Source organism: Patulibacter americanus DSM 16676 (assembly GCF_000420025.1).
Classification (GTDB): domain Bacteria; phylum Actinomycetota; class Thermoleophilia; order Solirubrobacterales; family Solirubrobacteraceae; genus Patulibacter; species Patulibacter americanus.
Window position 1 is genome coordinate 57,672 of sequence record NZ_ATUD01000001.1, and the last position, 55,587, is coordinate 113,258.

Consider the following 55,587-nt stretch of genomic DNA (forward strand, 5'->3'; position numbering starts at 1 on the left):
GTCGAGGAGATGATGCGCGAGATCGCCCGTCAGCTCGACAAGCCCTACCGCGCCGTCCCCGTGCCGGTGAGCGTGCCGAAGCTCGAGGGCGCCGTCGCGAGCGTCGTCGCCGAGGAGGACCGCGGGCTCGTCACCGCGCTCGTCGAGGGCCTGAACGACGACCTCGTCGTCGATCGCAACGACGCGCAGCCGGTCTTCGGCGTGACCCCCACGCCGTTCCGCGACGCCGTCGCCTCCGCGCTGCCGGCGATCGTCGCCAAGGACTGACGCGCGGGCGCGGCCCGGCAGCCGGCCGTGTCGGTCGCCGCCGGCGCGGGTAAGCGTGCGCGCATGCCCGCACCCGCCGCCATCCTCGACATCGACGGCACCCTCGTCGACACGAACTACCAGCACGCGCTGGCGTGGAACGAGGCGTTCGTCCAGTCCGGGTTCATCCTGCCGATCTGGAAGATCCACCGGCTCATCGGCATGGGCGGCGACCAGCTCGTGGCCGAGCTGATCGGGAAGGATGCCGACGAGGAGCACGGCGACACGCTCCGCGCCGCGGAGTCCGTGCTCTACATGGCGTCGATCGCCTCGGTGCACCCGCTGGAGGAGGCCCGCGAGCTGATCGAGACCCTCTCTCAGGGCGACCGCAAATGCTGCCTGGCCAGCTCGGCGAAGGCGCACGAGGTCGACCACTACCTCGACCTGCTCGACGCCCGCGAGCTCGTCGACAGCTGGACCACTTCCGGCGACGTCGAGAACACGAAGCCCGAGCCCGACCTCGTCCGCGCCGCCCTCGACAAGCTCGGCACGGACGACGCCGTGATGGTCGGCGACACCCCGTGGGACGTGAAGGCCGCGAAGGGCGCGGGGATCGACACCATCGCCGTGCTCACCGGCGGCTTCTCGAAGACGGAGCTCGAGGAGGCCGGAGCCGTCCAGGTCTACGAGTCGATCGTCGAGCTGCGCGCCGACCTGCAGAACACGCCGCTCGCCGGCTGAGGTCCGGCCTCAGCGCCGGGTGGCCCGCCGCACCCAGCCGCGCACGGCGTCGACGGGGTTGGAGACCGCGGCCGGGCCGGGCGCGGAGCCGCCCGCCGCCCGGCGCTTGCGGAACCGGGAGATGTCGAGCTCGGCGCCGCAGTACGAGCAGCCGGCGGCGAACGCCGTGACGCGCTCGCCGCAGCGGGGACAGTGGGTCAGGTCGCGTTCCAGCATGGGCGGCCTCCCAGGCTAGGACGGGTCCGTCAAGCGCCCCTGAACCGGCGTTGAAGGCGGGGTACCGGTTGCCCGGGATTCCCCTGAGGGCCGGGCCGGAGCCCCGCCCATGCGACGACGAGCCGGCCGAGCCTCAGCGCCCGACGGCCGGGGTCCCGTGCCGCGGGCCCTTCTCGAGGAAGCCCTTCACCGCGTTCTGCAGGTCCTCCGTGGCGAAGAGCGCGCCCGAGACGGCGGGGACGACGGAGTCCGCGTCGTCGATACCGCCGTTGCACCACGCGCGGACGATCTGCTTCGTCGCGTCGTGGGCGCGCGTCGGGCCGTCGGCGAGCTTCTGGGCGAGCTTGCGGGCCTGCGCGTCGACGTCGGCGTCGTCCCAGACGCGGTTGACGACGTTCCAGCGCTCGAGCGTCTCGGCGCCGAACAGTTCGCCGGTCATGACGAGCTCGCGGGCACGGCCGGAGCCGGCGCGCTCGGCCAGGCGCTGCGGGCCGCCCATGGAGGGCGTCAGGCCGACGACGGTCTCGACCAGGCCGAACTTCGCGGAGCGGCCCGCGACGATGAGGTCGCAACCCAGCGCCAGCTCGAACGCCGCGGTGAGCGTGAGCCCGTGGGCGGCGAAGACGACGGGGCACGGCAACGTCTCGACCGTCTGCACGACGCGGAGCAGGTCGCGCCACAGGCTCGCGCCCTGCTCGATCGAGAGGCCGTCGAATTCGTGGACGTCGACCCCGGCCGAGACGACGTCGCCCTCCGCCCGGATCAGCAGGCCTCGCGGCGGGTCGGCCTTCAGCGCCGCCACGTTCTCGCGCAGGGCGTCGAACATCGCCCGGTCGAACAGGTTCAGGGGCGGCGAGCTGATCGTCAGGACGGCGAGGCTGCCGTCCCGCTCGAGCGTCATCGGGGCGTCGGTCATGAAAGGGGATCCCTCTGATCGGGTGCGCCCGCCATCATGCCGCGCCCGCGGGCGCCATGGGGATGTCCTGGAGCCGGTCGCCCACCGCCGGGCGTTCCGCACGGGCCGGTCGGGCGACTCCGACGGCGCTGTCGCGCCGGATCAGCCCTTGACGGACCGCGCGACCTGGTCGGCCGTCGGCATCCCCTCGCGCGCGCCGGCCCGCCCGACCGCGAGCGCCCCCACCACGAGCGCCCGGTCGACGGCCTCGTGCAGCCCGCGGCCGTCCGCCAGGCCCGCGGCGAGCGCCCCGTTGAACGCGTCGCCCGCGCCGGTCGTGTCGACGACCGTGGCGGGACGCGCCGGCAACCGCGCGGGCTCCTCGCCGGGCGCGCAGAGCAGGGCCCCGTCGCCGCCGAGCGTCACGACGACCGCCGCGCCGGTCCGGGCCGCGAGGTCCCGGGCGGCGGAGAGCGGGTCGTCGTGGCCCGTGAGGTCGCGCGCCTCGCCGGCGTTCGGGGTCAGGACGGCGCCATGGTCGGCCGCGGCGAGCAGCGCCGCGCGAGCCGGCGCGGGGTTCAGCACGCACGGGACGCCGGCCGCGACCGCGGCGACCACCGCCGCCTCGACCGTCGCGTCGGGCACCTCGGCGGAGACCAGCACGCACCCCGCTCCGGGGAGCGCCGTCTCCAGCGTGGCGCTCACGTGGGCCACGGTGACCGCGTCGTTGGCCCCGGCGGCGACGGCGATCTGGTTCTCCCCCGCCGCGTCCACGACGATGAGCGCCGCGCCCGTCGCCACGTCGTCGAGCACGGCGACGCCCGACACGTCGACGCCGTCCCTGGCCAGGTCCTTCAGCGTGCGGCGGCCGTCGTCGTCGGCGCCGACCGCGCCCACCAGCCGCACCCGCGCGCCGAGCCGGGCCGCGGCGACCGCCGCGTTGGCCCCCTTCCCGCCGCCGAACCGCTGCAGCCCGCCCCCGACGACCGTCTCGCCGGGGCCGGGCAGCCGCGCGGCGCGGGTGACGAGGTCGACGTTGATCGCGCCGAGGACGACGACATGGCCCGTCATGAGCGAGCGGGTGCGGGGACGGTCGGGGCAGGGCGCACGCCCCCAAGCATGCCACCCGCTCACGCGCGGACCCGTCCGGTCCTGCGACGATGGAGCGGATGACGCGCGCGTGGGACGACCTCGATCGGCTGGTGACCGCGGTGGAGGGACGCTCCACGCACCTGACCTCGCGGATCCACGGCGTGGACCACTGGCGCGCGGTCGGCGCGACGGCGGCGTCCCTGGCCGACGTGCAGGACCGCACGCCGGGCCTCGAGCCCGACCGCCAGCTGCTGCTGCTCTTCGCGCTGCTGCACGACGCCAAGCGCGTCGACGACGGCCGCGACCTCGAGCACGGCCCGCGCGCCGCCGTGCTGCTGCAGGACCTGCGCGACGAGGGCCTCCTCGCGCTCGACGACGCCCGCGCCGCGATCCTCCACGAGGCGCTGCGCGACCACACGAACGGCACGCTCTCGGACGAGCCGACGATCGCCGTCTGCTGGGACGCCGACCGCCTGCTCATCCACCGCGTCGGGTTCACCCCGAACGCGCGCTTCTGCTCCACGGAGGAGGGCCGCCGCCGCGCCGACGCGGGCGAGCTGCCCGACCTCGTCGGCCCGCCGACGTGGCGCGAGGTCGCGGCCCTGCTCGCCGTGGCCTAGCTCACGGACACGGCGCTGCTCGCCGTGATCCGGCTCGCGCCGGCCCCAGCTCACCAGACGGTGTTGACCAGGACCTGCAACGCGAGGGCCTGCGCGCCCAGCACGCCGAGCACGAGCGGCAGCCGCCGCGTCGAGAAGAGCGGCGCCGCCGCCACGCAGGCCAGCGGCACGAAGATGAGCCAGATCCGCTCCGTCTCGGCCTTCGTGAACCCGGCCACGGCGGCGATGACGATGACGGCCAGGATCCCCAGCGCCACCGGGCTCCGCCGCAGCGCCGCACGGGTCGCCGCGGCGATCACAATCGGCCCGAGCATCAGGGCCCACGCCACGGGCGAGCCGAAGACCCAGAAGCGGTACGGCCGAATCTGGGCGAGGCTGTTGCGGTAGACGCCCTCCGTTGCCAGCAGGGTGCCGATCGGGTCGTAGCCCCAGCCCACGGCGAGGAACGCGTTGATCCCGACGAACCCCGCCCCGGAGACGAGGGCGACGAGCAGGGCGCGGCGCCAGCCGTCGCGCCAGAGCACGGTCAGCGCGACGGCGGCGCCGACCCCGAGCAGGGCCCACGAGAAGATCGTGCAGACCGCGAAGACCAGGCCGCCGAGCGCGAGCAGGGCCGGGCGGCGGCTGAGCAGCAGCGCCGCGGCCAGGGCGCCCATCGCGGCGTAGACCGCGTCGAACGAGGTGACGCCGTCCAGCAGCATCACGGGCGTGAAGATCGCGAGCAGTCCGGCGATCCGCGCCGCGCGCTCCCCCACGCCGACGGAGCGGCCGATGGCGTAGGTCAGCGGCGCGGTCAGGGCCGCGCACCCGATGCACAGGGCCGCCAGGCGCTCCGCGGTCTCCAGCCCCGCCCAGCGCATGAGCAGCAGGGGTCCGGGCGGATGGCCGGCGATGTTGACCGCCTGCGAAGGCACCGTCTCGGCGAAGCGATCGAGGTAGTTCGGGATCCCCCACTCCAGGAGCGGCAGGCCCGGCAGGTACTCGTTGGCGGCCTCGAACGACCCCTGGGGTCGCAGGTCGAACACCTGCCACCACCCGTAGGTGCCCATGCGCGCGGCACCGATCGTCAGGCCGGCCGCGGCGGCCAGCGCGAACACGGCGAGCGCGAAGACGGGCGGGCTCAGGCGCGCGCGGACGAGCGTCGGCGCCGCGACCGCCCCGAGGCCGAGGACCGCGGCGCACGCGACGGCCCACGGCACGTCGATCATCGGCAGCCAGCCGAACACGAAGGGCGGCGTGGCGGTGCCGAACAGACCCTTCTGGCGGCCCTCGAACCAGCCGTACGCGACGGTGACCACGGCGACGGCCAGCAGCACCAGGAGGACGGGGATCTCGAGCCGCGACGGGCCGCCGGGCAGCGCGGGCTCCGGCGCGGGGCGTCCGGCCGCTTCGGGACCGGCCTCCCCGGGGTAGGTGTGCTGCGATGCTCCACCCTCTCGTGCCGCTGCGTCGCTCATCCGTGCTCCTCGCCTGTGCGCTCTCGTGTGCGGCGGCCGTCGCGGGCTGCGGCTCGCAGGAGCCCGCCGCGCTGCCGCCGGCGGCCGAGCCGCCGAACGCCCCCAGCCTGACGACGAAGCCGGCGGGGCGCGTCACCGTCGTCGGCAAGCGGCCCGAGGGGATCGTCGCCGACGGCCGCTCCGGGCTCGTGGCCGTCGCCCTGCGTCGCCCCGCGCGACTGGCCGTCGTCTCCGCGGCGACGGGGAAGGTCGTCGAGCGCGTCTCGCTGCCCGGCGCGCCGCGGCACCTGCAGCTCGCGACGGACGGCCCGTCCTCCCGCGTGCTCGTCCCCGACGAGGACGCCGACACACTCGCCCAGGTCTCCCTCGGCGGGGAGTACGACGGCAAGGACGTGCCAATCGGCCGGATCGTCGCCCAGGCGAAGGTCGGCCGCCAGCCCCACGACGCCACGCCGCTGGGCGCGGGCGGCGAGGTCGCGGTGGGCGCCGAGCTGGGCAACCTGCTGCAGATCGTGCGCGGCGACCGCGTCGTGCGCCAGGAGCGGATCGCCCTGCAGCCGGGAGGCCTGGCGCCGATCGACGGCGGACGCATCGTCGCCGTGGTGGCCGTGAAGGAGCGCGTGCTCGAGCTCTACGACACCCGCACGCTCAAGCGCCTGGCGTCCGCCCCGGCCGGCGTCGGGCCCACCCACGTCGTCTGTCGCGACGAGGGCATCTGTTACGTCGCCGACACCACGGGCAAGGCGATCCTGATCTTCGTGTGGCAGGACGGCAAGCTCCAGCTGCAGCGCCGCCAGTGGCTGTCGAGCCAGCCCTACGGGATCGCGCTCGACGAGGAGCGCTACAAGGTGTGGGTGACGCTGCCGGCGGAGAACAAGCTCGTCGAGCTGCGGGCACGCACGAGGAGCCGCACCGGCCGGATCTTCCCCGCGGTCGAGCAGCCGCAGACCGTCGCCGTCGACCCCGTCTCCGGTCACGTCTTCGTCACCGGGGCGACGGACGGCGTGCTCCAGACGCTGCGACCCTGACCCGCACGAGGTAGATGACCAGCGAGGCCAGGAGCAGGCCAGCGGTGATTAGGAGCCAGCGTCCGGCGAAGTCGGGCTGCTCCGCGAGCCCCGTGGAGAGCTGGTGCCCGCGCGGCTCCTTCCCGAGGATGTTGGGCAGGTAGACGAGCAGCAGCGCGGCGGACATCGCCACGGGCACGCGCACGTGGCCGCGGCCGGGGACGAGCGCCGTCGCCGGCCCGCGCGCCAACCGCTGCCGGGCCGGGCGCCACAGCCGCCGCGCCAGCCGGTCGATGCCCACGTAGAGGGGCAGCGCCACGAAGTCGTTCAGGAGCGCGCCCGCCACGAGCCAGATCAGCAGGTTGCCCCAGACCTCGTGGTAGTGGCCGAAGACCTCCTTCAGCGCCCACGCGCAGAGGGCGATGCCCGCGAGGTGCAGGAGCAGGTGCGCGGGCGTGGCGCCGTAGAAGCGGCGGAAGCCGCGAGGGCCGGCCGGGCCGGGGCCGTTGGGGTCGGAGCCGCTCATGCCGCCGCCCACCGCAGGCCCGCGACCCACTTCGTGTTGTGGACCCCCGGGAGCGCCGGCACGATGATCCTCGCCGGGTAGCCGTGGTCCAGGGAGAGGTCGACCCCGTTGACCCGCAGCGCCAGGAGCGACTTGTCGGCGTGCGCCTGGTCGCGCGAGAGGGTGGCCTTGCGGAACGCCCCCGCCTTCTGCAGCGAGGTAACGAAGAGCGCGTGCTCCGGGTCGGCGCCGACGAGCTCGGCGAGGTCGTGCAGCCGCACGCCCGTCCACGCCTGCGTCGTCGACCAGCCCTCGACGCACGCGATCGGCAGGTCGTAGGTGTGCTGCGGCAGGCCGAGGAGGTCGGCACGCGAGAGCTCCAGGGTACGCCCGCCCTGCAGCTCCAGCCGGTACGCCTCGCCCACCACGCTGCGGCCAATGCCCGCCACCGCCGCCGTCTTGTTCACCGGGAACCCGTTCGGCCCGTCGAGCGCCAGGCCGTTGCCGCGCGGCGCCAGCAGGGCGGCCTGCCGGAACGGCCCGCCCAGGCTCTGGCCGGCGGTGACGACGAAGAGGCCGCCCGACGCCGCGCCGACGAGACCGAGCAGCCCGCGACGCGAGATCGTCGCGGGCGCCGGGTTCGGCGAGACGAGGCCGTCGGGCTCGAAGGGCTCGGGGCGCGTGTGGGCGAGGTCGTCGCGCAGCGGCTTGAGCGCGGCGTTCGTGCGCATCGCCTGGCGGACCTTCGGCATCCGCACCGCGACGTGCAGCAGCAGGGCGAAGATCAGCACCCAACCGCCGTAGAAGTGGGCCGTCACGAACCCGAACCGGAACGGGTACCAGAGCTGGATGTTCGCGATGCCTGTGGCGAGCTGGAAGAACGCCGCGCCGACGAGCAGCAGGTTGGCCAGCTTCGTGAGGACCTCGGCGGGGTTCGGCGCCGGCGGCCACGCGAAGAGCTTGGGGATGACGGACCAGAGCTTCGCGATCAGGACCGGCACGAGCACGATCCCGACGGTCACGTGCACGCCCTGGTTCAGCGCGTAGAGCCAGACGGGGCTCGTCGGCCAGTCGAACCGCACGAACTGCAGACCGAGCCCGGCGGGGACGACCGCGTTGCCGGGCAGCTGCGGCATGTATGCCGCGTGGGACAGGAGGCCCGTGAGGAAGACCAGCGGGAACCCGACGAGGAGGACGAGCCCGAGGACGGCCGTCAGCCACGGGCCGCGGATCGGGCTGCGCCAGAACTCGGGCCGCGCCGGACCGGGCGGCGGCCCCAGCTTGCTCATGCGCGGGACAACGTGCAGAAGTGGCGGCCGCCGTCGGACCACCGTTCGGTGACCCGCAGGCCGGCCGCCTCGGCGGGCGCGTCGATCGCCCCGGCCGTCACGCGGGCCCAGGGGAACCACGCGCTCGTGGAGCCGTCGGACTCGATGCGCACGCGGATCGGCGCGTCGTCCTCCGGAGCGCGGTCCCCCGGCTCGGGGTCGAGCTCGACGAGGATGCACCCGTCGTCGCCGAGCAGCTCGGCGACCCGCCGGAGCAGCTGGCGCGGCTGCCCGCCGATGCCGATGTTCCCGTCGAGCAGGAGCGCCGTGGACCAACAGCCGGGGTCCGGGGCGACCTCGAAGATGGAGCCCTCGACGACCTCGGCCCCGCCGTTGCGGGCGTGGCGCACCGCGGTGGGGGAGAGCTCGATCCCGAGCGCCACGACGCCGCGGCGGCTCAGGGCGTGCACGTGCCGGCCGGGCCCGCAGCCGACGTCGAGCACCGGGCCGACCGCGCGATCGAGCACGCGCTCGTCGACCTCGGTGGCCGGCGCGAGCCAGCGGCCCATCGGCATGGACCAGACGTCGCCGTCGCTCGCGCGGACGGTGAGCGCGTCGGCGCCGTCGTCGAGGAGCCGGCCGAAGAGCGTGGACGGATTCACCGCGTGGCCTCCAGGGTCCGGGCGAAGCGGCTGTCGGGCGCGAGCGCCGCGACCGCATGAGCGTCGTCGATCAGGTCGACGTCGCGCAGCTCGGGGAGCAGCGCGACGGACAGGCCGTGCTCGCGCAGGCGGGCCTCCTGCTCGCGGCCCGTGGACTCGGTGCTCATGGGAACACCTACGAAGAACCGCGGGTCCTGGACGCAGAGGCCGATGGCCCAGTATCCCCCGTCGGGGGCGTGCCCGAGCACCGCGTCGACGCCGGGGGCGTGCAGCGCGGCGGCCGCGGCGGCCAGCAGCCCCGGGGTGACCTGCGGGGTGTCCATGCCGACGAGCAGGGCGGGCGGGGTCGGCGGGCCCCCGCCCGCGACGTCCTCGAACGCCGCAGCGAGCCGCTCGTCCAGGCCGTCGCCCCGCTGCGGGAGCACCTCGAAGCCGTCCGGGAGCCAGGCGCCCGGGGTGCCCTCGAGGACCAGCACGCGCCGGGCCGCGGGCGTCGCCAGCACCGCGTGCAGCGTGTCGGTCAGCGCGGCCTCGGCCAGGTCCGCGGCCTGCTGGGGCGTGCAGGGCGGGGTCAGCCGCGTCTTGCTGCGGCCCGCGACCGGGGCCTTCGCGATGACGATCAGGGTCGTGTCGGCAGCACTCATGACGGACCGCCGCGCTCTCGGGCCCGGCGATCCTCGGCCAGCACGCGCGACATGTCGCGGACGGTCCGGGCCGTCCCCCGCACGGTGCCCGTCACCTTGGAGCGCCCGCCGCGGCGGGCCGCGTAGGGGACGTCGACCTCGTCGATCCGCCAGCCGGCCCCGGCGGCGCGCACGACCATCTCGAGCGGCCAACCGAAGCGCCGGTCCTGCAGCCCCAGGTCGAGCAGCCCCTGGCGGCGCGCGGCGCGCATCGGACCGATGTCGCGCAGGACCGGTCCCGCCCCCCGCCGGCGCAGCTCGAGGCCGAGCGCGCGGTTGGCGAGCCGGGCGTGCCAGGGCCACGAGCCGCGCTCGGCCCGGCGGGCGCCGAGCACCAGGTCGAACCGGCCGTCGAGCACGGGATCGGTGACGATCGGCAGATCGCGCGGGTCGAGCGAGCCGTCGGCGTCGACGAAGCAGACGACGTCGTCGTCGGCCGCGGTCAGCCCGGCGAAGCACGCCGAGCCGAAGCCTGGTCGCTCCTCGCGCACCACGAGCGCGCCGAGGGAGGCGGCGATCTCGCCCGAGCCGTCCGTTGAACCGTTGTCGACCACGATGGGCCGGTACCCCACCGGCATGCGCCCCAACACCCAGGGGAGCGCCTGGGCTTCGTTCAGGACCGGCAGGACGACGTCGGGCACAGGGTGACCCTACGGGCGCGGGGGGCGCGCCGGACGCTCCCACTACGCTGCGCCGATGATCCTCGTCACCGGCGGGGCCGGCTTCATCGGCCAGCCCATCGTCACGCAGCTGCTCGACGCCGGCCACGAGGTGCGGATCCTCGACCTCCTCCACCCCGCCGCGCACGACGGGCTGCCGGAGGGGCTCGACCCACGGGCCGAGCTCGTGATCGGCGACGTCCGGGACGCCGACACGGTCGACCGGGTGCTCGAGGGTGTGGACCACGTGTGCCACCAGGCGGCGATGGTCGGCCTGGGGCTCGACATCGACGACATCGCGGACTACGTCGGCCACAACGACCTGGGCACCGCGGTGCTGCTGCGCGGCCTGGCGCGGCGGAACTTCACCGGACGGTTCGTGCAGGCGTCGAGCATGGTCGTCTACGGCGAGGGCCGTTACCGCTGCGCCGACCACGGCCTCGTGACCCCGCCGGCCCGCGCCGTCGCCGACCTCGACGCGGGCCGCTTCGAGCCCGGCTGCCCGGTCTGCGGCCGCCCGTTGACCCCGGAGTCGATCCCGGAGGACGCGGCGCTGGACCCCCGCAACGTCTACGCCGCGACGAAGCTCCACCAGGAGCACCTCGCCACGGCGTTCTCCCGCGAGACGGGGGTCCCGGTCACCTCGCTGCGGTACCACAACGTCTACGGCCCGGGCATGCCGAAGGACACCCCCTACGCGGGCGTCGCGTCCATCTTCCGCTCCGCGCTGGCGGCGGGCCGCGCACCGAAGGTCTTCGAGGACGGCGGCCAGCGGCGCGACTTCGTCCACGTCCGCGACGTGGCGCGGGCCAACGTGCTGGCGCTGACCGCGGAGGAGCCGGTGCCCGGGGCGTTCAACGTCTGCTCGGGCACCCCGCGGACCGTGGGCGAGATGGCGCGGGCGCTCTGGGCGGCGATGGGGGCGGATGGTGGTTCGGCGGCAGCGGGCGGCGGCGGTGGCGAGGCGGGCGCCCTCGCGGCGGACCTCGAGCCCGTCGTCACCGGGGACTACCGGCTGGGCGACGTCCGCCACGTGTTCGCCTCGGCCGTGCGGGCGGCGGACGTGCTCGGGTTCACCGCGGGCGAGGACTTCGACGCCGGCATGGCGGAGTTCGCGACGGCGCGGCTGCGAGGGGCGTAGGGGCCGCACGGCGCGGTGGCCATCCGGGCCGGGCGTAGGGATCGCACGGCGCGGTGACCATCCGGGCCGGGGCGGAGGGGCCGCGCGGCACGGTGATCACGCGAGCCGCGTGCCCCCCTGGCAGCAGACGTTCGCGCAACATCCCGGCCCCTACGGTCGGAGCCATGACCAACCTCAGACCCTCCAGGCGCGCTCTCGCCGCCGCGTCGTCGCTGCCCCTGGCGCTCCTCGCGTTCGGCGCCGCCGCCTCGCCGGCCCACGCCATCGTCGGTGGCCAGACCGCCCGCACCGTCGCGCCGTACGACGGCTCGTTCCAGCGCGTCGACTCGCCGCGTCGGAGCACCCACGTCTGCGGCGCGACGTTGATCGCGCCGCGGTGGGCGATCACGGCCGGGCACTGCACCAACGAGGTCGACACGAAGACGAGCCTCGCCGGCACGGGCAAGGTGAAGATCGCGCTGTCGGGCAATCCCGTCGGCTGGAAGGTGCGCTTCGGCTCCCGCGACAACATCTCCGGGGGACGCCTCGTGAACGTGCAGCAGTTCGTACGGGCCTCCCGGACCATCGACCCCGCGGGCGACTACGCGCTGCTGAAGCTCAGCCGGCCCGTCCGCGTCACGCCCGCGAAGGTGGCGACGCGTCCGCCGGCGCCCGGAACCACGGCGACCATCCAAGGGTGGGGCTACACCAACAAGGGCGGACTGCGCGACTACGGGCGCACCCGCAGCTACCCGACGATGCTGCGGGCGGCGATCACGAAGGTCGCACGGCTGAAGACCTGCGGCATCAAGGCCGACCGCCGGGCGCTCTGCATCGGTGTCGACGAGCGCGTCGGGCCCGACAACATGGACTCCGGCGGCCCGGTCTTCGTGCAGGAGCGCGGCCACGGCACCGTGATCGCCGGAACCGTCAACGGCGGCAACTACGTCAGCGGTCTTCGGCCCTCGGTCTACACGGACCTCAGCGCGCACCGGCGCTGGATCAGCTCGTACACCTCGGGCCGGCGCGCGATCCCGCGCCCGAAGCGCCTGACGTCGCCGGGCATGGCCGGGGCCGCAGTGATCCATGGCAGCGGGTGCTCCGCGTCGGTGGTGCGCGTCGCGGCCAGCCGGCCCACCGACCCGGCCATGGTGCTCACGAACGGGCACTGCCTCGACCCCCGGCCGAAGCCCGGCCAGGCCGTGGCCGACCGTCCGTCCGACTCCCTGGTGCCGTTGACGGGCCGGTCCAGCAACCCCATTGCGCGCGGGACGACCACCCGCCTGCTCTACGCGACGATGACCGGCACCGACGTCGCGCTCTACCGCCTACGCCAGAGCTACGCCGAGCTCGCCGCCCTCGACGTGCCCGCCCGCGAGCTGGCCACGACCGGCCCGGCGCCGGGCGACGCGCTCGTGATGCACTCCGGGACCGCGCAGACGACCTTCGCCTGCACGGTCGAGACCGTCGTCCCCGCCGTCCAGGAGTCGGGGTACACCCAGCGGAACGCGCTGCGCTACGCCGCCGACAAGGCGTGCCTGCCCCAGGGCGGGACCTCCGGGTCCCCGATGGTCAACCCCCGCACCGACCAGATCGTCGCGATCCACAACAGCCACGTGACCGGCGACGGCAAGCCCTGCACCGAGAGCAACCCGTGCGAGGTCGCCCCGGACGGCACCACCACCGCGGTCAAGGACCGCGGCTACGCCCAGCAGGTCACGGGCCTCACCGCGTGCATCGCCGCCGGCTCGGTCTTCGACGCCGCGCGGCCGGGCTGCACGGTGACGGCCGCCCGCCGTTGAGCTGCGGGGGCCTGGCCGAGGCCCGCCCCGCGCGCCCCCTACCCCGCGACCCCCACCGCCTGCGCCCCCGCGCTCTCCCGCTCCCGCCGCCGCGCGACCACGATCTGTGCCTGGCCACCCGGCGTCCTCGTGATCGCCCGGGTGCGCATGCGCTCGCCCGGGGCCGTGGTGGTCTGCAGGTCCATGGCGGCGACGATCTCGCCCAGGATCGTCTTCATCTCGAAGAGGGCGAAGCTGGCGCCGAGGCAACGACGGACGCCGCCGCCGAACGGGATCCAGGTGTAGGTGCCCGGCGTCTGGTCGAGCCAGCGCTCCGGGCGGAACGCGTCGGGGTCCGGGTAGATGTCGGGGCGGCGGTGGACGAGGTGGATGCAGGGTGCCACGCGGGTGCCGGCCGGGAGGGTGTGGCCGGCGATCTCGACGGGCTCCTGCAGCTCGCGCACGACGATCGAGATGACCGGGCACAGCCGCAGGGTCTCGCGACAAACGGCATCCATCCAGGCGTCGCCCTCGCCGTCCCGGACCTCGTCCTGCAGGCGCCGCAGGGCGTCGGGGTGGCGGACCAGCCGCTCGAGCGCCCAGGACAGCGAGGTGGCCGTCGTCTCGTGGCCCGCGACGAGCAACGTCATCAGCTCGTCGCGCAGCTCGCGGTCGCCCATGGGACGCCCGTCCTCGTCCGTGGCCTGCAGCAGCATCGAGAGGATGTCGCCCCGCTCCTCCAGGTCAGCGGCGTCGCGGCGGCGGGCGATCTCGGGCAGCAGGATCGCGTCGACGTCCTCCAGCGCGCGGCGGAACGTCGGCAGGCGCCGGAACGCACCCTCGCCGAGCAGCGCCATGGTCAGCATCGTGCGCTTGCCGGTGACCTCGGCCATCACGTGCTCGAGCGCGGCCCGCAGGTCCCGCAGCTGCGACCCCTCCACGCCGAAGACCGCGCGCATGATGATCTCGAGCGTGATCTGCTGCATCTGCGGCCACGCGCGCAGCGGCTGGCCGACGGGCCACGTCGCGATCGTGTCGCGGGCGATCTGGCGCATGAGGTCCTCGTAGCCCGCCATCCGCTTGCCGTGGAACGGCGGGAGCAGCAGCTTGCGCTGGCGCATGTGCGGCTTCTCGTCCAGCAGCAGCACGGAGTGGCGGCCGAGGATCGGCAGCAGCACCGAGTTGCCCTCGCCCGCGTGGAAGACCTTCGGGTCGCCGGTGAAGACCTGCTTGACGTGCTCCGGGTCGGTGAGGAACACCCAGCGGTCGGCGCCGGGCAGGCGGATCGTGAAGGTCTCGCCGTACCGCTCCCGGCACTCGGCGAGGAACCCCCAGGTGTCCCGCATCCAGCGCAGGGTCTGGAGCGGTGCAGGCCGGCGCGGCCCGGGCGGGAAGATGGCGGACGACGCGCGGGCGGGACTCATGACATAGCCGACGCTATTCGCATAATGGTCGCTATGTCAAATGGGATCGGCTCCTGCGGGCGCGTGCGGGTCCCACGGGGTACGCGCGGGTCCCGGGGACGGCGCGCGGCCCCGAGCCGTGGTGATCAACCGCGGAAGTAGCCGCGGCGGTCGCTCTCGGCGATGAGCTCCTCGGCGGCCGCGCCCAGCGACGCCGACGAGGCCCCGATGGCCCCCAGGAGCCCGCGGATGCTGTCCGCCGTCACGCCCTCGTCGGGCCATCGGCCGCCCCCGGCCATCCAGCTCAGGAGCAGCGGCTGCAGGCGGTCGAGCCCGCGGGCGAACCGCGCCTCGGGGGTGGCGCCGGCTTCGAACTCCTCCCACGCCGCGCGCAGGCGGCGGCCCTGCTCGTCGGGCAGCAGACCGTAGAGCCGGTCGGCGGCCTGGACCTCGCGCACGGCCTGGGCGGCGCGGGCCGCGACGTCGTGGACGGAGACGTCGCCCGCGTAGACCTCGACGAGGTCGTGCAGCACGAGCAGCTCGACGACGCGTCCCCGGTCGACCGGCTCGTCCGCGTGCTCGGCGAGGACCAGGGCCATGAGCGCCAGGTGCCAGGAGTGCTCCGCGTCGTTCTCCCGCCGCTCCGTGGCGGCGACGGGCGACTGCCGCAGCACGGCCTTCATGCGGTCGACCTCGACGACGAACGTGAGCTGCCGCCGCAGGTCTCCGCCGATCGAGGCGGGCAGCGGGTTGCGGTCGATCAGGAGCGGCTCGGGGACGGAGTCGGATCCGGGGTCCAGCGGGGGCATGGGGAGCAGCCTGCCAGGCCCCACGACGGCGCGGCCGCCGACGCGGGTCGGGTCAGACCACCGGGCCCCACGACTGCTCGCGCCGCGGTGGGGGACCGGTCAGTCGGCGAGGCCCCACGACGGCGCGGCCGCCGGCGCGGCCGTGCCCGGCCCCGGCGGCCGATGCAGACGACGGAAGAGCGGGCCGGTCAGCACCGTCGTCAGCAGCGCGACGCCAACGAGCGCGGTGAACGTGACCTCGTCCAGGATGCCCGCCGACCGCCCGACCTCGAGGATCACGAGCTCGGTCAGGCCCCGGGCGTTCATGAGCGTGCCGAGCGCGGCGGACTCGCGGAGCCCCGCGCCCGACAGGCGCGCGGCGAGGCCGACGCCGCCGAACTTCGCGAGGGTCGCGACGACGAACAGCAGCGCCATCGTCGCCAGGCCCGCGCCCGTCAGGCCGGTCAGGTCGACGGTCAGGCCCGTGGTGAGGAAGAAGACGGGTACGAGCACGCGCCCCGCCGTCCCGAGGGCCGCGGCGCCGCGTTCGGCAGGCCCCGCGACGCGCACTGCCGCGCCGTCTCCCACCGCCAGCGCGCGCCCGTTCCCCGCCTCGCACGTCGCGCCGTCTCCCGCCCCGTCCTCGGCCGTCCCCCGCGGGACGACGAGCCCGAAGGCGAACGCGCCGATGGCGGCGTGCAGGCCGAGCGCCTCCGTCGCCCCGGCCGAGAGCGCCAGGCCGACGAGCAGCACGGCGGCCGGGGCGAGGGCCGGGGCGGGCGTGAGCCGCGCCACCACGAGGCGCAGCCCCGGCCGCACCACGCCCACGAGCACGACCGCGTAGACCACGACGAGCACGCCCGTCACGACCAGGGAACGCCCACCGTCGCCCGTCGCGGCCACCACGACCGCCAGGGCGGACCAGGCGACGAGGTCGGTGACGGCGGCCACGGTCATCGCCAGGGCGCCGATCGGTGCCCGCAGCAGCCCGGCCTCGTCGAGGATCCGGGCCAGCACCGGGAACGCCGTCACGGAGAGCGCGATCGCGAGGAACGCGGCGAAGGCGGCCAGCGGCACCTCCTCCCCCGCCACCACGTCGTGCGCGGGCCACAGGAGCAGCGCGACGGCGACGCCCGCGACGGCCGGCACGGCGACCGACCCGACCGACAGCGCCCCGACGCGGCGGCCCATCCGCCGCATCTGCCCCAGGTCGCTCTCGTGGCCGACGCCGAACATGAAGAGGACGAGCCCGACGGTCGCCACCGCCTTCAGGACGCCCCGGACGTCGTCCGGGAAGAGCGCGGAGAGCACGTCGGGGGCGAGCAGCCCGAGCAGCGTCGGGCCCAGCGCGATCCCCGCGAGGATCTCGCCGACCACGGCGGGCTGGCCGACGCCCCGGAGCATCCGGCCGAAGAGGCGGCTGACGACCAGGATCAGGGCCACGTCGAGCAGCACGACGAGACCCGTCGCCCCGGCGTCGACGACGGCGAGGAGGGGGACCACGGAACTCCGACCTTCGAGAGGGACCGGGCGCGCGGCCCACCCCAGTCGGGCGGCCCCGTGCGCGACGCCCGGCTACCCCCGGCGCCACACGACGGTACGTGCGGCACGACGCCGGCGGATGGCCCGTGGGCCGCACGTCACACGACGCAGACCGCCCCCGGCCCCGCGGCCCCCGCTACCTCCCGGCGCGCCGCACGGCCTCGGGCGTGAGGCGCGGCTTGCCCGCCCGGAAGATCCAGTCGTTCCAGTACGCGCGCAGGTCCCGCCCGCTCTCGGCGTTCGTGTGGGCGATCCAGTCCTCGGCCGTCACGGTGCCGTGGGCGTGGTCGCGGGTCCAGCTCCGGAGCGAGCGGTAGAAGACGCGGTCGCCGACGATCTGCCGGTAGCCCTCGAAGGCGCCCGCGGAGCGCTGGTAGGTCGCGTCGCTGAACAACGTCTTGGCGGTCGGGCGCCCGGGCGAGATCTTCCAGAGCGGGTCGTTCGCGCGTCGTGCCAGGAGCTCCCGCAGCTGCCCGGCCGGGCTCGGGATGCCCAGCTTCCGGGACTTCGCAGCACCCGTGCGGTCGTAGGGGTACAGCCAGTCGCCGGCCCACACGGCCAGTCCCTCGTTGAGCCATAGGTCCGCCCAGCGGCTGGGCGTCACGCTGTTGCCGAACCACTGGTGTGCCAGCTCGTGGGGCACGGCGGTGGTGTCGATCGAGGCGTAGTTCGGCTTGCTCTGCGTCTCCAGGGCGTACCCGGCCGCCGGGGCGACCGCGTAGACGCCACCGAAGGACGAGAACGGGAAGGGCCCGAAGAAGAACGAGAAGCGGCGAACGACGTCCTCCTCGAGCCCTCCGGCCAGGTCGCTCTCGAACTCGCGGCGCCGGTCCGCCGGCAGCGCCCTGAGCCCGCGACGGTCGACGGCGTCGTAGATCGGGAGGCCGTCGGCCGAGCGGTGCGTCCGCAGCCGGAAGTCGCCGAGCGTGGCCGTTGCGAGGTAGCTGCTCATGGGGTGGCGCTCGCGCCAGTCCCAGGTGCGCCAACGGCCGTGCGTCGTGGCGGAGCGCAGCTCGCCGTTCCCGATCGCCGTGAGCCCCTTGGGCACGGTGACGGCGATGCGGTAGGTGGCCTTGTCGCCCGGCGTGTTGTTGTTCGGGAACCAGGTCTGTGCTCCGATGGGCTGGCCGACGACGAACGCCCCGCCGCGCGTGCGCACCCACCCCTCGGGCGTCCCGCCCCGCCCACGGGCCGCGCGCGGCGTCCCGTCGTAGGCGACGGACACGACGAACCGCGCCCCCGCGGGGAGCGCCGCCGCCGGGGTGACCTCGAGCTTCGTCCGCCCCCGCGCGAAGGATGCCGGCGCGTTGTCGACCTTCACGGACCGGACGGTGAGTCCCTGCAGGTCGAGGCTGAAGCTCGACAGGTCCTGGGTGGCCTCCGCGGTGATCTCGGCGTGAGCCGTGAGGTGCCGGGTCGCCGGGCGGTAGCGCAGGCGCAGGTCGTAGTGCTGGGCGTCGTAGCCCCCGTTGCCGGTGGTCGGGAACACCGTGTCGCCCGCCGACCGGGCGCCCGGCGAGGGCGCAGCGACCGCGGTCGTGGTGCCCCCGAGGGACGCCGCGGCGGCCACGGCGACGGCGACGCGCAGGAGGGGGCGCCGCCGGTGGACGCCCGACGCAAGGACAGAAACTTGCATCCCACCAGGGTACGCGGCGCCCCTGTGCGCGCGGTCCGGATCGGGGCCAGCGCTCGGCCGGCCCCGAGCGCCCTCAGTCCTTCTTGGCCCGCTTGCGCTTCTGGGGCATGTCGGTGATCGTGCCCTCCGCGATCTCGGCGGCCAGGCCCACGGACTCCGACAGCGTGGGGTGCGCGTGGACGGTCAGGGCGACGTCCTCCGCGTTGGCACCCATCTCGAGCGCCAGGCCGATCTCGGCGATGAGCTCGCCGGCGTTCGTGCCCACGATGCCCGCGCCGAGGATCCGGCGGGTCTCCGGGTCGATCAGGAGCTTCGTCTGCCCCTTCTCGGCGTCGCTCGCGAGCGCGCGGCCCGAGGCGACCCACGGGAACGCCGCGGTCTCGTACGGCGTGCCGTCCTTCTTGGCCTGCGTCTCCGTCAGGCCGACCCACGCGAGCTCGGGCTCGGTGTAGGCCACGGACGGGATGCCGCGCACGTCGAACGCGACGTCGTGCCCGGCGATGACCTCGGCGGCCACGTGCGCCTCGTGCGTGGCCTTGTGGGCGAGCATGGGCTGCCCGATGACGTCGCCGATCGCGTAGATGTGGGCGACCTTCGTGCGCTGCTGCTCGTCGACGGGCACGAACCCGCGCTCGTCGACCTCGACGCCGATCTCCTCCAGGCCCAGGTCCTTGCCGTTCGGGATACGGCCGACGGCCACGAGGACCCGGTCGAACACGGCCGGCTCCGGGGCGTCCCCGGACTCGACGGAGAACGTGGCCTGCAGGCCGCCGTCGACCTTCTCCACCTTCTCCACCTTGGTCTGCAGGTGGATCGCGGCGTAGCGGCCCTCGATGCGCTTCTTCAGCGGCTTGACGAGGTCCTTGTCCGCACCCGGGACGATCTGGTCCGCGAGCTCGACGACCGTGACCTGCGAGCCCAGGGCGTCGTAGACCGTGGCCATCTCCAGGCCGATGATGCCGCCGCCCACGACGAGCAGCCGCTCCGGGACGTCCCGCAGCTCGAGCGCGCCGGTGGAGTCCATGACGCCCTCCTCCTCGTGCGGGATGCCCGGGAGACGCACGGAGCTGGAGCCCGTCGCGACGATCGCCGAGTCGAAGGTGACGAGCGTGTCGTCGACCTGCAGCTCGTGCTCGCCGACGAAGCGGCCCGTGCCGTGGACGACCTCGACCTTGCGGCCCTTGGCCATGCCGCCGACGCCGCCGGAGAGCTTGCCGACGACCTCGTCCTTCCAGGAACGCAGCGCGTCGAGGTCGATCTCGGGCTTCGCGAACGAGACGCCGTGGGCGCCCATGTCCTCGGCCTCCGTGATGACCTTCGCCGCGTGCAGCAGCGCCTTCGAGGGAATGCAGCCGACGTTCAGGCAGACGCCGCCGAGGACGGGCTCGCGCTCGACCATCGCGACCTTCAGACCGAGGTCCGCGGCGCGGAACGCCGCGGAGTAGCCGCCCGGGCCGGAGCCCAGGACGACGACGTCGACGTGCAGGTCGCCCTTCTCCTTGACCTCGTCGGACGCCTTGGAGGGCGTGCCGCCGTGGCGACCGGCGGTGCCGGCCGCGGCAGGGTCGGCCGTGGCGGACGAGCCGCCCGCGTAGGAGTCGCCCTCCGTGCCGGCCGCGGCGGTGCCGGACACGCCATCCGACCCGGAGCCGCCGCCCGAGCCCGAACCGCCGGACCCACCCGTCGACTCGCCGGTGGGCGTCTCGCCCTTCGGCGCGCTCGCGTGGTCCGCGCCCGCGCCGTCCTTCTCGTCGACCTTGCCGCCCTCGGGGGCCTCGGAGCCGCCACCGGAGCCCGCGTCCGCGGTCTCCAGGATCGCGACGACGGTGCCCTCGGAGACGGCGTCCCCGACGGCGACCTTGAGCTCGACGATCTTCCCGGCCTCGGGACTCGGGACCTCCATCGTGGCCTTCTCGGACTCGATCGCGACGAGCGGGTCCTCGACCTCGACGGTGTCGCCGACCGCGACGAGCAGCTCCGTGACGGGGACGTCCTCGAAGTCCCCGATGTCCGGGACCTTGATCTCGATGGTGCTCACAGCAGGATCCTCCGGAAGTCGGCCAGGACGCCGGCGAGGTGCGCCGTGAAGCGCGCCGCCATGGCGCCGTCGACCACGCGGTGGTCGTAGGAGAGGGACAGCGGCAGGATCAGCCGCGGGACGAACTCCGAGCCGTTCCAGACCGGGCGCATCGCCGAGCGGGTGACGCCGAGGATGGCGACCTCCGGAGCGTTGATGATCGGCGTGAACGACGTCCCGCCGATGCCGCCGAGGCTGGACAGCGAGAACGTACCGCCCGACATCTGGGCCGGGCCGAGCTTGCCGTCGCGCGCCTTGCCCGAGAGCTCGGTGAGCTCGCCGGCGACCTCGAGGATGCCCTTCTTGTCGACGTCGCGGATGACCGGGACGACGAGGCCGTTGGGCGTGTCCGCCGCGAAGCCGAGGTGGTGGTACTTGCGCAGCACCAGCTCCTCACCGTCGAGGGAGGAGTTGAGCGTCGGGAACTTCTTCAGCGACGCCGAGAGGCCCTTGAGGAGCAGGGCGACCATCGTCACCTTGACGTCCTTCTGCTCCGCGTTGAGCTGCTTGCGGAACGCCTCGAGCTCCGTGACGTCCGCGTCGTCGTTGTGCGTGACGTGCGGGATCCGGACCCAGTTGCGGGCCAGGTTGGCGCCGGAGAGCTTCTGGATCCGCGAGAGCGGGACGCGCTCGATCTCGCCGAACTTCTCGAAGTTCACCTTGGGCCACGGCGCCAGGCCGAGGCCGCCGTCGCCGACGGCGTCGCCACCCGCGGGCAGCTTCGGCGCGTCGGTCTTGGAGGCCGCGCCCTGCGGGGCGTCCTTGGCCTGCTGGACGTCCTCCGGGACGATCCGGCCCTTGCGGCCGCTGCCGCTGACCGTGGCGAGGTCGACGCCGAGCTCGCGCGCCAGGCGGCGCACGCTGGGCGAGGCGTAGACCGGCTCGCCGGACGGGGTCGCGGCCGAGGCCTTCGCGGCCCCGCCGGCCTCGGCCGCGGTGCCGCCCTCGGACGCGCCGCCGGTGGCGGGCGCGTCCTTCCCGGCGCCGTCGCCCGACGACGACCCGCCGCCCGACGACGCACCGTCACCGGAGGACGCCCGGACGTCCCCGGAGCCGGAGTCCGACGCGTCGGCAGCGGTCTTCTGCTCGCCGTCCTTGTCCTGGACCGGCGCCTCGGCGGGGTCGGGCTTCTCGGCGTCGTCGCCGTCGCCGTCGCCGTCCGTCTTGATCTTCACGACGGGCGTGCCCTCGGCCACGCCGTCGCCGACCTTCACCAGGATCTCGGCGACCTCACCCGCGACCGGGGAAGGCACCTCCATCGTCGCCTTGTCGGATTCGAGCGCCACGAGGGGATCCTCGACGGCGACGGTGTCGCCCACCGCCACGAGGATCTCCGTCACCGGCACGTCCTCGAAGTCCCCGATGTCGGGGACCTCGACCGTCGTCATCGCGCCCACGGGGCTCCCTCGTCCGTCTTGATCTCGTACTGCTCGATGGCCTGCGTCAGCACCTTGCGGTCGACCTCGCCGGCCTCGGCCAGCTGGGTCAGCGCCGCCAGCACCACGTGCCGGCGGTCGACCTCGAAGAACCCGCGCAGCGCCTTGCGGTAGTCGCTGCGCCCGTAGCCGTCCGTGCCGAGCACGAAGTACGGTGCGGTCAGGAACGGGCGGATGCCGTCGGCGAGCTCCCGGATGTAGTCGCTCGAGGCGACGATCGGGACGTCGCCGGAGAGCACCTCGGAGACGTAGGGCGTGCCCTGCTCCTCCTCCGGGTGCAGCCAGTTGTGGCGCTGGATCTCGAGGCCGTCGCGGCGCAGCTCGGTGTAGCTCGTCACGGAGAAGACGTCGGCGGCGATGCCCCAGTCCTCCTCGAGCATCTCGGCCGCGGCGATGACCTCGCGGAGGATCGTGCCGGAGCCCAGCAGGCGGATCTGCGCGGGTCCGACGTCCTTCGCCGTGGCGGCGACGTCCGTGTCCTCGCTCGAGTCGTGCTTGCCCGAGCCGGCGTCGGCGGGCTCGACGTCGCCGTCGGCGGCCTCGCCGGCGTCGTCCTCGACCAGGCCGTCGTCGCCCGAGTCCTTCGGGCTCGGCGCGCTCGCGCTGTCGGGGTCCTCGGGGGACCCGGCCTCGGCGTGCCCGGCCTCGCGCACCCGGTGGATGCCGCGGAGGATGCCCTCCTCGGCGCCCTCCGGCAGCGCGGGCTGCCGGTAGTTCTCGTTCATGACGGTGAGGTAGAAGAAGACGTCCTCCTGCTCCCCGTACATGCGGCGCAGGCCGTCGTGGACGATCACCGCCAGCTCGTACCCGTAGGCCGGGTCGTAGCTCACGCAGTTCGGGATCAGCGCGGCCTGCACGAGGCTGTGGCCGTCCTCGTGCTGCAGGCCCTCGCCGTTGAGCGTCGTGCGTCCGGCGGTGCCGCCGATCAGGAACCCGCGGGCGCGGGAGTCGCCGGCGGCCCAGGCGAGGTCGCCGATCCGCTGGAACCCGAACATCGAGTAGTAGACGTAGAACGGGATCATCGGCGTGTCGCTGTTGCTGTACGACGTCGCCGCGGCGATCCAGGACGAGAACGCGCCCGGCTCGTTGATGCCCTCCTGGAGGATCTGCCCCTGGCGATCCTCGCGGTAGAACATGAGCTGCTCGGAGTCCTCCGGCTGGTACAGCTGCCCCACCTGGCTGAAGATGCCCAGCTGGCGGAACATGCCCTCCATGCCGAACGTGCGCGACTCGTCGGGAACGATCGGCACGACGTGCTTCTTGATCGCCTTGTCGCGCAGCAGGCCGGCGAGGATCCGGACGAACGCCATCGTCGTCGAGATCTCACGGTCGCCCGAACCGTCGAGGACGGCCTTGAAGGCGGAGAGCTCGGGGACGGGCAGCGAGTCCGTGGACTTCGGGCGGCGCGCCGGCAGGTAGCCGCCGAGCTTCTCGCGCTGACCCTTCAGGTAGCGGATCTCCTCCGAGTCCTCCGCCGGGCGGTGGAACTCGTAGTTCTTGACCTGCTCGTCCGTGAGGTCGAGGCCGAAGCGCTCGCGGAAGGTGAGGAGGACGTCCTCCGTCATCTTCTTCTGCTGGTGGGTGATGTTCTGCCCCTCGCCGGAGGCCCCCATCCCGTAGCCCTTGATCGTCTTCGCGAGGATGACCGTCGGCTGGCCCGTGTGGGCGCGCGCCGCGGCGTACGCCGCGTAGATCTTCGCCGGGTCGTGGCCGCCGCGGTTCAGCGCCCAGATCTCCTCGTCGGTCCAGTCCTCGACCATCTTGGCCGTCTCGGGGTGCTTCCCGAAGAAGTGCTCGCGCACGTAGGCGCCGTCGCGCGACTTCAGCGTCTGGTAGTCGCCGTCGAGCGTCTCCTCCATGAGCCGCAGGAGGTGACCGTCGGTGTCCTTGGCCAGCAGGTCGTCCCAGCGGGAGCCCCAGACGACCTTGATGACGTTCCAGCCCGCACCGCGGAAGTTCGCCTCGAGCTCCTGGATGATCTTGCCGTTGCCGCGGACGGGGCCGTCGAGGCGCTGCAGGTTGCAGTTGATGACGAAGTTCAGGTTGTCGAGCTTCTCGCGCCCGGCCATCCCGATCGCGCCCATCGACTCGGGCTCGTCCATCTCGCCGTCGCCGCAGAAGACCCAGACGTCGCGGTCCTTCGTGTTCGCCATGCCGCGGCCCTGCAGGTACTTCAGGAACCGCGCCTGGTAGATGCCCATGAGCGGGCCGAGGCCCATCGACACCGTGGGGAACTGCCAGAACTCCGGCATGAGCCACGGGTGCGGGTACGAAGAGAGCCCGGGCTTCGAGGCGTCCGTCTCCTCGCGGAACCGGCGCATCTGCGCCTCGTCGATCCGGCCCTCGAGGAACGCGCGGGCGTAGATGCCCGGCGACGAGTGGCCCTGGATGTAGATCAGGTCGCCGCCGTGCTCCTCGCTCGGGGCGCGCCAGAAGTGGTTGAAGCCGACCTCGTAGAGCGTCGAGGCGGACTGGAACGAGGCGATGTGCCCCCCGAGCTCGGAGGACTCCTTGTTCGCCTGGAGCACCGTGGCCAGCGCGTTCCAGCGCACGAGGGAGCGCACGCGGCGCTCGATCGCCTGGTCCGTGGGCAGCTGCGCCGCGTCCTCGGGGGCGATCGTGTTCACGTAGGGCGTCGTCGCGTGCAGCGACGTCGCCAGCCCACGGGAGCGGGTGTGGGCGACGAGGGTCTCGAGGAGATCCTCGGCGCGGTCAGCGCCGTCGTGCTGAAGGACGGCGTCGAACGCTTCGAGCCACTCCTTCGTCTCGGCGGGATCGGGATCGGCGGTGGAGGACATCGACGCTCTGATCGGGTTCGGGGCCGAGGCGCGCAGCACGGAACGTGTCCCGCGTCACGCAAGCCTCCACACTAGTATACAAGCCCCTTCGGGCTCCGGGGATTCGTGTGGAGCGCGCGCGGCACGCGAGCAGCCGGCGGGTTCGCGGCCTCTGGGCGGGAGGTACCCGTCCAGCCCTGTTCTCCCACATCGCGCCGCCCGAGGAAAGCCCGTCCCCGGCCACGACCCCCGGCCGTCGGGTCGCGGTCTGAAGGCCGGTGGACGCTCTTCCGACCCCTGCGGGTGGACGCAGGGGCGATGCGCCGCGGGACCCGGACGGCCGAACACCGGGGAGTCCGCGCGACCGTGGCGCCCCCGCCCGGCCCGGACCCCGCACATGCCTGCACCGCTCTCCCGCCCCTTCCGCACGGCCCTGGCCGTCTGCGGGCTCCTGCTGACGACCGCCGCGCCCGCCGCCGCCGACCACAAGCCCGGCGAGGGACTCCACGCCCGCCCCGGCCAGTTCCTGTTCTCGGCCAACGGCCACGGGCGCGCTCCGAACGCGCCCGTCACCGACCCCGTGATCTCCCGCGACGGACGCGCCGCGCGCTACGTCGCCTACGCCTCGCGGGCGACGGACATCGCCCCGGGCTCGGACGGCCACCGCAACGTCTTCCTCGTCAAGCGGGCCGACGGCTTCGGGTTCTTCGGCACCCCGTGGCGGATCGGGGGCGTGTCGCTCGCCTCGCGCGGCGTCGGCGGCCGCCCCGCGAACGGCAACTCCTGGGGTCCCGCGCTCGACGGCTCCACGAACAACGACACGCCCATCGCCCCGCGCTGCCTGGCGTTCGTCTCCGACGCCTCCAACCTCGTGCGCGGCGACGACAACGGCCACGCCGACGTCTTCGTGCGCACCCTCCGCGGGTCCCGCGCGGGACGGCTCACGCGCGTCCCGACCGACGGCCCCGCGACCTCCGTGGCGGTGTCGGGTCGCTGCGACCGCATCGCCTACGTCGCCGGCGGACGGCTCTTCGTCCGCGAGGGGCGTCGCACGACGCTCGTCCGCGGCGCCCGCGACCCGTTCCACGTCTCGATCTCCGAGAGCAAGAACCGGCGCTGGGCCGTGGTCTTCGAGCAGGCCGGCGCGATCCGGGTGTCGTGGAACGCCCGCCCGGCGCGCACCGTGATCGCCGGTGGCCAGCCCGCCCAGGACCAGTACGGCCGCTACGTCCTCTACCACCGCGGCGGCCGGATCTTCCAGTCCAACCTGCGCGGCGCGGCGAACGAACGCACGCCGATGCGGCAGAACGGCCTCCGCGTGAACCCGGCCGGCGAGGGCCACACGCCCGCCCTCACCGCCGGCGGGATGCACTCGTTCTTCGTCCGCGCCGGCGCCCTGTGGCGCAACGTGACGATGCTGAACGTCGGCCTCTGCCCCACCGGCGGCGAGCTCGGCGCCCCCTCGACGAGCTCGCGTGGCAACTACGTCGTCTACGCCTGCTCCGGCGGCCCGGTCTACATGACCTACCTCGGGCCGAAGTGCGTCAGCGCCGAGGACGAGGCGAACGGGAACAACCCGCAGAATCTCGTCGTCTGCGGCCCCAACATGACGGTCCCGGGCGCAGACATCGGCCCGGACTGAGGCGCGGCCGGGGTCGTGCCAGGACTCCGTCCCGGGCCGGCCGGCGCGTCCGGCCGCCGACTGGCCGGGTCCGTTGTCCGCGGCATGCCGGCACGACCCCGGTGACCGGTCGCCGCACGGGTTGAGGGCGTATGCACGTTCAGGTACGGTCGCGCCGAGGGTCCGGAGCCGGCGGCGCACACGTGCGCGTGCGGCCGCGTCGACGGTCCCTCCAGGGACGGACGGGGTGCCGCGCGCAGCGCCCGGATCGCCCTGCCGACCCGTCGCCGGGCTCCCCGGCGCTACCCCGAGGAGCCCGTCATGACGACGACCATCCCCACGGTCACCGGCGACACCGGTGCCGGCCGGACGACGACGGACGCCGCACCGGCGTCCGCGGAGGCCTGAGCGGTGACCGACGCGACCCCGGAGCCCGTCCGCCCCCGCTCCGTCGCCGACCTCCGGGCGCTGCGCGGCCGTGAGCTCGGCCCGACGGCGTGGCTCCGGGTGACCCAGGAGCAGATCGACGCGTTCGCCGGAGCGACGGACGACCACCAGTGGATCCACGTCGACCCGGAGCGCGCGGCGGAGAGTCCTCTCGGCACGACGATCGCCCACGGCCTGCTCACGCTCTCGCTCGGCCCGACCCTCGTCGCGCAGCTCATCGCGTTCGACGGCTTCGCCCACAGCCTCAACTACGGCTACGACAAGGTCCGCTTCCCGGCCCCCGTGCCGGTCGGCTCGCGGGTCCGCATGCGCGCCACGATCACGGCGGTCGACGAGGTGCCCGGCGGCTGCCAGGTCACCACGGCCCAGACGATCGAGCGCGAGGGCGGCGACAAGCCCGTCTGCGTGGCGGCGTCGATCGGGCGCTTCGTCGAGGCGGAGGGCGGCGCCGATGCCTGATCTGACGGCAGGGCCCGTCCGCTACGAGGTCCACGGCGACGTCGCCGAGATCGTGCTCGACCGGCCCCCGCTGAACCTCTACGGGGCCGCGCTGCAGGACGGGCTGGTCGCCGCCGTGGCGCGCGCCGCCGCCGACCGCCCGCGCGCGCTGCTCTTCCGGGCCGAGGGCGACGTCTTCACCGCCGGCGTCGACGTGCACGGGTTCGACGGCCAGGACGCCGCGAGCTACGCCGAGAACAACGGCGGCGGGCTCGCGCTGACGCAGGCGCTCGAGGACCTCCCCCTGCCGACGATCGCCGTCGTCCACGGGCTGTGCCTGACCGTCGGCCTCGAGCTCTCCCTCGCGTGCGACCTGCTGTGGGCCGCGGACGACGCGCGCTTCGGGCTCGTGGAGCGCCGCGTCGGCATCTCGCCCGGGATGGGCGGCACGCAGCGCATGGCGGAGCGCGCCGGGACCGCCCGGGCCCGCGAGTTCGTGATGACGGGGCGCCTCTACGGGGCCGAGGAGCTGCGGGAGTGGGGCGTCGTCAACCGCGTCGTGCCCCGGGAGCGCCTGCTCGAGGAGGCCCGGGCCGTCGCGGCGGACCTCGCCGCCGGACCCACGCTCGCGATGGCCGCCACGAAGGCCGTCGTCCGCGCGCAGGCCGACGAGGGGACCCGCGGCGCCGACGCCCGCATCGCGGAGCTGACGGCGCACCTGATCGAGACGGAGGACGCCCGCACGGCCGTCGCCGCGTTCCTGGAGAACGGGCCGCGCGCCGACGTCGCGTTCCGGGGCCGCTGAGCCCGGCCCCGGGCCGCCGCCTCCCGTCCCCTCGCGGCCCCCACCGGGGTCGTGCCGGCGTGCCGAGGCCGTCCGGCCCGGCCAGTCACCCCGCCGGACACGGCGGCGGGGCCCGGCCGGCGTCCTGGCGCGACCCCGGACTCACTCCTTTTCGAAGAACTCCGGGTGGTCGGCCTGGATCGATTCGAGCACGGAGAGCACCATCCGCAGGTGGTGGCGCAGTGCCACCTCGGCCTGATCCGGGTCGTGGGCCGCGATCGCGTCGAGGACCGTGCGGTGCTCGGCGATCATCTCGCCCATGTACTCCGGGACCGGCAGGCTGAGCCGACGGACCCGGACGAGGTGGCCGTCGGCGCGCTGGGCCAGGGACCAGGCGATGCCGTGGCCCGAGGCCTCGCAGAGCGCCGCGTGGAACGCGTCGTCCAAGACGAAGAAGCGGTCGAAGTCCCCGGCGGCGTGCGCGTCCTCCTGTGCCGCGACGATCTCCCGCAGCGCCAGCAGCTCGGCGTCGCCGACGCGCTCGGCGGCCAGGCGGATCGCGGCGCACTCCAGCGCCTCGCGGACGAACTGCGCGTCGGCGACCGCGCCGATGGAGATCTTCGAGACGAAGGTCCCCAGCTGCGGGACGATCTCGACGATGCGGTCGTCGCGTAGTCGGACGAGCGCCTCGCGCACCGGGGTGCGGCTGACGCCGAGGGCTTCGGCCAGCTCGTTCTCCGACAGCCGGCGTCCCGGCTCGAGCCGCCCGGCCACTAGCGCCTCGCGCAGCGCGTCGTACACCCGTTGGCGGGTCCCGCCGCGGGCGCGATCGGTCAGCGCGATCCTGAGGTCCGGCGGCGGCACGCTTGCATACTAGGTGCGCGACCGCGTCCGTGGGCGCGAGGCGGGCACCGGCCGGGCAGCGGCCCGCCCACCGCGGGATAGCCTGCCCGCGTGCTCGCGTCCGTAGCGGTCGCCGTCGTCCTGGCGTGCCTCGCCGTGTTCCAGATCGCCCTCGCCTGCGGTGCCCCGCTCGGCCGCTACGCGTTCGGCGGGCGGCACGAGCGCGAGCTGCCCCGGTCGCTGCGGGTGGCCTCGGCCGTGACGGTCCTGCTCTACGCCGCCCTGGCGGCCGTCGTGCTCGACCGGGGCGGGACCATCGATGTCCTGCCCGCGGGGACGTCCAGGATCGGGGCATGGGTCGCCGTCGCGATCTTCGCCCTCGGGGCGCTCCCGAACGCGGCGTCGCGCTCCCGCCACGAGCGCTACGTCATGACGCCCACGACGGTGGTCCTCGCCATCCTGAGCCTCGTCGTCGCCCTGGGGCCCGCCGGGGATTGAGCGGCCGGCGCCGGTGGCGCGGCACCTCGCCGCCGCCACCGGGATCCGTCCCTCAGTCCCGCGGGTCCGGCATCGCGACGTAGCGCGTCTGGAGGTACTCCTCGAAGCCCTCCGGGCCGCCCTCGCGGCCGAAGCCCGAGTCCTTCACGCCGCCGAACGGGGCGGCGGGGTTCGAGACCAGCCCCGTGTTCATCCCGAGCATGCCGGACTCGATGTCCCGCGACACGCGCAGGGTGCGGGCCATGTCGTTCGTGTACGCGTAGGCGACGAGGCCGTACTCCGTGTCGTTGGCCATCCGGATGGCCTCCTCCTCGGTCGAGAAGGTGACGATCGGGGCGACGGGCCCGAAGACCTCCTCGTGCATGATCCGCGCGTCCTGCGGGACGTTCGTCAGGACGGTGCCGGGGTAGTACCGGCCGTCGGCCTTGTCGTTGCCGCCGGCGGCGACGGTGGCGCCGCGGTCGACGGCGTCCTGCACGAGCTCGCGGACCTTCTCGACGGCGTTGTCGTCGATCATCGGCCCGAGGGTCGTGCCCTCCTGCGCGCCCGGCCCGAGGACGAGGCCGTCGGCGATCTCGACCATGCCCTTCGTGAACTCCTCGGCGACGGACTCGTGGACGAGGAAGCGGTTGGCCGAGGTGCAGGCCTGCCCGCCGTTGCGGAACTTCGCGATCTTCGCGCCCTCGAGCGCGGACGGCACGTCGGCGTCGTCGAAGACGATGAACGGCGCGTTGCCGCCCAGCTCCATCGACATGCGCAGGAGCGCCTTGCCGCCCTGCTCGGCGAGGTTGCGACCGACGGGCGTCGAGCCCGTGAAGGAGAGCTTCGCGGTGCGCGGGTGCTCGATGAGCTTGCTCGTCGTCTCGCGCGAGTTCGTCGTCGTGAGGACGGAGACGGCCTTGGGGTGCACCCCGGCCTCGAGCAGGATGCCGACGAGGGCGAGCATCGTCAGCGGCGTCTGCTGCGGCGGCTTGACGACGATGGAGCAGCCGGCGGCCAGCGCCGGGGCGATCTTGCGGGTGCCCATCGCGAGCGGGAAGTTCCACGGCGTGACGAACACGCACGGGCCGACCGGGTCCTTCTGCGTGAGGATGCGGCCGCCGTGGGTCTCGTGGAACGCGTGGCGTCCCTCGATGCGCGTCGCGCGCTCGGAGTACTCCAGGAGGAACCCGTTGGCGTAGCCGACCTCGGCCTTCGCGTCCGGGAGCGCCTTGCCCATCTCGAGCGACATCAGCAGCGCGATCTCGTCGGCGCGCTCGTTGATGAGCTCCCACGCGCGACGCAGCACGTTGCTGCGCTCGCGGGGCGGCGTGGCCTTCCACGCGAGGAAGCCCTCCCAGGCGCCCTCCATCGCGGCGTCGGCGTCGTCCGGGGTCGCGTCCGTGACCTCGATCAGCTCGGAGTCGTCGGCCTTGTTCGTGACGACGAAGGTCTCGCCACCCAGACGCGTCCACTCGCCGTCGATGTGGCTCTGCGCGGGGACGCGGAGGGGGAGGTCGGTGCTCTGGTCAGCCATGCTCATCCTCGTTCTCTCGGTGCGGGACGACGGCGGGCGCACGGCCGGCCGGGTCCCGCGGGTGGATCCATCCTGTCACGCACCACGCCGACCCCCGGGAGGACGCCGCGTCGCGCGATGCGCCCGGGCGGGCGACGACCTGCCGCCCCACGGAGCGTGGTCCGGCGGCCGGTACCCGGGGTGCGGGCGCACGATGCGATCACCCCGCCTCGGGCAGCGACGCCCACGCCAGCTCCGCCGGGGCGCCGCCGCCCTCCTGGGCCAGCAGCAGCGCCGCGGTGGCCAGCAGGTGGGCCCGCATCGCGTCGGCGGCGGCCGCGGCGTCCCGCGCCTCGATCGCCGCGACGATCGCCTCGTGCTCGCCCAGGATCGTGTCGAGCGTGCGGCTGCGGCCGGCGGTCGACGCGCCCAGGAACCGGACGAGGTCGCGCAACGCGGCGACGTGCTCGGCCAGTCGGCGGTTGCCGGCGGCGCGCAGCAGCACGTCGTGGAAGCGGCGATCGGCGGCCATGAACGCGCTCTCGTCGTCCTCGGCGGCGCGCGCCCCCATCGTCGTCAGGTGCTCGCGCAGCGCGGCGATCCCGGGCGCGTCGAGCAGCGCTGTGGCGCGGCGGGTCGCGGGCACCTCGAGCAGCAGGCGGAGCGTGAAGATCTCCTCGAGGTCGTGCAGCGGCGTCTCGAGCACACGCACGCCCCGGTTCTTCTCGAACGCGACGAGCCCCTGGCTCTCCAGGAGAAGCAGGCCCTCGCGCACGGGCGTCCGCGACGCCCCGAGCTGCTCCGCGAGCTGGGGGACGGAGATCCGCATGCCGGGCGTCAGGCGTCCCTCGGCGATCGCGTCGCGCACGCGCTCGGCGACCCGCGCGGTGAGGGTCTGCGGCGCGTCGGTCCCCGCGTCGAGCGGGGCGAAGGCGGGGGGAGCGGGGTCGTCCACGGAGGCCGATCCTACGGCGACGGGCTGCGACGCCCCCGCGCGGGACGGCCCCCGAAGGGCCCGTCGGGCGCGAGGGCGTCGCGGACGGGAAGGCCGGGCACGCGGCCCGACCGTCCCGGCGCGCGCTCAGTCGTAGTACTCCGGGGCGTGCTTGAACGTCGCCCACGCGTCCGGGTCGTGCCCCGTGACCACGGTGGCGTCCGTCCGGGCGGCGATCCGCTTGAGCTTCTGCACGGAGCGGACCGCGTCGACGACCGAGGCCACGAAGCCCGGGAGCGCCTGCTCGTTCCAGTGGTCCATCGTGTACGCCGCGTCGACGGTCAGCAGCATCGTCTTGCCGCTGGGCAGGTTGACCTCGAACGACTGGTGGCCCGGCGCGTGACCCGGCGAGCGCCACAGGCGCAGCGTGCCGTCGCCGAAGAGGTCGTAGCCGTCGTCCGTCTCGTCCAGCAGCACCCACGGGACGCCGGGCTTGACGTAGTCCGCCTTGATGTAGCCGCCGTCGGCGAACCAGTCCGGCGCGTGCGCGTACTCGTACTCTGTGCGGGTGCACAGCACCTGCGCGTTGGGGAACTCGTCGATGACGGAGAGCGCGCCCGTGTGGTCCAGGTGCAGGTGGCTCTGGACGACCCACTTGACGTCGGCAGGGTCGAAGCCCGCCTTCTTCAGGGCGGGGATCACGTGCTGGTCGTCGGCGACGACGGGCCAGTACACGTCGGAGATGCCGCCCCAGTAGCCCTTGGGGTCCTCGGCGGCGGCCTTCGCGTTGCCGCCGTCGATGACGACGTGGCCCTTCGGGTGGGTGATCAGGTACCAGGGGACGGGGATCTCGTACTCCTCCCCCAGCCCCTGGTTCATCTTGATGTTCTCGACGTGGCACTTGAGCGTGCCGCCGTCGAACATGTACAGGCGGATGTCGTCGGTCATGGTGCTTCCGGGTCCCGGCTGGTCGAGGGTCAGATCGCGCGCAGGGAGGCGCGGAGGATGTCGGCGAGGTCGTCGGCCGTGGGCGTCTTCGGGGCGATGACGAGCAGGCGCTGCTGCTTCAACGCGCCCTCGACGAGCTCCGGGATGTCGTCCTCGGTGTACCCGAGCTCCTCGATGCCCTTCGGCGCGTCGACGTCGCGCATCAGGTCACGCAGCACGTCGGGCAGCAGGTCGGGGGACGGGCCGCCGAGCTCGTCGAGCGTCTTGCCCGTGAGCAGGCAGGCGACCTCGTGGTGGCGGTCCGGCGCGGCGTCGTAGGTGAACCGGAACGCGGCCGGCGCCGTGACGATCACGGAGTGGCCGTGGGGGACGAACGCGTGGTCGTCGGGGTAGCCCGGCGGCTGGTAGACGTGCTTGAGGCCGGCGATGGGATACGCGCAGGCGTGCGGGATGTGGACGCCGGCGGAGCCGAAGCCGACGCCGGCCATCGTGGCGCCGAGCATCATGAACCCACGGGCCTCGGTGTCATCCGCGTCGGCGACGGCCCGGCGCAGGTACTTGCCGCCGAACTCGAGCGCCTTGGCCGACCACACGTCGGCGATCGGGTTGGCGCCCTGGTACGGCGGGCGGTCGTCCGGGGTCGCGGGCGCCTCGCGGGCGTCGTAGGGGCGCGAGATGTAGCTCTCCGCGGCGTGGCAGACGACGTCGAGCCCGGCGGAGGACGTGACCTCGGCCGGCAGCGTCTTCGTCAGCTCGGGGTCGACGATGCCCTGCGCGGGGCGCATGTAGCGGTGCGAGATGCCCGTCTTGACCTTGAGGTCCGGGATGTCGAGCACGGCGACCGTCGTGGCCTCCGCGCCGGTGCCCGAGGTCGTCGGGATCGCGAGGTGCGGAAGCAGCGGCGACGGCGGCTTCTTCCCCTTGCCGACGGGCGCGTTGACGTAGTCCAGGATCGGCGCGGGGTGGCTCGTGACGAGGCACGACACCTTCGCCGTGTCGATGGACGAGCCGCCGCCGACGGAGACGAAGCCGTCGACCTTCGCCTCGATCGCGAAGTCCGCGGCCTCCTGCAGCGAGTCGATCGTCGGCTCGACGCGGGAGCGGTCGTAGACGACGACCTCGATGCCCTCCGCCTCGATGGCGTCCTTCACGCGGTCGGGGATGCCGAGGGCCGCGACGCCCGGATCGGTGACGAGCAGCGCCCGCGTGACGCCGAGCCGCTTGAGCTCCCATCCCGCGTCCTTGATGGCGCCCGCACCGAACTTGATCGGGGTCGCCTCCATCGTGAAGATCGACTCGTGCTGCGTGCTCATCGGCACCTCTCCTGAACCGTGGGAAGCCTCCGGGAGCGGCGGACGCCGGCCCCTGGGCGGTACTCCTACCACGTAACATGTCACATGCGCAAGCCGCCCCGAGCGGGCTAGGATGCGCCCCGCACCCGATGAACTTCGCCCTGGACACCGTCGACGCCGCCGACCCCGCGGCCCGCGCCCTCGTGGCGCTGAGCCGTGAGGGCGAGCGCCGCACGTGGAGCTTCGGCGAGGTCGCCGACGGGGCCGCGCGCCTGGCCGGGGCACTCGCCGCGCGGGGCGTGGGCCGCGGCGACGTCGTGGCCACGCTGATCGGCAACCGCCCGGAGTGGGTGCTGAGCATGGTCGCCTGCTTCCGCCTGGGCGCCGTCGTGCTGCCCTGCACGGAGCAGCTGCGGCCGGCGGACCTGCGCGGGCGCCTGACGGCCGTGGGCACGCGACTCGTCGTGGCCGACGTCCGCAACCGCCCGGCCCTGACCGCGGCGCTCGAGGGCCTGGACGACGCCCCCGCCGTCGTGTGGATCCCGGACCCCGCGCTGCTGGACGCCCCACCCACCCCCGCCGTCGCGCTGGCCCCCACGGACCCGTGCCTGATCACGTTCACGTCGGGCACCTCCGGGGGCGCCAAGCCCGTCCTGCACGGCCAGCGCTACCTGGCGGGTCAGGCGCTGCAGGCGGAGCACTGGCTGGACGCGGGCCCCGGCGACCTCGTCTGGTGCACCGCCGCCAGCGGCTGGAGCAAGAGCGCTCGCAACGTCTTCATCGCCCCCTGGCTGCGCGGCGCCGCGGCGCTGCTGCACGACGCGCCCTTCGACCCCGACGAGCGGCTCGACGTCCTGGAGCGCGAGGCCGTCTCCGTCCTCTGCATGGCGCCCACGGAGTACCGCGTGATCGCCAAGCGCGCCGAGCTGCGGGCCTTCCCGGCGCTGCGCGGGCTCGTCGCGGCGGGCGAGGCCCTGAACCCCGAGGTCCTGCGGGCGTGGCAGGAGGCGACCGGCCTGGAGATCCGCGACGGCTACGGACAGACCGAGACGGGCCAGATCACGGGCGTGCCCGCGGGCGGCCGCGTCAAGCCCGGGTCCATGGGCCGCCCGCTGCCCGGCGTCCGCGCCTGGATCGACGGCGGCGAGCTCGTCGTCGACCCCGCGACGGTGCCGACGTTCTTCCTCGGCTACCTCGGCGAGACGTCCGGCGACACCCCGACCGCGACGGACGGGTCGGGGAGCGGCGCCCCGGCCGCGACGGACGCAACGGGGAGCGGCGACGCCCCGGCCGCGTCGCCCGTCGCCGCCGTCGACCGCGCGGCCGACCCTGCCCCCTGGCGCACTGGCGACCGCGTGCACGTCGACGACGACGGCTACCTCTTCTTCGAGGGCCGCACGGACGACGTGATCATCTCCGCCGGCTACCGGATCGGCCCGTTCGAGGTGGAGTCCGCGCTCGTCGCGCACCCCGCCGTCGCCGAGGCCGCGGCGGTCGCCGCTCCGGACGAGGAGCGCGGCTCCGTCGTCCGTGCCGTGGTCGTCCTGCGCGACGGCCACGAGCCGTCCGCCGCACTCGCGACCGCGTTGCAGGACCACGTCAAGGCGACGACGGCCCCGTACAAGTACCCCCGGATCGTCGACTTCGCCGACGACCTGCCGAAGACCACGAGCGGCAAGGTCCGCCGTGCGCTGCTGCGCGAGCAGCCCGTGGGCGGCGGTCCCGACCCCACCCCCCAGGAGGCCTGAGCCATGTCCGACGTCGACACGACCACCGCGACCCCGGACGACCGCGCCGCGGCCGCCGCCGCGCGGGACCTCGGCCGCATCGTCGGCGAGGCCCACGTCCAGGCCCCGGTCACGCAGTCCGAGCTGCTGCAGGACGCCACGGAGACCCGGGGGCTGCGCGGCAGCGCGCTCGCCGCCGTCCACCCGGGCAGCGCGGAGGAGACCGCGGCCGTCGTCCGCTGGGCCGCCGAGCAGGGCGTGCCCGTCGTGCCCCGCGGCGGCGGCACGGGCTACTCCGGCGGCGCGGTCCCCGGGATGGGTCCCGAGGGCGCCAACGCGCTCGTGCTCGCCACGGACCGCCTGACCGGCCCGGGCGAGATCGTCCCCGAGGCGTGGCGCGGCACGTTCCCGGCAGGGGTGACCACGCACGACCTGCAGCGGCGCTGCCTCGAGGCGGGGCTGTTCTTCGGCCCCAACCCCGGGTCGGCCGAGGCGTGCTTCATCGGCGGCAACGTGGCCACGAACGCCGGCGGGCCGCGCTCGTTCCGCCACGGCTCCGTCCGCGCGTGGGTGAGCGGGCTCGAGGCCGTCCTCGCCGACGGGCAGCTCGTGCGCCTGGGCGGCAACGCCCGCAAGAGCGTCGAGACCCTCGACCTCGTGGGCCTGCTGTGCGGGTCGGAGGGCACGCTGGGCGTCATCACCGAGGTCACGCTGCGCCTGCAGCCGGCCCCGGAGGCCGCGCTGCCGGTGCTCGCCGTCTACGCCGACCGCGAGGCGGGCCTGAACGCGCTGGCCTACGCCATGGCCTCGGGCGTCGTCCCGACCGCGCTCGAGTTCCTCGACGGCGGCGCCCTGCGGGCCGCGGCCGCGACCTTCCCCGGAGGGCTGCCCGACGGCGCCGCGTTCGCGGTCATGGCCGAGGCGCTGGGCACGGAGGAGATCGCCCGGATCGAGGCCGATGCCCTGGCCGAGGCGATCTCGGAGGACGCCCTGCGCGTCCTGCGCCCCACCACCCGCTCGGAGGTCGACGAGATCTGGCGCTGGCGCGACGGCGTCTCGCTGTCCGTCGTCGCGGCGCGGGGCGGCAAGCTCTCCGAGGACGTCGTCGTCCCGGCCGACCGCCTGGGCGACGCGCTGTCGGCGATCGACCGGCTCGGCGAGGAGCGCGGCGTCGAGGTCACCTCGTGGGGCCACGCCGGCGACGGGATCCTGCACGCCACCGTGATGGTCGACCGCGACGACCCCGAGGCCCTGCGGGCCGCGACGGACGCGGCGCACGGCATGCTCGACATCGCCTTCGACCTCGGCGGCGCGCTCTCGGGCGAGCACGGCATCGGCCTGGTCAAGCGCGACGCCACGACGCGCTTGGACCCGGGGGTGCTCGCGGCCCAGCAGGCCGTGAAGGACGCGCTGGACCCCAAGGGGATCATGAACCCGGGCCGCAAGCTGCCGCCGCGCTGAGCAGCCCCAAGGCGCTGCGGCGCTCTCGTACGGGCCGGCGGCGCGGTGGACGGGGTCCCGCCCGTCGCGGAGGATGCGGTGCGACGCGCGGACCGATCGATGAGTTCCCGTGCGTCCCGTCGTCCTTGCCCCGACGCGTCCACTGGCGGCGCCCCATCCCGGACCCCGAGACCCACCCATGCGCACCCTGATCGTCACCGCCTTCGTCTCCCTCGACGGCGTCATGGAGGCCCCCGGCGGCGAGCCGGGCTACCGCAACAGCGGCTGGACGTTCAAGGACGTCCCGTTCGACGAGGCCGCGTACGAGATCAAGGGCCGCGAGCAGGCGGAGACCACCGCGCTGCTGCTCGGCCGCGTCAGCTACGAGGCGTTCGCGCCCATCTGGCCGACCATGGACGAGTTCGCGGAGTACAACGCGATGCCCCGCTACGTCGTGTCACGCACGCTCGAGCAGGACGACGCGCGCTGGCCGGCCACGATCCTGCGGTCCGTCGACGACGTCGCGGCCCTGAAGGCGACCGACGGCGGCCCGATCGCCGTCCACGGCAGCGCCACGCTCGGCGCCTCCCTGGCCGACGCGGGCCTCGTCGACCGCTACCACCTGCTGGTCTTCCCGCTCCTCCTGGGCGCCGGCAAGCGCCTCTTCAGCACGGCGGACAAGGACACGACGAAGCTCCGCCTGGTCGAGCACGAGGCGTACCCCAACGGGATCCAGAAGCAGATCTTCGACGTCGTGCGTTGAGGGGCGACCTCAGCGCTTCACGGCCAACCGCAGGATGCGGTCGTCGCCCGAGCGCACGTCGCCGCGGCCGTCCCGGTTGGAGGTCGCGATCCAGAGGGAGCCGTCGGGCGCGGCGGTCGCGGCGCGGATGCGGCCGTAGCGGCCCTGCAGGAGCGCCTTCGGGCGGCCGGTCTTCGCGCCGCGCAGCGGGACGTCCCACAGGCGCTCGCCGCCGAGCGCCGCCACGTAGAGGTGGGTGCCGACGATCGCCACGCCGGAGGGCGACGCCTCGGACGTCGCCCACGTGACGAGCGGGTTCGTGAACTTCCCACCCTGGGTGTCGCCCCGACCTTCGACGGTCGGCCAGCCGTAGTTCTTGCCCTTCTCGACGAGGTTGACCTCGTCGCGGGTGCTCTGCCCGAACTCGCTGGCCCACAGGCGGCCCTTGGCGTCGAACGCGAGGCCCTGCACGTTGCGGTGCCCGAGGGAGAACACGCGGGAGCCCGGGAACGGGTTGTCCTTCGGCACCGAACCGCTCGGGTTCATCCGCAGGATCTTGCCGTTCTGGCTGTCCTGGTCCTGGGCCAGATCCGTGTTGCCGGCGTCGCCCACGCCCGCGTAGAGCTTGCCGTCGGGACCGAACGCGATGCGGCCGCCGTCGTGGATCGGGGCCTTCTCCAGGCCGGAGACGACGACGCGGGGCTTGCCGCGCAGGCGGAACCGCACGATCCGGTTGTCGCGCGCCGTCGTGAGGTACGCGTAGACCATGCGGTCCTTCGCGTAGGTCGGGGAGACCGCCAGGCCGAGCAGGCCGCTCTCGCCCTGCTCCACGACGCCCGGCACGCGCATCTCGGTGGTGACGCGCCGCGTCTTGGCGGCGACCCGCTTGATGACGCCGCCGCGCTCGGAGACGAGGGCGTCGCCCGAGGGCAGGAACGCGATGCTCCACGGGGTGTTCAGCCCCGTGGCGATCGTCCGCGGGCGGGCCGCGGCCTGCGCCGTGACCTCGCCCCCGCCGGACGCCGCCGCGGCGGTGCTCGTGCCGGGGTCGGCGGTCGTCGTGGCCGTGGTCGCGGCGGCCGTGTTCGTGGTGGGGGCCGCGGTGGAGGTCTCGGCGTCCGAGCCGCCACAGGCGGTCAGCACCGCCAGGCCGGCCGCCGCGAGCACGGGGGTCACGCTGCGCATGCCCCCAGGGTGACGGGTGCGGCCCGCCGCCGCGCTACTTCCGGCGGCGGCGGCTGTTGCCGCCGGCCTTCGGCTTCGGCGCCGGAGCGTCCTCGCCCCCGCCGTCGGCGTCGCGGTCGGCCTCGCCCTTGGCCGCCCGGGCGCGCTCGGCGGCCTCGAGCATCTGGGCACGCGAGGGCCACGGACGCGGCTCGCCGGTCTCCCAGGCCTGCGGGCGTCCGCCGGGCCAGCGGCCGAGGAGCGTGAAGCCCAGGGCCAGCAGCCAGAAGGCGCGCAGGAACTCCTGCTGCTGGATCAGCGGCAGGATCACGAGGACGGCGAGCAGCACGCCGATCGAGCCAATCACGCGCGTCAGCAGGCCGACGTTCATCGCGCTCAGCGCGGCGGAGCCGAGGCCGACGGCGACGAAGAGCTGGCCGATGACCGTCACGAAGGACAGCCCGGTCAGGTCGTTGCGGGCGGCGAGCAGCGCGTCGTTCGCGGCGCCGTTGGTCTGCTCGGCGACGGGCAGCTGCGCGAAGTCGTGGAACTGGATCGCCTGGTAGACGATCGCGATGATCGAGCCGAGCCCGAACGCGAGGCCGCCGATCAGCGGGGCCCAGAAGAACCAGCGCGGGAACGACGGGCGACGGCGCCACGCGGCGCGCAGCAGGAAGTAGAGGACCGGCGCCATCAGCATCGTGCCGATGCCGGAGAGCGCGCCGCCCAGGGCGATGAGGAGCCACTGGTCGCCGTAGTGCGAGGCGATCTCCGCCTGCCCGCCCTGCAGCCCGGTCGTGCCGGCCGCGTCGCCGTAGGTCGTCAGCGACTGCGCGACCGACTTGATCTTCGTGATGTCGTTGTCGATGCCCGCCGTGGCGACGTTCTGCAGGATCAGGCCGATCACCGGCAGCAGGCCCGCCAGGATCGCCAGGATGCCCGCCCGGGGCAGCCACGGACGCTCGATCGCCACCGTCTCGGCGGGATCGTGGGCGTCGGGGATCGTGCGGGCGGGGCGCTGCTGGCGCTGCGAACTCATGCGGACTTCCGGTCGGTGGGGTGGGTCGCGCGTCCGCGCAGGGGAGCGCGCCGGACGATCCAGCGCTCGGCGCTCGCCCCGGTGCGCCCGACCCGCTCCGCGGTTCCCACGACGAGGTCGAGGGCGGGCGAGACGATGCGCAGAGCGGTCTCCAACCGCCCGCGCCAGGCGCGCTGTCGGGGACTGAGCCGAGCCACGCCGGGGCATTCTACGGACCGGCGATGCGCTTGGCCCGTGCCTGCCTCGTGCGCCGGGTCCGCGGAGCGCCCCGGTTCGGCCCTCCGGGCCCGGAGCGCTACGATCGCTCCATGGAAGGCTTTGGCGGTCTCTTTGGCGATCCCGACGACCTGCAGCGGAAGATGATGGAGTTCGCGGAGCAGATGCAGGGTCAGCAGAAGCTGGCCTGGGCGGACAACGCCATCGGCCTCGCGGTGCAGATGACGGTCTCGGCCATCGGCCGGGTGAACCTGCAGGGCGACGCCGAGGCGCAGGCGAACCAGATCCGCCAGGTCATGGCGGTGGTGTTCCCCGAGGCCGTCACCCTGGTGCGCGAGGCGCGCCAGGGCCTGGGCTAGGGCTAGGACCCCGACGAGGCGGCCGCGGACTCCGTGGCCGTCTCCGCGTTCCGGGCCTCCTTGCCCGCGGCGATGACCTCCTTGAAGGAGCGGAAGCCGAAGATCCGCACGAGCGCCGCGAAGCCGACGGCCAGGCAGATCGCCGCGATCGCGATCTGCTGCCCGACGGAGTAGGCGGCGACCGTGGCGCCCGTGGCCGCACCCGCGAAGACCTTGACCATGAACGCCTGCTGCACGCCGGCCCCGCCGGGTGTGAACGGCATGAGCGCCGCGACGGCGTTGATCCCGTGCACGAGCAGCACGTTGCGGACGGAGCCGCCGACGCCGAAGGCCTCGAGCAGCATCCAGAACGCCGCGAGGCGCACGAGGTAGCCGCCGAACAGCACGAGCCAGACCTCGCGGAAGAACCGGCGTCGGTCGCGCAGGATCACGACGCCCTGCTGCACGCGGACCCAGAACCGCTTCGCGCGTTCGGACAGCACCGCGAAGATCGCCACCGCGACGAGCCCGACCACGGTCAGGCCGAACAGCGTGGCCTGCGGGTTGCCGAACACGAAGGAGAGGTCGAACGCCCCGAGGTCGGCGAACTCGGGCGGCTTCGGGAACACCCCCTGCGTGAAGGCGAAGATGAGGATCGGGATCGCGATCGTCAGGTCGAAGACCGCCTCGACCATGATCGAGGCCGTGATCGCCGGGTACGTCGAGCGCGGCACGGAGGTCTTGATGAGGAAGACCTTGATGACGTCGCCGCCGCGGGCGGGGATGACGTTGTTGAACCCGTAGGCCGCGATGTACGCGCCCCAGATCCGCCGCCACTGGATCCGCTCCGTGGGGTACGCGGCGCGCAGCACGTTGAAGTACGCGCGGGAGCGGATCGTCAGGTACGTGAGGAAGAGGACCAGCCCGAGGGCGAGTGGCCCCGGCCGGACGTCGGCGATCGACGCGAAGAAGCTGCCGACGGCATCGAAGAAGTCGCCGATCCCCGCGAGGGGCACGTCGGGGAGCTGCGGGACGCCGGGAGCCACCGGCCAAGGGTACGCCGCCCTCGGCCGGACCGACCGTCTGGCGCGTCACCGCTCGTCTGGCGCGTCGTGCAACGTCCGGCGTGCCGTGGTTTACCCTCGCATGAGCGAGGAGCGACATCATTCCTCGTGGTCCACGCCCTCGAGCGAAGAACGAACGACACGCACATGCCGAGTAGCTCCTACTCCCTCCCCTACGCCTCGACGCAGCGCGCGTCGTACGGCGCGATCCTCTCCCAGACGATGTTCCTGGTCGCCCTGGCGATCGGGTTCCTCGTGGCCGGCTCCTACGTCGGCGGCGGCCCGGGCGACACGGCCCCGCTCGGCCAGGGCGCCGCGATGGCGTGCACGGTCAGCGCCATCGTCCTGCTGTTCGCCCAGTCCTTCGTCGGCGCGCTGCGCACCGGCCCGGTGGCCATGGGCGTGCTCTTCATCGTCGCCCTGCTGCTGGGTCTGGGCCTCGGCCCGGTACTGCAGGAGTACCTGCAGACGCAGCCCGAGGCGGTCACGAAGGCCGCCGCCACCACGGCGCTCGTCGTCGTCGCGGCCGGTGCCGGCGGCTCGCTCGTGGCGAAGGACCTCTCCGCCTGGATGAAGCCGCTCTCGATCGTCCTCCTGGTCGCCGTCGCGGTCTCGTGGGGCATGCTCGTCTTCGGTGGCGGCGGCGGGATCGCCGGCGACCTCGTCTCGCTCGTGATCGGCGCGGCCTCGGCCGTCGCGATCGTCGTCTACTTCAACGTGCTGCGCCTGCAGGCGACGGAGGACGACGTCGTCTGGATCGCGACCGGCATCTTCGTCGGCATCGTGAACATCTTCATCTCGCTGCTGAACCTGTTCGGCAACCGCTGAACGCCCGACCGTCCCCGACCGGGACGGTCCCAGCAGCACCCTCGACGGGGCGGCCACGGCCGCCCCGTCGTCGTTCCGGGCCCGGGCGACTCCTTCCGGCGGTGCACCGAGCCCCGCCGCAGCCCGGGGCGGCCGGGACCGGGACGCGGGGCGGGACCCGCGCCTACTCGGCGAGACCGAGCAGGCCGGGCAGCACGGTCATCGACGCGAACGGCTCGGCACCGGCGGCCCGCAGCGCGTCGGGGTCCTGCGCCGCGGCGTAGCCGAGCACGCGCATCCCGGCCGCGTGGCCCGCGCGGGCCCCCGGCACGCTGTCCTCCACGACGACCGCGCGTGCCGGGGCGCCGCCCAGCACCCGGGCGGCGTGCAGGAAGAGGTCGGGCGCGGGCTTCGGTCGGGCGACGTCGAAGGCCGAGAACCGCAGGGCCTCCGGGAAGAGGTCGTCCAAGCCGGCCAGCCGCAGCGTCAGCGCCGTCTTGTCCAGCCGGCCCTGCGAGGCGACGCCGTAGGGGATCCCCGCGGCGCGCACGGCCTCGACCGCCGCGCGAGCGCCGGGGACGGCCGGGATGCCCGCGGCCTGGAACGCCGCCGCGCGACGCTCCCGGAAGTCGACGATCCACGCCTCGGGCAGACGCAAGCCGGAGCGGCGCTCCGCGTCGGCGGCCAGCACCTCGAGCGCCTCGCCCTTGTGCCGCTGCAGCACGTCCTCGGCGGTGGTGGGCGCACCCAGGCCCGTCAGGACCTCCGCCAGGACCACCGCCTGCGGCCCCTCCGTGTCGACGAGCGTTCCGTCGCAGTCGAAGATGACGAGCCCCGGGGGCGCGCTCCCCCGCCGCTGCGCCTCGGTCCCGCCCACGGCGCTCAGCCCCGCGGGTGCGCGAGCCCGAGCAGCGACCAGAGCGCCGGGTCGTCGAGCGAGGGGTGCCGGTGGTGCGCGTGCGAGAGGTCGATGCCCGGGAAGCTCGTGACCCCGAGGACCGTCATCCCGGCGGCGACGCCGGAGTGCACGCCGGTGGGGCTGTCCTCGACGGCGACGCACGCGGCCGGGTCGACGCCGAGGGCCCCCGCGGCCTTCAGGTAGATGTCGGGCGCGGGCTTGGGGTGCTCGACGTCGCCCGCCGTCACCAGCACGTCGAAGGTGTCCGCGTGGCCGGCGCGCAGCAGCGCCTTCTCCGCGAAGGGGCGCGCGGCGTTCGTGGCCATGGCGACGGGGATGCCCGCGTCCTGGAGCGCCACCACGAGCTCCGCGGCGCCTGGCATGACGGCGACCTCGCCGTCGAGCTCCGCGTGGACGAGCTCGACGAGCTCCTCCATGATCTGCGGCCCGCGACCCGGCTCGCCGAGGAACCGCTCGAGCGACTCGGACGCGCGGACGAAGCTCGTCCCGATCAGCTCGAGCTTGTGCTCCGCGCGGAACTCGAGGCCGCGGCGGCGGAAGAGCTCGCCCTCGGCCCGGGACCACACGTCCTCCGTCTCGAGGAACGTGCCGTCGTTGTCGAAGACGACAGCGGCCGGGCGGAGGACCGCCGGCGCCGTCGCGTCGGCCATCAGGAGCCCTTGGTGAGCGGCTCGACGCCGCCCGTGATGCGCCAGGGAGTGACGGGCTCGTACAGGTTGCCGAGGCCCTCGTCGTGCTTCAGCGTCACGCGCATCGTGCCGCCGCCCTTGGCCTTCACCGTCACGACCGCCTCGGTGTCGCTGCTCTGCTCCGTGGCGTAGTCGAGGTCCTTGACCTGCGCGGTCTCGCCGATGGCCTCGCCGTCGTAGACCCAGTTCGCGCGCTCCATGCTCTCGCGGCACTTCTCGCCCGCCACGCCGGTCCGCGCGATCGCGTTCTGCGCGTCCTGCGTCAGGTAGTCGCACGCCCGCTGGCCGTTCTCCTGCACCAGCGCCTCGGAGATGAAGTCGCGAACCGCCGTCTGCGGCTCGTCCTTCTTGAAGTCGCCGCAGCCCGTGACGGCGAGCGTCAGCACGGACGCCAGGGCGATTGGGAGCACGCGGGTCGTACGCATCCCGGGGGATTCTGCCGTGTGCGGCGCTCGCGCGCATCCTCGCGTGTGAGACGACGGCCCCGAGGCCCCCTGGTCCTGCCCCGGACCGGTCGCGGCAGCACACCCGGCGGGTCGGCGTCCCCGGCCGCGGGCACCGCCGCGAGTCGTCGCCGGGGAGCCGACGTACGGACGGGCCCAGGTGTGAGGATCGGACGCCATGGCCCGCGCGACCGCCTCCGCCACCCCTCGACCGCCGGTCCCGCCCGCGGTGCCCGACGGGCTGCCGGACGCGACCCCCGAGCCGGCACCGGAGCACGAGCTGCGGGTGGCGCGCGTGGCGCTGGACTGGTCGCAGGCCGGGGGCGTCGACGCCCGGGCGATGACCGTCGAGCGGGCGCGGCTGCAGCGCCCCGTGCTCGACGGCGCGCGGCTGCCGCTGCTCTCCCTCACGGACGTCGAGGTGGCCGGCGGGAGCATGGCCAACGCCGACCTGCGCGAGGCGACGTGGGACCGCACCGAGCTGCGGCGCGTCCGTCTGACCGGCGCGCGGGTCACCGACGGGCGGCTCGAGGACGTCGTGCTCCGTGGCTGCCTGCTCGACCTGGCGGCGCTCGGCGGCTGCAAGCTCCGGCGCGTCGTGCTCGAGGAGTGCCGCCTGACCGGCGCCGACCTGCAGGAGCTCGCCTGCGAGGACGTCGTGTTCGACTCCTGCGACCTCTCCGAGGCCGACCTGACCGGTTGCCGGTTCAGCCGCACAGAGATGCGCGACTGCACGCTCGACGGCGCCCGCGGGCTCGAGTTCCTGCGCGGCGTGGGGATGCGCTGGGAGGACGTCCTGCGCTCCGCCGGCCCGTTCGCCGCGCACGTCGGCGTGCGCCTGATCGACGCCTAGCGTCCGGCGGGACGCCCGGCGACGGAGCACGGCCCGCCCGCCCAGGGACGCCGGGCGGTGCCGGGCGTCCCTGCGCGTCCGCCGTCTGGAAGCGGTTCGACGGGCCGTCGCGGCACACTGGACGGCCGTGGCGCTCTCCCTCCAGAACCCCAAGGTCAGCGTGAGCGTCGTCTTCGTGGCGGCGATGTTCATGAACATCCTCGACACGACGATCGTCAACACGGCGATCCCGGCGATCGGCAGGCAGTTCGACGCCTCCGTCTCGAGCACGGGCGCCGTCGCGTCGGCCTACCTCGTGAGCCTCGCGGTCGTCATCCCCGCGTCGGGGTGGCTCGGGGATCGCTTCGGCACGCGGCGGATCTTCCTCGTCGCCCTCGCGCTGTTCACCCTGGCCTCCGGGCTCTGCGGGCTGGCGAGCTCGCTCGGGCAGCTCATCGGGTTCCGCGTGCTGCAGGGCGTCGGCGGCGGCATGATGACCCCCGTCGGGATGGCGATGCTGTTCCGCGTCTTCCCGCAGAACGAGCGCGTCCGCGCCTCGCGCATCCTCGTGCTGCCCACGGCGCTGGCGCCCGCGCTCGGCCCCGTCCTCGGCGGCCTCTTCGTCGACCACCTCTCGTGGCACTGGGCGTTCATCGTCAACGTGCCGATCGGCCTGGCCGCCCTCGTGTTCGGCGCGATGTACCTGCCGGAGAGCGAGAAGGGCGAGCGCGGCCGCTTCGACGCGCTGGGCTTCGTGCTGGCCGGCGTCGGCCTCGGGAGCCTCATGTACGCGGTCTCCGAGGGTCCCGTCCGCGGCTGGGGCACCGTCGGGATCGTGGCGCCGGGCATCCTGGGCGTCGTGCTGCTGGTCGCGCTCGTCGTCCACGAGCTGCGCACCGCCGCGCCGCTCCTGCACCTGCGGCTGCTGCGCGACCGCATCTTCTCCTCGTCGATCCTGATCATGATCCCCGCGACGGCCGGGTTCCTCGGGTTCCTCTACGCGTTCCCGCTGCTCCAGCAGGAGGGGCTCGGGCGCTCCGCGTCCACCTCGGGGTTCCTCACGTTCCCCGAGGCGATCGGGGTCATGGTCGGCTCGCAGATCATCTCCCGGCTCTACCCCGTCGTCGGCCCCCGGCGCCTCATGGCCGTGGGCGCGGCGGTCGTGGCGGCGCTCGCCGCGTTCCTCAGCACGATCGACGGCGGCACCCCCGACGCCGTGGTCGTCGTGGCGATGTTCTTCCTCGGCCTGGCGATGTCGTCCGTCTTCATCCCCCAGCAGTCCGCGGCGTTCGCGAACATCTCGGCGCGCGAGACCGGCCAGGCGTCGGGGCTCTTCAACGCCCTCCGGCAGACGGGCGCGGCGGTGGGCGTGGCGACACTGGCCACCGTCATCGCGGTGATCGGCCCGCTCGAGTCCTCCGGCGGCGCCGGTGCGCCGGTGCCGAACCTGACGGCCTACCACGCCGCGTTCCTCGTGTCGGCCGGCCTGCTCGTGGTCGCGGCCCTCATGGCGCTGCGGATCCGCGACTCCGACGCCGCGTCGACCATGGGAACCCGCGACGACGCCGGGGCGGCCGCCGCCACGCAGCCGTCCGCGCCGCAGGCCCCGGATCGGCCCGGCCCCGCGTCGCGGTCCGGGGAGGAGCGCGCCTGACCCGTGCGCCATGATCGGCGGGTGCGCACCGACTTCGACCCCGCCGAGCTGGGCTCCCGCAGCTTCTACCGGCTGCTGACCGCCACGATCCTCCCCCGGCCGATCGCCTGGGTCTCGACGACGTCGGAGGACGGGGTCGACAACCTGGCGCCCCATTCGTTCTTCACCGTCGCGTGCGTCGACCCGCCGATCGTGCAGTTCACCTCCGTCGGCCGCAAGGACACCTTGCGCAACGTCGAGGCGAACCGGGAGTTCGTCGTCCACCTGACGCCGGAGGACCTGTTCGAGCAGGTCAACGCGACGGGCACGAACTACCCCGCGCACCACTCCGAGTTCGACGCGGCCGGGCTGGAGCGCGAGCCCAGCCTGCGCGTGCGTCCGCCGCGGGTGAAGGCGTCCCCCGTCGCGCTGGAGTGCGTCCTGCACGGCACGATGAGCTTCGGGGACTCCACGATGGTCCTCGGCCGGGTCGTCCACGCCGCCGTCCACACGGACGTGCTCGCCGAGGACGGTCTGCCCGCGGTCGACCGCCTCTCCCCCGTCTCGCGCCTCGGCCGCAACGAGTGGGGCGTGCACGGCGAGGTCAAGCGGATCGACCGGGTCCCGTACGAGGCCGACTGAGCCGCGGGGACGGGGCCGGCGGCCGGCCGGGGATACCCTGGGAGGCATGATCGTCCGGACGCCCGAAGAGCTCGAGGGGCTGCGCCGCGTCGGCGGGCTCGTCGCCGAGACGATCCGCCGCATGCGCGAGGCCGTACGCCCCGGCGTGACGACGGGCGAGCTCGACCTCATCGCCGCGCGCACGTTCCACGAGTACGGCGCGCAGTCCGCGCCGATGGAGACCTACGGGTTTCCCGGCTCGACCTGCATCTCGGTCAACGAGCAGATCGTCCACGGCATCCCCGGCGGCCGCAAGCTCAAGGAGGGCGACCTCGTCACCCTCGACGTGACCCCGGAGCTCGACGGCTGGTTCGCCGACGCCGCGGTCACCGTCCCGGTCGGCACGGTCTCGCCCGAGGCCCAAGCCCTCCTCGACGTGGCCGACGAGTGCCTCGCGGCCGCGCTGGCCGCGATCCGCACGGGCGTGCCGCTGCGCACGATCGGGCAGACCGTCGAGGAGATGGCCGCGCGCCGGGGCGCCTCGCCCTTCGAGGAGCTGTGCGGGCACGGCATCGGCCGGGCGCTCCACGAGGAGCCGACGATCCCGAACCTCGACGTCGAGTCGCTCACCGAGCCGCTCGAGGAGGGCCTCGTCATCGCCGTCGAGCCGATGCTCACCATGGGCGACCCCGAGCTCGTCGAGCTCGACGACGGCTGGACGTACGCGACGGTCGACGGCGGGCTCTCCGTGCACGTCGAGCACACGATCGTCGTGCAGGACGGCGCGCCGATCATCCTGACCGCGTAGCCGCGGACGGCGTCGACGTTCACCGCGTAGCCGCCGCGGGCACCTGCGGAGGTGATGTCCACGCGCCGCGCCCTCGTCCGCCGTCCCTCACCCCGCCTCGCCGAGGGGCTCCTGACGCACCTGGAGCGCGAGCCGGTCGACGTCGACCTGGCCCTGCGCCAGTGGGACGGCTACGTCGCCGCGCTGCAGGACGCGGGCTGGGAGACGATCGAGGTGCCCGCCGCGCCGGAGCACCCCGACTCGCACTTCATCGAGGACACCGTGGCGATCTTCGGCGACCTCGCTGTCGTCACGCGCCCGGCGACGGAGGAGCGCTCGGGTGAGCAGGACGCGACGGCCGAGACCCTGCGCGGCCTGGGCTACCGGACGGTGGCGATCGAGGCCCCGGGCACGCTCGAGGGCGGCGACGTCCTCAAGCTCGGCGAGCGCGTGTTCGTCGGCCGCAGCACCCGCACGAACGCCGAGGGCATCCGCCAGCTGCGGGCGATCCTGGCCGCGGAGGGCCGGCGCCTGACCGCCGTGCCGAACCCGGGCGCGCTGCACCTGAAGTCCGCCGTCACGTGCCTGCCCGACGGCACGTTCGTCGGCTACCCCGACGCCATGGCCGACGCGTCCTTCTGGCCGTTCTTCCGTGCCGTTCCCGACTTCCTCGGCGCCCAGGTCGTCACCCTCGACCCGGGCCGCATCCTCATGTCCGCTTCGGCTCCGGAGACCGCCGCGCTGTACGCGGACCTCGGCTACGACGTCGTGACGGTCGACGTGACGGAGTACGAGAAGCTCGAGGGCTGTGTGACCTGCCTGTCGGTGCGGTTGCGCGAGGCGCCGGGGGCGTAGCGCGGGTGACCTGACGCCCTACGCCGGCAGGGTCCCCGGCAGGTCGAACGGCCCCAGCAGGCTGTGGTCGAACGCCACGATCTCGCGGACGGCGCCGTCCTCGATCCGCAGGACGTCCAGGGCGAGCAGGACGAACTCGGCGTCGCCCGGGCGGCGGACGTAGCCGGCGACCGCGGGCTGGCGGTTGGCGCGCGTGAGCACGCAGCGGATCTCGCCCATGGTGTCGCTGCCGAACCCTCCCGCGCGCCAGCTCGCGATGACCTCGTCGCGCCCGGTCCACGTCCCGGGGTACGGCGGCATGGAGAAGCGGGCCTCCTCGTGCAGGAGCGCGACGAACGCGTCGAGGTCGGCGCGCTCGCTGGCCTCGACGTAGCGCGTCAGCAGCTCGCGCTCGGCCGCCGAGGGCTCCTGGTCGGGGCGCCACCGGGCCCGCGGCTCCGGCAGGTGCTCGCGCAACCCGGCGTGGGCGCGCTGCAGCGCGGAGTTCACCGACGCGACCGTCGTCTCGAGGATCTCGGCCGTGTCCTTGGCGGAGAGGTCGAGGACGTCGCGCAGGATCAGCACCGCGCGCGGCAGCGGCTGCAGGTGCTGGATGGCGGCGAGGAACGTCAGCTCGATCGTCTCCTTCGCGACCACGGCGTCCTCGGGGCCATCGTCGTCGGCGGGCAGCGTCTCGAGCAGGCTGTCGGGATACGGCTGCAGCCAGAGGATCTCGCCGTCGGCGGTCGGCGTCCGGGGGCGCTTGTCGAGCGCGTCGAGGCAGGCGTTCGTCGCGATGCGGTAGAGCCACGCCCGGAGCGTGGAGCGCCCGGCGTACTGCTCGCGCTTGCGCCAGGCCCGCAGGAACGTCTCCTGCACGAGGTCCTGGGCCTCTTCGACGTTGCCCGTCATCCGGTAGCAGTGGACCTGCAGCTCGCGGGCGTGGCGGCGGACCTGGGCCTCGAAGGCCTCGCGGTCCGGGGTGGTCTCGGTGTCGGTGCTCATGGTGGGTGTGACGGCCGGACGGGCGGAAGCTCATCACGGGACGGAGCGCACGACGAGCATCGTCGTCCGGCGCCCCGGGGGCAAGCCCGGATCCGCGGCCTGCGTCCGCCGCCCCCGGGTCCCGGGCGCCGCGGATCCCCCCCGGCAACCCCGCCCTACGCCGGCTGCAGCGCGTCGAGCGCGGCGAGCACCTTCGCGTCGTGCTCGGCCGGCTTGACCTTCGGGAAGACCTCGCGGACGACGCCCTCGGGGTCGACGATGACCGTGGAGCGCGACGCGCCCCAGTAGGTCTTGCCGTACATCGACTTCTCCACCCACGTGCCGTACGCCTCGCAGACCGCGTGGTCCTCGTCGGCCAGGAGCGTGAAGTCCAGGGACTCCTTCTCCACGAACTTCGCGACCTTCGCCACCGGGTCGGGCGAGACGCCCAGGACGCGGGCGCCCCGGCGCTCGTACTCGGCGCGGTTGTCGCGGACGGAGCAGGCCTGCGTGGTGCAGCCCGGCGTCGAGGCCTTGGGGTAGAAGTAGAGGACGACCCACGTGCCGCGCAGCTCCGAGAGCGTGACGGGCGTGCCGTCGGCGGCGGGCAGCGTGAAGTCGGGGGCGGTCTGACCGGGCTCGGGAAGGGGCACGAGGCCCATCGTGCCAGAGTCCCCCGGGATGCCCGAGCTGCCCGACACCATGCGCGCCGTCGTCGCCACCGCGGCCGGCGGACCCGACGTCCTCGAGCTTCGCGAGGTCCCGCGACCCTCCCCCGGGCCCGGCGAGGTGTTGATCCGCGTCGCCGCGGCCGGCATCAACCCCGTCGACCTCAAGACCCGCCAGGGCGCCGGTGCCACGCGGTTCCTCGGCGAGCACCCGTTCCCGTGGATCCCGGGCTGGGACCTTGCCGGCACGGTTGTCGAGGCCGGCTGGGGCGTCGCCCGCTTCGGCGTCGGCGACCGGGTCTTCGGCACCGTCGGGTTCCCCCACGCCGCGGGGGCCTACGCGGAGTACGCGGTCGCCCACGTCTCGCAGCTCAGCCGCTCGCCGGCGAACCTCGACGACGTCCACACCGCCGCGATGGCGATGGGCGGCCTGACGGCGTGGCAGGCCATGGCTGACGCGGGCGGCCTGGAGACGAACCAGCGCGTGCTGATCACCGCGGCGTCGGGCGGCGTGGGCCACCTCGCGGTCCAGATCGCCGCCGACCTCGGCGCGCACGTGCTCGCGCTCTGCTCGCCCGACAACGTCGACTTCGTCCGCGGCCTCGGCGCCCACGAGATCCTCGACCGCACCCGCGAGGACTGGGCTGCCGGGATCGACCCCGTCGACCTCGTGCTCGACGGCCACGGCGGGCCGGCTCGACGGGCGGCCCTCCCCCTCGTGCGGCCCGGCGGGACGATCGTGACCCTGCCCTCGGGCGCGGAGAACGACCCGGCCCCGGAGGGCGTCCGCGACCCGTGGGTCTACGTCGCCCCGGACGGCCTGGAGCTGCAGCTGCTCACCGGCACCGTGGTGCGCGGCGGCCTGCGGCCCCACGTCTCGGCGACCTTCGCGCTGGAGGACGCCGCGCAGGCCCACGAGCTCGTGGGCGGCGGGGCGACCCGCGGCAAGGTGGTGCTGACGGTCGGCTGACGCGCTTGTGTTGCGGTTGACCACCTCAGAGGTGGTCAACCGCAACACAGCGCTCCGGCCTCAGACCCGCGTCGGCTCTGCCGCCCCGGTGCCCTCGGCCCCGGCGCCCGCCGCCTCGGCCGCGTCGGCCTGCTCGGAGGTCAGCGCCTGCTCCTCGACGGCGCCGCGCATCGTGCGGCTGACGGGCAGCGGCTCGGGATCGCCGCTCGCCGTCTTGCCCGGGATCGCGACCCGGCCGAACGGGGCCACCGGCGCGGAGCCCGGCTTGGCCGGGATGCGGTCCATCGCCAGCTCGGTCATCGCGGTGATCGTCAACGAGGGGTTCACGCCGACGTTCGCCGGGATCGCCGCGCCGTCGCAGACCAGCAGGTTCTCGTAGCCGAAGACGCGCTGCTCCCTGTCGACCACGCCGTGCTCCGGATCCACCCCGATCGGTGCCCCGCCGAGGATGTGGGCGGTCGACGGGATGTTGAAGAGCGCCTCGGTGACGGACGAGGCCGGGACGCCGCCCGTCTGGCGCGCGAGCCAGTCCGTGAAGGCGTTGGCCGCGGGGATGAACGTGGGGTTCGGGTGGTCGGGGTCCTGGCGGGTCTGGAGCTTCACGCTGCCGTCGCGCCGGCGCTTGGCCACGAGCGAGATCGAGTTGTCGAGCGCCTGCATGACGAGCACGATCACCGTGCGCTCCGACCAGCCTTTCGCGAAGACGAGCTCCTTGACCCAGCCCGGGTGGCGGACCATCTGACCCAGCCACTTCAGGGGCCGCGAGAGCCGCGTGCCGTCGCCGACCATCACGGTGAACATGCCGCGCAGCGCGCCGCCGCCCTTGCCGTAGGTCACCGTCTCGATGTGGGTGTGCGGGTCGGGGTAGATCGACGAGGTGATCGCGACGCGCTTGCTCAGCGCCTCGGCGCGACCCTCGGGGACCGTCACGCCCAGGATCGCCTCGGAGTTCGTGCGCACGAGGTGCCCGAGCCGCGGCGAGATCTTCGGCAGGTCGCCGTTCAGCTTGCACCGCGCGAGCAGCTCGTTCGTCCCCAGCGCTCCGCCGGCGACGACCACCCCGCGGGCGCGGATCGTGCGGCGGTCCTTGCGCCAACGCGAGCCGGTGCGCTCGTGGACGACCTCCCAGCCGTCGGCGCCGTCCGCACCGTTGAGGGGTCGCAGGGAGACGACCTCGCGCCGGGACTCGATCCGCGTGCCGAGCCGCTGGGCGAAGTGGAGGTAGTTCTTCGTCGTCGAGTTCTTCGAGCCCTGGGGGCAGCCGAGCATGCAGCGGCCGATGTTCGAGCAGCCGGTGCGCTCGGGGCCCTGGCCCCCGAAGTACGGGTCGGCGACCGTCTCGCCCGGCGTGTCGATGTAGGTGCCCACGCGCGCCTTGCGGTAGGTGTCCCCCACGCCGATCTCGTCCGCGTACTGCTTGAGCAGCACGTCAGCGGGGTCGTCGGCGACCACGTCGGTGACGCCGAGCATCCGCTGCGCGGTCTCGTAGTGCGGGGCGAGCTTCGTGCGCCAGTCGTCCAGGCCGGCCCACTGGCGGTCCTCGAAGAACGCCTTCGGCGGCACGTAGAGCGTCATCGCGTACGTCAGGCTGCCGCCGCCCACCCCGGCGCCGCTCATGATGTAGACGTCGCGGAAGAGGGTGAGCTTGAAGATGCCGCGCATCCCGAGCTTCGGCGCGTAGAAGTAGCGCCGCAGGTCCCACGAGCTCTTCGGCATGCTCGCGTCGTCGAAGTGCTCGCCACGCTCGAGGACGGTCACGCCGTACCCCTTCTCGCTCAGCCGCAGCGCCGAGACGCTGCCGCCGAAGCCGGAGCCGACGACGACCCAGTCCGTGTCGAAGTGCTGCTCGCCCGTGGTGGTCGCCATGCCGTCCCCTCGCTCGTTCCAGAACGGCGCCACGGGAAAGTGACGCCGGTGTCACCTTAGCGCGTCGAGCGTGCGGCCCGTCACGCACCGGACGGTCGGGCGGGCCGGCGGCCGGCCCCAACGGTAATGACGGCGGCACGGCACCCGGTGCCGCCCCGGTCGGGTGCCGGCGGTCGCGGCCGGCGGATCGGGGTGGGAGCTGGTCCGACGAACCCCGGCGGCAGCACGGGCCGGCGCGCCCTGCGGGCGCCCGACCCCCGCCTCAGGGCGGGTCCACGCGGTCGCGGTCGGCGGACGGAGTGCGAGCTGCCGCGGCGAACCCCAAAGGCAGCAGAGGCCAACGCGCCCTGCGGGCGCCCGACCCCTAATCCTTCAACAAGCGCGAAAAACGCCGGTCCTTGTAGGGCTTGTCGCCCGTCTGGCAGTGGGGGCAGTAGGCCATCTCGTCGCTCTCGTAGTGGACGGCGAGGATCGTCGTGCCGCAGCGGGGGCAGGGGTCGCCGGCGTGCCCGTGCACCTGCTCGGGGACGGGGAACTTGTCCTTCAGGGGCAGCTTGAGGTCGGCGGCGTAGCGGGTGATGCCGCCGTCGAGCCGGACGACGATCGCGGCGCGCAGCCGCGTCAGCTCCTCCTCGTCGAGGTCGCCGCACCGGCGCAGGGGCGCGAGTTTCGCCTCCCACAGGATCTCGTCGGCCCAGCGGCGGCCGATCCCGGCGATGACGCGCTGGTCGCGCAGCGCGCCCCGCAACGTGCGGCGGGGCGGCAGGACCAGCACGCCCGGCCCGCGATCCTCGTCGTAGCCGCCGTCGGCGTTGGCGTCGGCTTCGGCGGCCGACCGCAGGAGCGGCGGCTCCGGCCACGCCTCGGGCCCGAGCGTGGCGATCGTCTCGTCCGACTCGACGTCGTCGTCGCGCAGTAGGCGGCCCCAGGCGGACTGGCGGGTGCCGAACTCCTTCAGGCGCAGCTCGCGCTCGCCCTCGTGGCCGTCGGCGCCGCCGTTCAGGCGGATCACGATGCGGGCGGTGCGGTCCTTCATCGTCGCCCGCTTGTCGAAGAGCTGCAGGCGGCCGGCGCTCATGAGGTGGACGATCAGGGTGGCGCGGCCGTCGGGATGCTCGTCGTCCGTCAGTCCGCCGCCGGCGAAGCGCAGGAGGAGCAGCTTGCCGCGGCGGTCGACGCGCTCGAGCGTGCCGCCGGCGAGCGCGTCGAGCGGCGGGCGGAACGTCTGCATCGTCGCCAGGCCCGGGGCACGGGCGGAGTCGACGGTGGCGCCGGCGAGCGCGGCCGTCATGAGCCGCGCGGTGATTTCGACCTCGGGCAGCTCCGGCACGGCTCAGCCCCCGATCCGCTCCAGCTCGGCCGGCCGCAGCAGGGCGGCGAGCGTCGCGCGGTGCCCGTCCAGGGTGAGGATCGCCACGCCGCCCTTGCGCATGCGGACGCGCGCGCCGGTGAGGTCGTGGACCACCTGCGAGAGGTCCGGGTCGTGCCCGACGAGCATCACCCGCTCCCCCAGCCCCGCGGCGAGCAGCGCCTCCTCGCGGTCCAGCCCGACGAGCGGCAGGTGCTCGACGGGGTCGGCGGCGAGGACGTCGCAGGCCAGCGTCGCGGTGCGCCAGGCGCGGATCTTCGGCGAGGCGAGGACGACGTCGGGCTCCAGGCCCAGGGCGGCCAGGGCGCGGCCGGCGGCGCGGGCCTGCTCCTCGCCGCGGGTGGTGAGGTCGCGGTCGGCGTCGGCGTGCGTCGGCGCCTTGTCGACCGCCTGCCCGTGGCGGAGCAGGATCAGCTCGGTCATCGCCCCGCCCCCGGCCGGTCGAAGCGGTCGCCGCGCACGCCCGCGAAGCGCCGCGCGGCCGCGGCGAGCCAGAGCGCGCGGGCCCCGGCGGCGAGGCCGGC

55 protein-coding genes (2 of these 55 running past the window's edge) are annotated in these 55,587 nt (G+C 74.2%); 21 read left to right on the top strand and 34 right to left on the bottom strand.

Annotated features, from left to right (window positions below; all coding sequences use genetic code 11):
- On the top strand, window positions 1-267 hold the 3' portion of the coding sequence (locus F593_RS21195) for an NAD(P)H-binding protein (RefSeq protein WP_022926759.1). The gene continues 645 nt to the left of window position 1, outside the view; only the last 267 of its 912 coding nucleotides appear in the window; the start codon falls outside the window, past its left edge; it ends in the stop codon at window positions 265-267.
- 63 nt (window positions 268-330) lie between these two features.
- A complete protein-coding gene (locus F593_RS0100260; RefSeq protein ID WP_022926760.1) occupies window positions 331-987 on the top strand; it encodes an HAD family hydrolase in 657 nt (218 codons plus the stop codon).
- A gap of 9 nt (window positions 988-996) precedes the next feature.
- Here the strand turns inward: F593_RS0100260 and F593_RS0100265 are convergent, their stop codons facing one another.
- The 3 genes from F593_RS0100265 to F593_RS0100275 all read right to left on the bottom strand — a co-directional run bounded on the left by F593_RS0100265 (window position 997) and on the right by F593_RS0100275 (window position 3,169).
- A complete protein-coding gene (locus F593_RS0100265; protein WP_022926761.1) occupies window positions 997-1,203 on the bottom strand; it encodes a hypothetical protein in 207 nt (68 codons plus the stop codon).
- Between the two features lie 133 nt (window positions 1,204-1,336).
- Window positions 1,337-2,119 (bottom strand): enoyl-CoA hydratase/isomerase family protein, encoded by a 783-nt coding sequence (locus tag F593_RS0100270; RefSeq protein WP_022926762.1) that lies wholly within the window; start codon window positions 2,117-2,119, stop codon window positions 1,337-1,339.
- A gap of 141 nt (window positions 2,120-2,260) precedes the next feature.
- Window positions 2,261-3,169: a PfkB family carbohydrate kinase gene (locus tag F593_RS0100275; protein ID WP_022926763.1), complete on the bottom strand. Its 909-nt coding sequence runs from the start codon at window positions 3,167-3,169 to the stop codon at window positions 2,261-2,263.
- A 98-nt stretch (window positions 3,170-3,267) separates the two neighbouring features.
- Between F593_RS0100275 and F593_RS27490 the strand changes: the two genes are divergently transcribed.
- Window positions 3,268-3,810: a hypothetical protein gene (locus F593_RS27490; RefSeq protein ID WP_022926764.1), complete on the top strand. Its 543-nt coding sequence runs from the start codon at window positions 3,268-3,270 to the stop codon at window positions 3,808-3,810.
- Window positions 3,811-3,860: 50 nt separating this feature from the next.
- On the opposite strand, the gene F593_RS0100285 is transcribed toward F593_RS27490, so the two are convergent.
- Complete coding sequence (locus F593_RS0100285) at window positions 3,861-5,267, bottom strand: hypothetical protein (protein WP_022926765.1); 1,407 nt, start codon at window positions 5,265-5,267, stop codon at window positions 3,861-3,863.
- Here F593_RS0100285 and F593_RS21205 point away from each other — a divergent pair.
- The gene (locus F593_RS21205; RefSeq protein WP_157251437.1) at window positions 5,234-6,295 is read left to right on the top strand and encodes a YncE family protein; all 1,062 of its coding nucleotides are present in this window, start codon (window positions 5,234-5,236) and stop codon (window positions 6,293-6,295) included. The two genes, F593_RS0100285 and F593_RS21205, sit on opposite strands and share 34 nt — an antisense overlap.
- On the opposite strand, the gene F593_RS21210 is transcribed toward F593_RS21205, so the two are convergent.
- Genes F593_RS21210 through F593_RS0100315 form a run of 5 tightly spaced genes read right to left on the bottom strand, consistent with a single transcriptional unit; the run spans window position 6,252 to window position 10,033 of the window.
- Window positions 6,252-6,800: a hypothetical protein gene (locus tag F593_RS21210; RefSeq protein WP_157251439.1), complete on the bottom strand. Its 549-nt coding sequence runs from the start codon at window positions 6,798-6,800 to the stop codon at window positions 6,252-6,254. The genes F593_RS21205 and F593_RS21210 overlap by 44 nt on opposite strands.
- Window positions 6,797-8,068 carry a molybdopterin-dependent oxidoreductase gene (locus F593_RS30495; protein WP_022926768.1) on the bottom strand — a complete coding sequence of 424 codons (1,272 nt, stop codon included), beginning with the start codon at window positions 8,066-8,068 and terminating at the stop codon, window positions 6,797-6,799. Before F593_RS30495 ends, F593_RS21210 begins: the two co-directional genes overlap by 4 nt.
- Window positions 8,065-8,709: a class I SAM-dependent methyltransferase gene (locus F593_RS30500; protein WP_022926769.1), complete on the bottom strand. Its 645-nt coding sequence runs from the start codon at window positions 8,707-8,709 to the stop codon at window positions 8,065-8,067. The genes F593_RS30495 and F593_RS30500 overlap by 4 nt, the downstream gene beginning before the upstream one ends.
- Window positions 8,706-9,353 carry a TIGR04282 family arsenosugar biosynthesis glycosyltransferase gene (locus F593_RS0100310; protein ID WP_022926770.1) on the bottom strand — a complete coding sequence of 216 codons (648 nt, stop codon included), beginning with the start codon at window positions 9,351-9,353 and terminating at the stop codon, window positions 8,706-8,708. The genes F593_RS30500 and F593_RS0100310 overlap by 4 nt, the downstream gene beginning before the upstream one ends.
- On the bottom strand, window positions 9,350-10,033 hold the full coding sequence (locus F593_RS0100315) for a glycosyltransferase family 2 protein (protein WP_022926771.1): 684 nt from the start codon (window positions 10,031-10,033) through the stop codon (window positions 9,350-9,352). Before F593_RS0100315 ends, F593_RS0100310 begins: the two co-directional genes overlap by 4 nt.
- 55 nt (window positions 10,034-10,088) lie before the next feature.
- Between F593_RS0100315 and F593_RS0100320 the strand changes: the two genes are divergently transcribed.
- Together F593_RS0100320 and F593_RS0100325 are read left to right on the top strand one after the other, a co-directional pair.
- Window positions 10,089-11,192, top strand: coding sequence for an NAD-dependent epimerase/dehydratase family protein (locus F593_RS0100320; RefSeq protein WP_022926772.1), 1,104 nt, complete (start codon window positions 10,089-10,091; stop codon window positions 11,190-11,192).
- A gap of 164 nt (window positions 11,193-11,356) precedes the next feature.
- Window positions 11,357-12,973 (top strand): trypsin-like serine protease, encoded by a 1,617-nt coding sequence (locus F593_RS0100325; RefSeq protein WP_022926773.1) that lies wholly within the window; start codon window positions 11,357-11,359, stop codon window positions 12,971-12,973.
- A gap of 38 nt (window positions 12,974-13,011) precedes the next feature.
- On the opposite strand, the gene F593_RS0100330 is transcribed toward F593_RS0100325, so the two are convergent.
- From F593_RS0100330 to aceE, 7 genes are all read right to left on the bottom strand, one after another.
- A complete protein-coding gene (locus tag F593_RS0100330) occupies window positions 13,012-14,376 on the bottom strand; it encodes a cytochrome P450 (RefSeq protein ID WP_028721303.1) in 1,365 nt (454 codons plus the stop codon).
- 125 nt (window positions 14,377-14,501) lie between these two features.
- Window positions 14,502-15,164, bottom strand: a complete 663-nt coding sequence (locus tag F593_RS0100335; protein WP_022926775.1) for an HD domain-containing protein — start codon at window positions 15,162-15,164, stop codon at window positions 14,502-14,504.
- Between the two features lie 99 nt (window positions 15,165-15,263).
- A complete protein-coding gene (locus F593_RS21220) occupies window positions 15,264-16,646 on the bottom strand; it encodes a cation:proton antiporter (protein WP_022926776.1) in 1,383 nt (460 codons plus the stop codon).
- A gap of 175 nt (window positions 16,647-16,821) precedes the next feature.
- Complete coding sequence (locus F593_RS21225) at window positions 16,822-18,321, bottom strand: M1 family metallopeptidase (RefSeq protein WP_022926777.1); 1,500 nt, start codon at window positions 18,319-18,321, stop codon at window positions 16,822-16,824.
- 73 nt (window positions 18,322-18,394) lie between these two features.
- Window positions 18,395-20,359: a dihydrolipoyl dehydrogenase gene (lpdA, locus tag F593_RS0100350; protein WP_022926778.1), complete on the bottom strand. Its 1,965-nt coding sequence runs from the start codon at window positions 20,357-20,359 to the stop codon at window positions 18,395-18,397.
- A complete protein-coding gene (locus F593_RS0100355) occupies window positions 20,356-21,786 on the bottom strand; it encodes a dihydrolipoyllysine-residue acetyltransferase (RefSeq protein ID WP_084629340.1) in 1,431 nt (476 codons plus the stop codon). The genes lpdA and F593_RS0100355 overlap by 4 nt, the downstream gene beginning before the upstream one ends.
- A complete protein-coding gene (aceE, locus tag F593_RS0100360; RefSeq protein WP_022926780.1) occupies window positions 21,783-24,632 on the bottom strand; it encodes a pyruvate dehydrogenase (acetyl-transferring), homodimeric type in 2,850 nt (949 codons plus the stop codon). The genes F593_RS0100355 and aceE overlap by 4 nt, the downstream gene beginning before the upstream one ends.
- Window positions 24,633-25,008: 376 nt before the next feature.
- Between aceE and F593_RS0100365 the strand changes: the two genes are divergently transcribed.
- From F593_RS0100365 to F593_RS0100380, 3 genes are all read left to right on the top strand, one after another.
- Window positions 25,009-26,253: a hypothetical protein gene (locus F593_RS0100365; RefSeq protein ID WP_022926781.1), complete on the top strand. Its 1,245-nt coding sequence runs from the start codon at window positions 25,009-25,011 to the stop codon at window positions 26,251-26,253.
- Between the two features lie 390 nt (window positions 26,254-26,643).
- On the top strand, window positions 26,644-27,138 hold the full coding sequence (locus F593_RS0100375) for a MaoC family dehydratase (protein WP_022926782.1): 495 nt from the start codon (window positions 26,644-26,646) through the stop codon (window positions 27,136-27,138).
- Entirely contained in the window at window positions 27,131-27,922 is a 792-nt protein-coding gene (locus F593_RS0100380) for an enoyl-CoA hydratase/isomerase family protein (RefSeq protein WP_022926783.1), read from the top strand. Before F593_RS0100375 ends, F593_RS0100380 begins: the two co-directional genes overlap by 8 nt.
- Window positions 27,923-28,063: 141 nt before the next feature.
- Here the strand turns inward: F593_RS0100380 and F593_RS0100385 are convergent, their stop codons facing one another.
- A complete protein-coding gene (locus F593_RS0100385; RefSeq protein WP_022926784.1) occupies window positions 28,064-28,765 on the bottom strand; it encodes a GntR family transcriptional regulator in 702 nt (233 codons plus the stop codon).
- 90 nt (window positions 28,766-28,855) lie between these two features.
- On the opposite strand from F593_RS0100385, the gene F593_RS0100390 reads away from it, so the two are divergent.
- Entirely contained in the window at window positions 28,856-29,242 is a 387-nt protein-coding gene (locus tag F593_RS0100390) for a hypothetical protein (protein ID WP_022926785.1), read from the top strand.
- Window positions 29,243-29,294: 52 nt separating this feature from the next.
- Here F593_RS0100390 and F593_RS0100395 read toward each other — a convergent pair whose 3' ends face one another.
- From F593_RS0100395 to F593_RS0100410, 4 genes are all read right to left on the bottom strand, one after another.
- On the bottom strand, window positions 29,295-30,758 hold the full coding sequence (locus tag F593_RS0100395) for an NAD-dependent succinate-semialdehyde dehydrogenase (protein WP_022926786.1): 1,464 nt from the start codon (window positions 30,756-30,758) through the stop codon (window positions 29,295-29,297).
- A 199-nt stretch (window positions 30,759-30,957) separates the two neighbouring features.
- Entirely contained in the window at window positions 30,958-31,692 is a 735-nt protein-coding gene (locus F593_RS0100400) for a GntR family transcriptional regulator (RefSeq protein ID WP_022926787.1), read from the bottom strand.
- 126 nt (window positions 31,693-31,818) lie between these two features.
- Entirely contained in the window at window positions 31,819-32,619 is an 801-nt protein-coding gene (gene attM / locus F593_RS0100405; protein WP_022926788.1) for an AttM family quorum-quenching N-acyl homoserine lactonase, read from the bottom strand.
- A gap of 29 nt (window positions 32,620-32,648) precedes the next feature.
- A complete protein-coding gene (locus F593_RS0100410; protein WP_028721306.1) occupies window positions 32,649-33,932 on the bottom strand; it encodes a hydroxyacid-oxoacid transhydrogenase in 1,284 nt (427 codons plus the stop codon).
- Window positions 33,933-34,060: 128 nt separating this feature from the next.
- Here F593_RS0100410 and F593_RS0100415 point away from each other — a divergent pair, with 128 nt between their 5' ends.
- From F593_RS0100415 to F593_RS0100425, 3 genes are all read left to right on the top strand, one after another.
- Window positions 34,061-35,659 carry an acetate--CoA ligase gene (locus F593_RS0100415; protein ID WP_022926790.1) on the top strand — a complete coding sequence of 533 codons (1,599 nt, stop codon included), beginning with the start codon at window positions 34,061-34,063 and terminating at the stop codon, window positions 35,657-35,659.
- A 3-nt stretch (window positions 35,660-35,662) separates the two neighbouring features.
- Entirely contained in the window at window positions 35,663-37,099 is a 1,437-nt protein-coding gene (locus F593_RS0100420; RefSeq protein WP_022926791.1) for an FAD-binding oxidoreductase, read from the top strand.
- Window positions 37,100-37,277: 178 nt separating this feature from the next.
- Window positions 37,278-37,841, top strand: a complete 564-nt coding sequence (locus tag F593_RS0100425; protein WP_022926792.1) for a dihydrofolate reductase family protein — start codon at window positions 37,278-37,280, stop codon at window positions 37,839-37,841.
- Between the two features lie 9 nt (window positions 37,842-37,850).
- Here the strand turns inward: F593_RS0100425 and F593_RS21230 are convergent, their stop codons facing one another.
- From F593_RS21230 to F593_RS29620, 3 genes are read right to left on the bottom strand one after another with little or no spacing between them, the layout of a single operon-like run.
- Window positions 37,851-39,005: a PQQ-dependent sugar dehydrogenase gene (locus F593_RS21230; protein ID WP_022926793.1), complete on the bottom strand. Its 1,155-nt coding sequence runs from the start codon at window positions 39,003-39,005 to the stop codon at window positions 37,851-37,853.
- Window positions 39,006-39,039: 34 nt separating this feature from the next.
- Complete coding sequence (locus F593_RS0100435; protein ID WP_022926794.1) at window positions 39,040-40,023, bottom strand: hypothetical protein; 984 nt, start codon at window positions 40,021-40,023, stop codon at window positions 39,040-39,042.
- Window positions 40,020-40,220 (bottom strand): hypothetical protein, encoded by a 201-nt coding sequence (locus F593_RS29620; protein ID WP_157251440.1) that lies wholly within the window; start codon window positions 40,218-40,220, stop codon window positions 40,020-40,022. Before F593_RS29620 ends, F593_RS0100435 begins: the two co-directional genes overlap by 4 nt.
- A gap of 111 nt (window positions 40,221-40,331) precedes the next feature.
- On the opposite strand from F593_RS29620, the gene F593_RS0100445 reads away from it, so the two are divergent.
- A complete protein-coding gene (locus tag F593_RS0100445; RefSeq protein WP_022927513.1) occupies window positions 40,332-40,598 on the top strand; it encodes a hypothetical protein in 267 nt (88 codons plus the stop codon).
- A 2-nt stretch (window positions 40,599-40,600) separates the two neighbouring features.
- On the opposite strand, the gene F593_RS0100450 is transcribed toward F593_RS0100445, so the two are convergent.
- On the bottom strand, window positions 40,601-41,623 hold the full coding sequence (locus tag F593_RS0100450) for a lysylphosphatidylglycerol synthase transmembrane domain-containing protein (RefSeq protein WP_022926795.1): 1,023 nt from the start codon (window positions 41,621-41,623) through the stop codon (window positions 40,601-40,603).
- A gap of 165 nt (window positions 41,624-41,788) precedes the next feature.
- Between F593_RS0100450 and F593_RS0100455 the strand changes: the two genes are divergently transcribed.
- Window positions 41,789-42,469 (top strand): Bax inhibitor-1 family protein, encoded by a 681-nt coding sequence (locus F593_RS0100455; RefSeq protein ID WP_157251442.1) that lies wholly within the window; start codon window positions 41,789-41,791, stop codon window positions 42,467-42,469.
- Between the two features lie 163 nt (window positions 42,470-42,632).
- On the opposite strand, the gene F593_RS0100460 is transcribed toward F593_RS0100455, so the two are convergent.
- Genes F593_RS0100460 through F593_RS30180 form a run of 3 tightly spaced genes read right to left on the bottom strand, consistent with a single transcriptional unit; the run spans window position 42,633 to window position 44,481 of the window.
- On the bottom strand, window positions 42,633-43,325 hold the full coding sequence (locus F593_RS0100460) for an HAD family hydrolase (RefSeq protein WP_022926797.1): 693 nt from the start codon (window positions 43,323-43,325) through the stop codon (window positions 42,633-42,635).
- 5 nt (window positions 43,326-43,330) lie between these two features.
- Window positions 43,331-44,017: an HAD family hydrolase gene (locus F593_RS30175; protein ID WP_022926798.1), complete on the bottom strand. Its 687-nt coding sequence runs from the start codon at window positions 44,015-44,017 to the stop codon at window positions 43,331-43,333.
- Entirely contained in the window at window positions 44,017-44,481 is a 465-nt protein-coding gene (locus tag F593_RS30180; protein WP_022926799.1) for a hypothetical protein, read from the bottom strand. Before F593_RS30180 ends, F593_RS30175 begins: the two co-directional genes overlap by 1 nt.
- Before the next feature lie 196 nt (window positions 44,482-44,677).
- Between F593_RS30180 and F593_RS27495 the strand changes: the two genes are divergently transcribed.
- The 5 genes from F593_RS27495 (at window position 44,678) to ddaH (ending at window position 49,227) form a co-directional block, all read left to right on the top strand.
- Window positions 44,678-45,352: a pentapeptide repeat-containing protein gene (locus F593_RS27495; protein WP_022926800.1), complete on the top strand. Its 675-nt coding sequence runs from the start codon at window positions 44,678-44,680 to the stop codon at window positions 45,350-45,352.
- Between the two features lie 127 nt (window positions 45,353-45,479).
- Window positions 45,480-46,985 (top strand): MDR family MFS transporter, encoded by a 1,506-nt coding sequence (locus F593_RS21245; protein ID WP_022926801.1) that lies wholly within the window; start codon window positions 45,480-45,482, stop codon window positions 46,983-46,985.
- 21 nt (window positions 46,986-47,006) lie between these two features.
- Window positions 47,007-47,606, top strand: a complete 600-nt coding sequence (locus F593_RS0100485) for a flavin reductase family protein (RefSeq protein WP_022926802.1) — start codon at window positions 47,007-47,009, stop codon at window positions 47,604-47,606.
- 46 nt (window positions 47,607-47,652) lie between these two features.
- Window positions 47,653-48,393 (top strand): type I methionyl aminopeptidase, encoded by a 741-nt coding sequence (map, locus tag F593_RS0100490; protein ID WP_022926803.1) that lies wholly within the window; start codon window positions 47,653-47,655, stop codon window positions 48,391-48,393.
- A gap of 54 nt (window positions 48,394-48,447) precedes the next feature.
- On the top strand, window positions 48,448-49,227 hold the full coding sequence (gene ddaH / locus F593_RS0100495) for a dimethylargininase (protein ID WP_022926804.1): 780 nt from the start codon (window positions 48,448-48,450) through the stop codon (window positions 49,225-49,227).
- Between the two features lie 18 nt (window positions 49,228-49,245).
- On the opposite strand, the gene F593_RS21250 is transcribed toward ddaH, so the two are convergent.
- Window positions 49,246-50,211 carry an RNA polymerase subunit sigma-70 gene (locus F593_RS21250; RefSeq protein ID WP_022926805.1) on the bottom strand — a complete coding sequence of 322 codons (966 nt, stop codon included), beginning with the start codon at window positions 50,209-50,211 and terminating at the stop codon, window positions 49,246-49,248.
- 155 nt (window positions 50,212-50,366) lie between these two features.
- A complete protein-coding gene (gene bcp / locus F593_RS0100505; RefSeq protein WP_028721309.1) occupies window positions 50,367-50,843 on the bottom strand; it encodes a thioredoxin-dependent thiol peroxidase in 477 nt (158 codons plus the stop codon).
- Window positions 50,844-50,871: 28 nt separating this feature from the next.
- Between bcp and F593_RS0100510 the strand changes: the two genes are divergently transcribed.
- The gene (locus tag F593_RS0100510) at window positions 50,872-51,828 is read left to right on the top strand and encodes an NADP-dependent oxidoreductase (protein ID WP_033205208.1); all 957 of its coding nucleotides are present in this window, start codon (window positions 50,872-50,874) and stop codon (window positions 51,826-51,828) included.
- 60 nt (window positions 51,829-51,888) lie between these two features.
- Here the strand turns inward: F593_RS0100510 and F593_RS21255 are convergent, their stop codons facing one another.
- The 4 genes from F593_RS21255 to F593_RS0100530 all read right to left on the bottom strand — a co-directional run.
- Complete coding sequence (locus F593_RS21255; protein ID WP_084629343.1) at window positions 51,889-53,694, bottom strand: FAD-dependent oxidoreductase; 1,806 nt, start codon at window positions 53,692-53,694, stop codon at window positions 51,889-51,891.
- A gap of 364 nt (window positions 53,695-54,058) precedes the next feature.
- The gene (locus F593_RS0100520) at window positions 54,059-55,024 is read right to left on the bottom strand and encodes a DNA-formamidopyrimidine glycosylase family protein (RefSeq protein ID WP_022926809.1); all 966 of its coding nucleotides are present in this window, start codon (window positions 55,022-55,024) and stop codon (window positions 54,059-54,061) included.
- Between the two features lie 3 nt (window positions 55,025-55,027).
- Window positions 55,028-55,486 (bottom strand): SixA phosphatase family protein, encoded by a 459-nt coding sequence (locus tag F593_RS21260; RefSeq protein ID WP_022926810.1) that lies wholly within the window; start codon window positions 55,484-55,486, stop codon window positions 55,028-55,030.
- On the bottom strand, window positions 55,483-55,587 hold the 3' portion of the coding sequence (locus F593_RS0100530; RefSeq protein ID WP_022926811.1) for a hypothetical protein. The gene runs 78 nt beyond the window's last position; only the last 105 of its 183 coding nucleotides appear in the window; the start codon falls outside the window, past its right edge; it ends in the stop codon at window positions 55,483-55,485. The genes F593_RS21260 and F593_RS0100530 overlap by 4 nt, the downstream gene beginning before the upstream one ends.

Coding starts and splice junctions, on each gene's coding strand:
- F593_RS0100260 (WP_022926760.1), top strand. CDS start 331: ATGCCCGCACCCGCCGCCATCCTCGACATCGACGGCACCCTCGTCGAC.
- F593_RS0100265 (WP_022926761.1), bottom strand. CDS start 1,203: ATGCTGGAACGCGACCTGACCCACTGTCCCCGCTGCGGCGAGCGCGTC.
- F593_RS0100270 (WP_022926762.1), bottom strand. CDS start 2,119: ATGACCGACGCCCCGATGACGCTCGAGCGGGACGGCAGCCTCGCCGTC.
- F593_RS0100275 (WP_022926763.1), bottom strand. CDS start 3,169: ATGACGGGCCATGTCGTCGTCCTCGGCGCGATCAACGTCGACCTCGTC.
- F593_RS27490 (WP_022926764.1), top strand. CDS start 3,268: ATGACGCGCGCGTGGGACGACCTCGATCGGCTGGTGACCGCGGTGGAG.
- F593_RS21205 (WP_157251437.1), top strand. CDS start 5,234: ATGCTCCACCCTCTCGTGCCGCTGCGTCGCTCATCCGTGCTCCTCGCC.
- F593_RS0100285 (WP_022926765.1), bottom strand. CDS start 5,267: ATGAGCGACGCAGCGGCACGAGAGGGTGGAGCATCGCAGCACACCTAC.
- F593_RS21210 (WP_157251439.1), bottom strand. CDS start 6,800: ATGAGCGGCTCCGACCCCAACGGCCCCGGCCCGGCCGGCCCTCGCGGC.
- F593_RS30495 (WP_022926768.1), bottom strand. CDS start 8,068: ATGAGCAAGCTGGGGCCGCCGCCCGGTCCGGCGCGGCCCGAGTTCTGG.
- F593_RS0100310 (WP_022926770.1), bottom strand. CDS start 9,353: ATGAGTGCTGCCGACACGACCCTGATCGTCATCGCGAAGGCCCCGGTC.
- F593_RS0100320 (WP_022926772.1), top strand. CDS start 10,089: ATGATCCTCGTCACCGGCGGGGCCGGCTTCATCGGCCAGCCCATCGTC.
- F593_RS0100325 (WP_022926773.1), top strand. CDS start 11,357: ATGACCAACCTCAGACCCTCCAGGCGCGCTCTCGCCGCCGCGTCGTCG.
- F593_RS0100330 (WP_028721303.1), bottom strand. CDS start 14,376: ATGAGTCCCGCCCGCGCGTCGTCCGCCATCTTCCCGCCCGGGCCGCGC.
- F593_RS0100335 (WP_022926775.1), bottom strand. CDS start 15,164: ATGCCCCCGCTGGACCCCGGATCCGACTCCGTCCCCGAGCCGCTCCTG.
- F593_RS21225 (WP_022926777.1), bottom strand. CDS start 18,321: ATGCAAGTTTCTGTCCTTGCGTCGGGCGTCCACCGGCGGCGCCCCCTC.
- F593_RS0100355 (WP_084629340.1), bottom strand. CDS start 21,786: ATGACGACGGTCGAGGTCCCCGACATCGGGGACTTCGAGGACGTGCCG.
- aceE (WP_022926780.1), bottom strand. CDS start 24,632: ATGTCCTCCACCGCCGATCCCGATCCCGCCGAGACGAAGGAGTGGCTC.
- F593_RS0100365 (WP_022926781.1), top strand. CDS start 25,009: ATGCCTGCACCGCTCTCCCGCCCCTTCCGCACGGCCCTGGCCGTCTGC.
- F593_RS0100380 (WP_022926783.1), top strand. CDS start 27,131: ATGCCTGATCTGACGGCAGGGCCCGTCCGCTACGAGGTCCACGGCGAC.
- F593_RS0100395 (WP_022926786.1), bottom strand. CDS start 30,758: ATGGCTGACCAGAGCACCGACCTCCCCCTCCGCGTCCCCGCGCAGAGC.
- attM (WP_022926788.1), bottom strand. CDS start 32,619: ATGACCGACGACATCCGCCTGTACATGTTCGACGGCGGCACGCTCAAG.
- F593_RS0100410 (WP_028721306.1), bottom strand. CDS start 33,932: ATGAGCACGCAGCACGAGTCGATCTTCACGATGGAGGCGACCCCGATC.
- F593_RS0100415 (WP_022926790.1), top strand. CDS start 34,061: ATGAACTTCGCCCTGGACACCGTCGACGCCGCCGACCCCGCGGCCCGC.
- F593_RS0100420 (WP_022926791.1), top strand. CDS start 35,663: ATGTCCGACGTCGACACGACCACCGCGACCCCGGACGACCGCGCCGCG.
- F593_RS0100425 (WP_022926792.1), top strand. CDS start 37,278: ATGCGCACCCTGATCGTCACCGCCTTCGTCTCCCTCGACGGCGTCATG.
- F593_RS21230 (WP_022926793.1), bottom strand. CDS start 39,005: ATGCGCAGCGTGACCCCCGTGCTCGCGGCGGCCGGCCTGGCGGTGCTG.
- F593_RS0100435 (WP_022926794.1), bottom strand. CDS start 40,023: ATGAGTTCGCAGCGCCAGCAGCGCCCCGCCCGCACGATCCCCGACGCC.
- F593_RS0100445 (WP_022927513.1), top strand. CDS start 40,332: ATGGAAGGCTTTGGCGGTCTCTTTGGCGATCCCGACGACCTGCAGCGG.
- F593_RS0100455 (WP_157251442.1), top strand. CDS start 41,789: ATGCCGAGTAGCTCCTACTCCCTCCCCTACGCCTCGACGCAGCGCGCG.
- F593_RS30175 (WP_022926798.1), bottom strand. CDS start 44,017: ATGGCCGACGCGACGGCGCCGGCGGTCCTCCGCCCGGCCGCTGTCGTC.
- F593_RS30180 (WP_022926799.1), bottom strand. CDS start 44,481: ATGCGTACGACCCGCGTGCTCCCAATCGCCCTGGCGTCCGTGCTGACG.
- F593_RS27495 (WP_022926800.1), top strand. CDS start 44,678: ATGGCCCGCGCGACCGCCTCCGCCACCCCTCGACCGCCGGTCCCGCCC.
- map (WP_022926803.1), top strand. CDS start 47,653: ATGATCGTCCGGACGCCCGAAGAGCTCGAGGGGCTGCGCCGCGTCGGC.
- ddaH (WP_022926804.1), top strand. CDS start 48,448: ATGTCCACGCGCCGCGCCCTCGTCCGCCGTCCCTCACCCCGCCTCGCC.
- F593_RS21250 (WP_022926805.1), bottom strand. CDS start 50,211: ATGAGCACCGACACCGAGACCACCCCGGACCGCGAGGCCTTCGAGGCC.
- F593_RS0100510 (WP_033205208.1), top strand. CDS start 50,872: ATGCCCGAGCTGCCCGACACCATGCGCGCCGTCGTCGCCACCGCGGCC.
- F593_RS21255 (WP_084629343.1), bottom strand. CDS start 53,694: ATGGCGACCACCACGGGCGAGCAGCACTTCGACACGGACTGGGTCGTC.
- F593_RS21260 (WP_022926810.1), bottom strand. CDS start 55,486: ATGACCGAGCTGATCCTGCTCCGCCACGGGCAGGCGGTCGACAAGGCG.